This is a genomic window from Georgenia sp. X1117, assembly GCF_057784635.1.
The window spans coordinates 2,900,514-2,955,791 of sequence record NZ_CM173492.1; the positions used below are offsets into that span (position 1 = coordinate 2,900,514).

Here is a 55,278-nt window from a genome sequence, read left to right on the forward strand (position 1 = left end):
GATCGCCCAGGCGGACACGAGCACCGGCGGTGGCGACCAGAGCGCTGCGCCGACCGAGGTGGACGCGAGCGGCGACGCCGGCGCGCCGGCTGCGGCTCCGGCCGAGCCCCAGCCCGAACCGGACAGCTCGGGGGGCTCTCTCGCGCAGCAGAACGCGGTCGGCTCGGCCGAGAGCTACCTCAGTTACTCGTCCTTCTCGCGCCAGGGCCTCATCGACCAGCTGATGTACGAGGGCTACTCGGTCGAGGACGCGACGTACGCCGTGGACGCGGTGTCCGTCGACTGGAACGAGCAGGCTGCGTTGACCGCGGAGGACTACCTCAGCTTCATGTCGTTCTCCCGCCAGGGCCTCCTGGACCAGCTGCTCTTCGAGGGCTTCAGCCAGTCCCAGGCTGAGTACGGACTGGCGGCCGTCGGCTACTGAGGGCCGGCGCCCCCCCCGACAGCCCGCCGGGAGATCGTCGACGGACAGGGTGCGCGAGGCGGGACTCGAACCCGCACGCCCGAAGGCACCAGGACCTAAACCTGGCGCGGCTGCCAGTTACGCCACTCGCGCGCGTGGGCTCGCGCCCACGGGGGATGAGCCTACGACGTCGGGCGTCGCCGCCCGACGTCGTGGCGCCCCATCGGCGGGCACGACCGAGTCACGCAGCCCCGGGCCTCGCAGCCTGTTGGCCGCGCAGTCCCTGCCCGCGCAACAACCGGCCGTCCGACGACCGGCCGCCCGACGATCGGGCCACGCAACAACCGGCCGCGCGAGAACCGGCAACGCAATGACCGGATCAGCCCGCGGCCAGTCCGAGCTCGCGGGCGAGCAGCGCCATGTGCCCCTTGGCGCGCACGTTGTACCGCGCCCAGGTGACGACGCCGTCCGGGTCGAGCACGACTGTCGAGCGGATGAGCCCGTCGTAGGTGCGCCCGTAGTTGACCTTCTCGCCCCACGCGCCCCAGGCCTCGGCGACCGCATGGTCGGGGTCCGAGAGCAGGGGGAACGGCAGCGCGTCCTGCTCGACGGCGCGCGCCAGTCGCTCGACCGGGTCCGGCGAGATCCCCACGATGCCGTAGCCGGCGCGCGTGAACACGTCGTGCCGGTCGCGCGCGTCGCAGGTCTGCTGCCGGCAGGCGGGGGTCAGTGCCTGCGGGTAGAAGTAGACGATCAGCCCGGTGCGTCCCGTGCGCAGCAGGGCGCCGAGGTTGCGGCTCCTGCCGGTGTGGGCGGTGAGGGAGAAGTCCGGCGCGGTGTCACCGACCGCGAGGCGGGCGTCCGTCCCTGCGGTCACGCGCCCAGGACCTCGCGCAGCCGGGTGACGTGCCCCTCGGGGTCCACGCCGTACTCGACGTGGCTGAGGCGCATCTCGGGGTCGACGACGAAGGTCGAGCGCATCGTGCCGGTCCGGGTGCCGCGCGGGCTCTCGAAGGTGCCGTAGGTGTCGTAGGCCTCCGCGACGGCGTGGTCCTCGTCCGAGGCGAACGGGAACGACACGTGGTTGTCCTGCGCGAAGGTGACCAGCTCCTCGAGCGGGTCGGTCGACACACCCACGACGGCGTAGCCGGCCTTCTGCAGCGCCGCCTCGTTGTCGCGGAAGTCGCAGGCCTCGGTGGTGCAGCCCGGCGTGGCGGCCTTGGGGTAGAAGTACACGATCACGCCGCGGTGGGCGGGTGCGAGCTCGGAGAGCCGGACGCGCGAACCATCGTGGGCCGGCAGGTCGAAGTCGGGAGCGGCATCGCCGGTGGTGAGGCTTCTCATGCCCCCATGGTGGCATCCCCGCCGGGTCCCTGCCGGTGCGACCGAGGTAAGGACACCACCAGCAGACCCACCGCGACGACCCCGGCCAGCAGCAGTCCGACCGCCAACGGCGAGCGTTCGAACAGGGGGAGCAGGAGGGGTGCGGCGGCGCCCCCGCCGAACTGCGCCGCCTGCGCCACCGAGGTGGCCCCGGCGTCGTTGTCCGGGGTCGAGCGCAGGGCCAGGCTCGTGGTCATCACCCGCACGCCGGTGGCGGCCGCACCCGTGAGCGCCACCGAGGCCACGAGCACCCACAGCAGCGGCGCGACCTGGGTGGTCACCGCGCCCGCGGCGAGCAGCAGGGCCGCCACCGCACCCATGGCCAGGACCCCGACCCGGTCGGCGAGCACCCCCGAGCCGCGGGCCGCGAGGAAGCCGGCGATGCCGAAGGCCACCGCGACCAGGCCACGCGCCTCGGGACCGAGGCCGAACCGTTCGGCGGCGATGAGCGCACAGGCCACGACGACGAAGTTCGCCGCCAGCTGCGCGGAGGCGGCCATGAGGGCCGTCGAGCCCAGGCGCACGTTGAGCAACGCGAGCCAGGAGACTCGGCGCGGCGCGTCCGCTGGCCGCTCGCCGGAGGGGGTGGCCACCGCCAGGACGAGCGCCACCACGGCGGTGGCGACGAAGGCCAGGCGCCAGTCGATCCCGGCCGCCAGGCCCCCGGCGAGCGGCGCCAGCGCCTGGCCGGCCGCCTGCGCCGCCGCGAAGGTGCCCAGGGCGCGGCCGACCTGGTCCCGGCCCGTGGCCGCGACGACCAGCGTGATGAGCACCGGGGTGAGGAAGGCGTTGGCCGCCCCCTGCAGCCCTCGGGCACCGAGGAACCAGCCGAGCGTGGGCACCAGCGCGCAGGCGAGCGAGGCCAGCGCATAGACGAGGTAGCCGATCCGCACCACGCTCGCCCGGTCCCACCGGGCCGCGACGGTGCCCGAGACCAGCAGCAGTGCGGCGAAGGGCGCGAGGTACCAGGTGATCGACAGGGAGGCGCCGTGGACGGTGGCCCCGAGCCCCTCGGCGAGCTCGGGCAGCATCGTGGAGACCATGCCGCCCCCGAAGGGCCCCATGAAGCCGCCCACCACGAGGAGCCAGGCCCGCCCCGGGGCGGCAGGCTGCGGCGTCGTCACCGGCCCAGGCTAGGCCCGGGGCGCCGGTACGGCGGGACGACGCGGTTGCGGTGGGACACTGTGCCGACTGCGGCGCGGCAAGGGAGCGGACATGAGGCAGGTACGTCGGCGGAACGGCGCTCGGGGCACGGTCATGGCGGGCGCAGCCCTGCTCGCGCTGGCCGCCTGCGGGGGTGGATCGACCGGCGACCCGGATGGATCGACCGGCGACCCGGGTGGTTCGACGAGCGACCAGGGCGACCCGGGCGACGACCAGGCTGGTTCGACCGACGGGCTCGACACCGGGGACGGCTTCACCGTCGTCGGGGCGCTCGCGGAGGTCCCTGCCGTGCCGGTCGACGAGGAGATCTTCCTCAGCGCCGCCGACCTCGACGCCGTGTGCGAGGCGAACGGGTGCGAACGTCCCGACGGCGCCGACGACGAGGAGGCGGTGAGGACCTGGGTCAGCGCGATGCGACCGACCGGGCGCGATGCCGGGGGGCAGGCCGCCGTCTACCTGCCCGAGGTGCTCCTGGCGAACGGGTCGCCCCATGCCGAGCTGGCGGATCAGCTGGGGTGGTCGCTTGTCGACGTCGGGTCGTTCGTAGCGCTGGACCTGGCGCCACGGCTCTTCGTCGTCGCGCAGGGCCCCGAGCAGCTCGCACCGGACCTGCTCGAGACCGGTGACGGCATCCGGTCGACCGCCGACGGCGAGGATTTGGCCGTCGACCTCCAGAACGGCACCCCGGCCGACCGGCTCGGGCGCTCCGTGCGGCTCGCCCAGCTCGAGGACCGGGTCGCGCTGTCGCTGACCACGCCCCCGGTGGAACAGTGGATCGAGGGACCCGAGCGCTCCCTGGCGGACGACGAGCGGCTCAGCGAGGTCGCCGAAGCACTCGACGACGCCGACGCCGTCTCCGCGGTCGTGGTCGCGATGGACCTCTCCGGCGCCGGGGACGCGGCACTCCCGGCGTTCCGGTCCGTCGCCGTCGGCTGGTCCGGCGCCGACGACGCCGGGATCACGATCGCCTACGGCACCGACTCCGAGGAGGCGGCGCAGGAGCTGGCCGACTCCTTGATGTCGCTGCTCGAGGAGGGCTCCGGGACCACCTCTGTCGTCACCGGTGCGCCGCTGGAGGACCTCCTCACGCTCGACGTGGCGAGCGCGGACGGGACGGTCGCCGCGGCCACGGTGCGGCCGACCGAGGGAACGAGGCCCACCGTCGTCCTGGACATGCTGACCAGCAGGGACGTGCTGTTCACCCACCGGTGACCGGCGCGGACCGGCCGACGCGGTCCCGCTGTGCGTGACCTCACGGCGAACAACGGGCGTCCGGGCTGGGGTCGGCGGCGTCGTCACGGTAATGTTGTCGCTCGGCCCGAGAGGATCCTGCCGCGCGCAGGAGAGACCCGGACCATGCACCGCTAGCTCAACGGCAGAGCAGCTGACTCTTAATCAGCGGGTTCTGGGTTCGAATCCCAGGCGGTGTACCGAGCAGGGCCCCGGTCGCGACATCATGCCGCACCGGGGCCTTCGTCGTCCCCGGGTGACGGCGGGCCCCGTGGACGCGGCCGTGGTGCTGCCGGACGGTCGTTCTCGCAGTGCGCTCCGGTGCGCGCTGGAGTAGCGTCGCGGTGAGGGCGAGGTCACGGTCACACCGGCCCGCCTCGTCGCCGCTGGCGGCGGGCCGTCACGGACTGCCGCTGTCCCCAGGAGGCACGAGATGAGTCACCACGGCAAGCACGTCAAGGATCCGCACGAGCACGGCGAGACGCCGGACGACCGGCGGCAGGCCGAGCACGGCGAGGCGCCGGACAACCCGCACGCCGAGCACAGCGAGCGATCGCTCTACACCCACGACGGCGGTCAGGTCGGCGGCGGGATGGGCTCCACCCACGACGGCGGCGTCCTGGGCGGGGCGGGTCGCGAGGGCGACGTCGACGGCTCGGTCCCGCCCGACGCCCCCGTCCACCGCGACACCTACTCCGACGGCACACACGTCACCCGCGACGGCGCCTGACCAGCCCCCGCGCCGGACCGCGCCCCGACCGCCGGAGCCACGGACGAGTGACCGGCGGCGCCCGGACGCGCGATCGAGACCGATCACCCACCTGACCGCACGACGACCGAGGGAGACGCATGATCAGCATCAACGACGTCGGAGGCATCCTCGCCGCGAGGACCCCCGTGCGCGGTACGGACGGCAAGATCGGGTCGGTGGGACAGGTGTTCCTCGACGACGCGAGCGGCGACCCGACCTGGCTTACCGTCAACACCGGGCTGTTCGGCACCAAGGAGTCCTTCGTGCCGTTGGAGGGCGCGAGCTACCAGGGTGACGAGATCGCCGTCCCCTTCGACAAGGACACGGTGAAGAACGCCCCGCGCGTGGACGTCGACGAGAGCCTCACCCCCGACCAGGAGTCCGCGCTGTTCGCGCACTACGGCGTCCAGGGTCGGTACGCCGACGGGTGGGACCAGCGCCCGGAGGCCCAGCTGCCGAACGACCGTGAGCCGCAGCCGTCCGCCGCCGGTGCGCCGTCGAGCGGTGCGCGGGACGGCGTGGGCGTGCCGGTGGCCGGTGGCCCGCACGCCGACGTCCCGCCCGGAGAGGCGCACGCACCCGTGGCGGCGACGCCGGACGCCGGTCCCGCCTCGCCGCAGCGCGCGGCGGAGGTCCCCGGCCCGCAGGAGGAGCGGGTGGTCGAGCAGCGCGGACCCGCGCCGGTCCCGATCCCCACGGGCGGGCCGGCCGACGGCGCACCGGTGGGGCAGGAGCCTGTCGGCCATGAGCCGGTGGGCCATGAGCCGGGCGTCCCGGCACGCGCGGGCCACGAGCCGGTCGCTCCGGCACCTCCGGGCCACGGGCGGGTCGACGGCGCGCCGGCCGGCGCTGCCCCGCCCGCCCCGGCGCCGGCTGGTCACGAGCCCGCTGGTCACGAGCCCGCGGGCCACGAGCCGCCTGCTCATGAGCCGCCCAGGTCCGACGCGCACGGGTCACCCGCCGAGGGTGCGGGCGAGCGTCCCAGCGGTCGCATGCGGCTGCGCCGCTACACGGTCACCGAGACCTACGCGGAGGACGGCACCGTCGTCACCAACGAGGACATCCACATCGAGCGCGACCCGGGTGCCGAGGCCGGGCGCGCGTCCGGCGCCGGGCCCGAGCACGGCGACGAGCAGGGGCGGCACGCCCGACCCTGATCCAGACGCTCACCCATGAGCCCGGTACCGCGACCTCGTCGTGGTGCCGGGCTCATTTGCGCATCCGACGGCTTGCCTTGCCCCCGGATCGCGACCGCGACCGCCCTGAGCCGAAGCGACCACCCGAGCTCGACCGCCTCGAGCGCCCCGAGCGGGAACGGCTCGAGCCGGAGCGGCGCGACGTGCCCCAGCTGCTGCCGTAGCGGTTCCGGCGCCGCCTGTCGTACCCGTACCCGCCACCTCCGCCGGCGCCACGCATGATGAGGCGGACGATCTGGAACACGACGGCCACGACCACGATGACGATGACGAGGCCCGGGGAGATGCCTGAGGAGCTCATCGCGCCATGGTGCTCGGCCGGCGTGCCCGGCGTCATCCGCCCGGACCGGGGAGAGCGCCCCAGGTCGGCCCGCGGGGGTCCTCAGCGGCGCATGACCTTCCGGGCGAGCCAGTTGCCGAGGAACTGCACGCCCTGGACGAGGATGACGATGACGACGACTGTGATGACGGTCAACCACCAGTCGAACCGCTGGTAGCCGTACTGGAGCGCGAAGGCCCCCAGCCCGCCGCCCGAGATCATGCCCGCCAGGGCGGACATGTCGACGATCGCCACGAAGATGAACGTGTAGCCCAGGATGAGCGGCCCGAGCGCCTCGGGCAGGACGACGGTACGGATGATCCGCCACGGCGATGCCCCCATCGCGCGCGCCGCCTCGATGAGGCCGGGGTCCAGCGCGACGAGGTTCTGCTCGACGATCCGACCGGTGGCGAAGGAGGCCATCACCGCGGCCGGGACGATGAAGGCCTCGGTGCCGATCCGGCTGCCGACGATCGAGATCGTCACCGGCCCCATCACGGTGAGGAAGATGATGAACGGGATCGGCCGGACGAAGTTCGTCAGGACGTTGAGCAGCCCGAACACCCACCGATTGGCCAGCACGCCGCCGCGGCGGGTGGCGTACAGCAGGGTGCCCAGGACGAGACCGACGACGCCGCCGACGAGCAGCGTGGTCCCCACGATCTGCAGGGTGACGAGGAAGGCCTCGAGGAAGACCTCCCAGTTGTTCTCCCAGTCGAACTTCATCGCGTCCCCTCCTCGGTCCCCAGGCTCGGCAGCGGGGTCTCGCCCCCGGGCGGTGGTCCGTCGTCGTGGGGCTCGTGGACGGTGACGTCGGCGGCCCGGCGCAGGTCGGCGACGAGGGCCTCGACGTCGTGACCGTCGCCGGTCAGCGCGAAGGTGAGCGAGCCGATGGGGCGGTTGCCGACGTCGGTGATCCCGCCGTAGACCATGGCCGCCCGCACCCGGGGGTGATCGCCGAGGGTCTGGGCGATGACGGCCGAGGAGCCGCGCTCCTCACGCACCGCCACCGTGGCGAGCACGGCGTCGGGGTGGGATGAGGCGATCGCGGCGAGGGTGTCGTCACGCGGGACGTCGCGCAGGGACGTGGCGACGAACCGCCGCGTCGTGCCGTGCTGCGGGTCGGCGAAGATGTCGTACACGGTCCCGGACTCCACCACGCGGCCCAGCTCCATCACCGCCACCCGGTCGCACAGGTGCTTGACGATGTCCATCTCGTGGGTGATGAGCACGACGGTCAGGCCGAGCTCGTCGTTGATGCGGCGCAGGAGACCGAGCACCTCGCGGGTGGTCTCGGGGTCGAGGGCGGAGGTGCACTCGTCGGCCAGGAGGATCTTCGGGCTCGGCGCCAGCGCCCGGGCGATCCCCACGCGCTGCTTCTGCCCCCCGGAGAGCTGCTCGGGGTAGGCGCGGGCCTTGTCGGCCAGCCCGACGAACTCCAGAAGCTCGGTCACGCGGGCGCGCCGCTTCTCCGCGGGCCAGCCGGCCAGGCGGAGCGGGTAGGCGATGTTCTCGCTGACGTTCTTCGAGCTGAACAGGTTGAACTGCTGGAAGATCATGCCGATCTCGGGGCGCACGACTCGCAGCCGGCGCTCGCTCAGGGCGGAGATCTCCTCGCCGAGCACGGTCACCCGACCGCTGGTCACCGGCTCGAGGCCGTTGATGAGCCGCACGAGCGTGGACTTGCCCGCCCCGGACCAGCCGATGACGCCGAAGATCTCCCCGGCCGCGACGTCGAGGCTGACGTTGCGTACGGCATGGACGGCGCCGGACCGGGCCTCGAAGGTCTTCGACACGTCGTCGAAGGAGATGACTGTGCTCATGGGGTCCTTCATGGTGGCGGCGGAGCGCGCCGGTGCGCGCTCCGCCGAACGGTAGCGGCCGGTGGGCCGCGGTGTGCCGGTCAGCCCTCGGACAGCGAGGCCTCGACCTCGTCGAGGATCTCCTGCAGCTCGGCCGGGTCCTGGTCGGCGATCGACGCCGTCCCGCCCGAGCTCTCCTGCAGGGCGTCGATGACGGACTGGTCGTGGAAGAGCTCGACGAGGCGGGCGTAGGTCTCGTTGTCCGCCTCGTCCGGGCGGGAGACGAACACGTTGATGTAGGGGCGCGCGCCCTCGGACTCGGCGGAGTCCTCGAAGATCGCGTCCGACGGCGAGAGGCCGGCGTCGGAGACGAAGTCGTTGTTGACGATCGAGGCGGCCACCGAGTCCAGCGCGACCACGGTCTGGTTGGCGTCCATCGGGGCGACCGTCACGCGCGAGGCGCCCTCGTCGATGTCGGTGGGGTCGGGGACCACGCCGACGTCGTCGTTGAGGGCGATGAGCCCGGCCTCCTCGAGCACGAACAGGGCGCGGGCCTGGTTGGTGACGTCGTTGGGGATGGCGATCTCGGCGCCGTCCGGGATCGATTCGACGTCCTCGTGCTCGTTCGAGTACAGCCCCAGCGGATAGACGGCGGTGGCCCCGATCGGGGTGAGGTCGTCGCCGGTGGCGTCGTTGTGCTGGGCGAGGTAGAGGATGTGCTGGAACTGGTTGAGGTCGAGGTCGCCGTCGGCCAGCGCGGGGTTGGGCTGCGTGTACTCGGTGAAGTCCTCGATCTCGATGTGGATGTCCTCCTCGGCGGCCAGCTCGGTGAAGATGTCCCACTGGGGGTCGGAGGCCCCGACGACGCCGATGCGGATGGGGTCGTCCTCGCTGCCGGCGGCGGCGCCCCCCTCGCCCTCGTCGTCGGAGGAGCAGGCGGCGAGCGTGAGCGGCAGCGCGGCGGCGAGGGCGACGAGCGCGGCGGCGCGGCGAGGGCGGCGAGTGGTCATGATGATCCCTGTTCGTACGGAGGGCCCGGGGGAGTGCCCGGCGGAACGGGAAGTACTGTGCGGCCCGCGGCGGCGGTGGCGCGCCCCGCGACGACCGCATCTCACATGCTGACCATGACGGTGTGACCTGGGTGACGGGACGGACCCGGTGTGCGTGGCGCCGGACGCGTCCGGGCCGCGGGCGCGGGTAGATTGCGAGCATGTCGACGACGCCAGTAGTCACCCTTGCCACGTGGTCCGGCGCCCCGCACCTCAGCGAGGACGAGGCGGGACTGCCCGAGGCCCTGCGGGCGCGCGGGATCGATGTGCGCGTGCGGGTGTGGGACGACCCGACGGTGGACTGGGACGACGCGGGTCTCGTCGTCGTGCGGGGTGTGCGTGACTACGCCCAGAAGCTCGACCAGTTCCTCACCTGGATCAACTCGCTGCGACGGGTGCTCAACCACCCGGACGTCATGACGTGGAACACCGACAAGCACTACCTGCTCGAGCTGGAGAAGCGGGGGATGCCCATCATCCCGACCCAGTGGCTCGAGCCGGACGCCGGGTACAGCAAGCACCAGATCCACTCGCGGATGCCCGCCTTCGGCGACTTCGTGGTCAAGCCGGCGATCTCCTCGGGCGGCCGGGGGACCGGGCGCTACACCTCGACCGACGCCGCCTCGCGGCAGGAGGCGATCCTGCACGTCGACCGGCAGCTGCGGAAGGGGCGCTCCGTCATGGTGCAGCGCTACCTCGAGCACATCGACCGCGAGGGCGAGATCTCGCTCATCTACTTCAACGGCCTCTCCGAGCACATGGTGGTCAAGGAGGCGATGCTCCACCCCTCGTTCCGGTCGGTCGACGACGTGCACGAGGAGGTCGTCTCCTCGCGGGAGGCCTCGGAGGAGGAGTGGCGCTGGGGCGAGCAGATCCGCAAGGCCATCCACGGCTACATCAAGGACCGCATCGGCCGCGACGAGCAGCTGCTCTTCTGCCGGGTGGATCTGGTCCGCGATGGCAAGGGCGGCTTCTACGTCATGGAGATCTCGCTCATCGACGGCTCGCTGTACCTGGGCGCCGTCGACGGCGCGCTGGAGGCCTTCGCCGACGCGATCGCGGTGCGCGCGTTCTGGTAGGCCCCTGGGCGGAGTCATGGCGGACCCCTGGGTGGGTCAGGGTCCGGCGACCGCCGCGGCGAGGAGGTTGAGCGACTCCTCGAGGCTCTCGCGCGGGATGGCGGGGAAGACCGCCGCCAGCTCCGGGTCGGACACCTTCGACCAGTCGTAGGTGAGGGAGACGTCGGTGGCGGCGCCACCGTCGGCGGCCTTGAGCTCGTAGAGCCACTCCCAGCCGCCGGGACCGTCGGCGTCGACGCTGCTCGGCTGCCAGCCGACCATCGTGTTCGTCTCGTAGGCGGTGACGTGGTTGCGCATCTGGTAGTCCCCACCCTGGGACTCGGCGTGCATGTTCATGACGAAGGTGTCGCCGACCTGCTGGATGCGGTCCGAACGGTCGTCGCTGCGGACGGTGCCCGAGCCGTCGAACTCGCGGTGGCGCTCGGGGAGGGTGAGGAGGTCGAAGATCTCCTTCGACGGGGCGTCGATCCGACGGGTCACGGTCAGGGAGGTCGTCTCGTTGCTCATCCCCTCACTGTGCCGCCCCACCGGCGGGCGCGCATCCCGGGCGCCGGCTCACCGGTGGGTGCGTCGGGGCGCAGCGCCCCGACGCACCGACGGGTCACATGCAGCCGCAGCCCTGACCGCCGCAGCAGCCCCCACCGGAGGCGGAGACGTCGGTGAGGCGGAAGGAGGTGCCGGCGGTCTGCTCCTCGATACGTGCGGTCGGGTCCGTGGTGGACATGTGGTGCTCCCTTCGTCCGGTGCGTGCGGGATCCCGCACCCCTCAAGCGTATCGACAGACGTCGATACGATGCGACGTATGACGGACGGATGCGGACCGGCGGCGGCCGGCAGTGGCGACGAGGAGGGTGTCGACGGCGACGTCGCGGCCTGCTGCGTCCCGCCGGCCCGGGCGATCGACCCCGGTGGTGCCGCCGCGGTCGCCGCCGTGGCCAAGGCGCTGGCCGACCCCGTGCGCGTGCAGCTCTACGTCGCCATCGTGGCCGACCCGGGCGGCCGCGTCTGCTCGTGCCACATGCCCGCCCTGCTCGGCGTCGCCCAGCCCACCCTCTCCCACCACCTCTCGAGGCTGGTCGCGGCAGGCCTGGTCGAGCGCGAGAAGGTGGGGCGGTGGGCGCACTACACGGCCGTCGACCACCCGCTGGCGCGCGCCGTGCTGGCGGCGGCGGGCGGCTGACGCTTGCGGGTCAACGGCGGTGAGCCACGGCTCGCGGCGTTGCAGCGTTGCGCGGCGGGACGAGGCTTGGCACCGTGGTCGGGTGAACCTCGAGGAGCAGATCGCCGCCGTCCGCCGCAGCGTGGAGACGGCGGAGGCGGGGTACGTCGTCGTGCTCGCGCAGTCCTTCGCCGCCCAGGCGGCCGACCTGTGGGCGGCCTGCACCGACCCCGAGCGGCTCGCACGATGGCTCGAGCCCGCCGAGGGCGACCTGCGTGAGGGGGGCCGGTACCGGCTCACTGGCAGCGGGACGGAGGGCACCGTCCTGCGCTGCGTCGAGCCCGGCGCGCTCGACCTGACCTGGGAGTTCGCCGGTGAGGTCAGCGATCTGCGGATCGCGGTGGTGCCCGCCGGGGGCCGGACGGTGCTCGAGCTGCGCCACACCGTCCCCGACGACGAGCACTGGCAGACCTTCGGACCCGCCGCGACGGGCATCGGCTGGGACGGCGCCTTCCTCGCGCTGGCGCTGTTCCTCGCCGGCGACCCGCGCTCGACGCCGGAGGCGATGGGCACCTTCAGCGCCTCGCCTCCGGGGCTGCGCCTGGTCACCGAGCTCTCCCGCGCCTGGGGGGCGGCCGACCTCGAGGCCGGGACCGACGCCGAGGACGCGCGCGACCGGGCCGCCCGCGCCGCCGCGTTCTACCGCGGCGAGGCGACCGGCGAGGCCGAGGAGCAGGCCGGTCGGGGCGAGTGACCGCGACGGCCTCCGCGCGGGGAGCCCGACGGGCCGACGACTGCACCTGTCCGGAACGTGGGCACCGACGTCGCATGCGGACTTAGGATAGACTAACCTTCCCTCCGGCTGATCCGAGCGGTCGGTGCGACGAGTTCCTGCGCGTCGCGCGGACCGCCGAGGACCGGCTGCCACCCGTGGCGACCCACGGCCCGGGCCCCTGCGGCCGGGCGCGTCGACGTCGTCCGGGTCGGCACCTGCACATCCGGAACCGAAGCGGAGCCCGCCCGATGTCCCACAGCCCTGCCCCGCGCCGTCGCCACCTCGCGGTGACCGGCGCGCTGTCCACCGCCCTCCTCCTGGCCGCCTGCGGCGGCGGCGGTGACGCCGATCCCGCCGAGTCCGGTTCGGGCGGCGCAGGCTCGGACCCGGCGGGTGCAGGTAGCGACGAGGAGTTCACGCCCGTGACGATCGAGCACGCCCTCGGCGAGGCGGTCATCGAGGAGCGGCCCGAGCGGGTCGTCACCCTGGGGCAGGGCTCGACCGAGACGTCGATCGCCCTCGGCGTCACGCCCGTGGGCATGGAGGAGTACCCCTGGGGCTCGGACGAGACCGGCTACATGCCGTGGATCTACGAGGCGGTCCAGGAGCGCGGCGACGAGCTGCCCGAGCAGTTCACCGGCGCCACCGAGCTCGACGTCGAGGCCATCCTCGAGCTCGACCCGGACGTCATCCTCGCCCAGTGGTTCGGCCTGACCCAGGAGCAGTACGACATCCTCACCGACATCGCGCCCACGGTCGCCTACGACGAGCAGCCCTGGGTCGTGACCTGGCAGGACCAGATCGAGACCAGCGGCACCGCGCTCGGCCAGGAGGACGCCGCCCAGGGGCTGATCGAGGACATCGACGCCCAGTTCGAGGAGGCGGCCCGCCCCGAGTACGCGGACTACACGTTCTCCTACATCTACAACTCCGGCCCGGGCACGCTCGGGGTCTTCTTCGCCGACGAGCAGCGGGTGGCGATGCTGCGGGGCATGGGCCTGACCGTCGACCCGGTGGTCGACGAGCTGGGGGAGTACGAGGTCCCCGGCACCGACTCGGCGATGATCGGGCTGGAGAACGCGGACATGCTCGCCGACTCCGACCTCGTCTTCACCTTCTACTCCGACGAGACCAACCGCGCCGAGACCGAGGCCCAGGACCTCTACGCCGCCATCCCGGCCGTCGAGGCCGGAGCCGTCGTCGCGCCGACCGACCAGCCCTTCGTCACCGCCTCCTCCCTCATCAACCCCCTCACGGTGCCCTGGGTCATCGAGCGGTACGGCCCGATGATCGACGAGGCCATCGAGAGGGCCGACGCGGCCGGGCGGTGAGTCGCCTCGCCCGACGACGGCTGGCCGGGCGGCGTCGGATGTCGCCGTGGCTCGCCCTGGGCGCCTCGGTCGTGGCGCTCCTGGTGATGGCGTGCGTGAGCATGGTGCTCGGCAGCCGCGAGACCGACCTCGTCGGCACGTGGGAGGTGCTGCGCGGCCGCGGGGAGGATCACCTCGCCTCGGTGCTGGCCGCGAGGTGGCCGCGCACCGTCGTCGGGGCGATGGTCGGTGCGGCCCTGGCCGCCTCGGGCGTCGTCATCCAGGGACTGACGCGCAACCCGCTCGGCGAGCCGGGACTGCTCGGCGTGACCTCGGGGGCGTCGGCGGCCGTGGTCACCGCCACCGCCTTCCTCGGGTTCTCCGGCGGCGCCGCCACCACGTGGGTCGCACTGCCCGGGGCGGTGCTCGCCGTGCTCGTCGTCTACGTGCTCGGCCGGCCCGCCCGCACCGACTCCGTGCTGCCGCTCGTGCTGGCCGGCGCCGTCGTCGCGGCCGTCCTCGAGGCCTACGTGCAGACCCTCATCCTCAGCCGGCCCGACGTGTTCGACTCCTACCGGCACTGGATGGTCGGCTCCCTGGCGGGGGTGACCTTCGAGACCCTGTGGTCGGTGCTGCCCGCGCTGCTGGCCGGGCTCGTGCTGGCCTCGCTCGTCGCCCCGGGGCTCAACACGCTCGCCCTCGGCGACGACGTCGCGCTCTCGCTCGGCACGCCCGTGCGCCTCCTGCGCGCCGCCGGGATCGCGGCCGCCACCCTCCTGGCCGCGGCGGCGACGGCGGCGGTCGGCCCCATCCTCTTCGTCGGCCTCGCCGTGCCGCACCTCGTGCGCGGCCTCGTCGGGTCGGACCACCGCTGGCAGCTCGCCGTGTCGGTCGTGCTCGGCGCGGTGCTGCTCATCGCCTCCGACGTCGTCGCCCGCGTCATCGCCCGGCCCAACGAGCTCCTTGTCGGCGTGGTCACCGCCTTCGTCGGGGCGCCGTTCCTGCTCATGGCCGTGCGGCGCGGGCGGGTGGTCGCCGAGTGAGCACCACCGAGGACGTGGTCGGTCGGGGACGGGTGGACCGCCCGGGTCGACGGCGCGGTGCAGGCCGGCCGCGGCGTACGGGCCGGGCGGCCGGCCCCGGTGCGACGACGGCGCGGATCCGCCTGCTGCGCGTGGGCGGCGTCCTCGCCCTGCCCGTCACGACGCGCGGCCTGGTGGCCGGTGGCGTCGCCGCGCTCGTCGTCGTGACCCTCGCCCTGACCACGCTGGCCTGGGGGCCGCTCGGCGTCGGACCCGGCGACCTCGTGGCGCTCGCGCGCGGCGAGGCGGACGGCACGGTCCAGTTCGTCCTCGAACGCCTGCGCGGCCCGCGCGTGCTCGTCGCCGTGGGCGCGGGTATCGCCCTCGGGCTCGCCGGCGCGCTGTTCCAGACGGTCACCCGCAACCCGCTGGGCAGCCCCGACGTCATCGGCCTGGGCGCCGGTGCCGGGGCGGGCGTCGCGGTGGCCGCCGTGGTGTGGCCGGGCGCCGTCGCACCCCCGATCGGTGCGCTCGCGGGGGCCGCGGTGGCGACCGGGCTCGTCTACCTGTCGACCGGGCTCGGGTTCGCCTCGCCCGCGCGGGTCATCGTCACCGGCATCGCCGTGGCCGCCATGTCGCACGCCGTCATCCAGTACGTGGTCGCCGTCGCGCTGCGGGACTCCGCGACCGAGCTCGCGGCGTACCGGGTGGGCTCCCTCAACTCGCGCAGCCTGGAGCACGTGCTGCTCGTCGGTGGGGCGCTCCTGGTGCTCGTGCCCTGCGTGGCGGCGCTCAGCCACCGTCTGCGGACGATGGACCTCGGCGACCAGCTCGCCGACACCCTGGGCGACGGCGCCGTACGGACCCGCACCCTGGCGATCGTGCTCTCGGTGCTGCTCGCCGCGGCGGCCGTCACCGTGGCCGGGCCCGTCGCGTTCATCGCGCTCTCGGCGCCGCACATCGCGCGCCGGATCGTGCGCACCCCGGGGCCCGCCCTCGTCCTGTCGGCCCTGGTCGGCGCGATCATCATGCTCGCCGCCGATCTCACCGTGCAGCAGGTGCCCGCGTTCGAGGACCTGCCCGTCGGCGTCATCACCGCCGGGGTGGGCGGGGTGTACCTGGGCTATCTGCTCGTCGTCGAATGGAGGAGGAGCTCGGCATGAGCGAACCGAAGGAGACCGCAGCGGGCGAGGGCGGCGGGACGTCGTCGTCGCTCCGGCTCGAGGGGGCCACGGTCGGCTACGGGGAGAAGGTGGTCCTGGACGGGCTCGACCTTGAGCTCCCCGCGGGCGGGTTCACCGCCGTCATCGGACCCAACGGCTGCGGGAAGTCCACCGTGCTGAGGACCCTGGCGCGCACGCTCCGGCCCACCTCGGGCGCGGCGCTGCTCGACGGGCGTCCGCTCTCGGCGTGGCGCTCGCGTGCGATCGCCCGCCGCATCGGCCTGCTGCCGCAGGACCCGGTGGTGCCGGACGGGATCTCCGTGGGCGCGCTCGTCGCGAGGGGCCGGCACCCCTACCACTCGCCGCTGCGGCAGTGGCTGCCCGGCGACGACGCGATCGTCTCCGCGGCCATGGCCGCCACGGGGGTCGAGGAGCTGGTCGACGAGCGGGTCGCCAGCCTGTCGGGCGGGCAGCGCCAGCGGGTGTGGATCGCGATGATCCTCGCCCAGGAGACCGAGTTCGTGCTGCTCGACGAGCCGACCTCGTTCCTCGACCTCGCCCACCAGGTCGACGTGCTCCACCTGTGCCAGGACATCCGTGCCGGCGGTCGGACCGTCGTGGCCGTGCTGCACGACCTCAACCAGGCGGCCAGGTACGCCGACCACCTCGTCGTTATGCACGAGGGCCGGGTCGTGGCCGCCGGCGAGCCGGCCGACGTGCTCGACCGCGAGCTCGTCGCCGAGGTGTTCGGCCTGGCCTGCGAGATCGTCCGCGACCCGCAGAGCGGCACCCCGATGGTCGTGCCCGAGCGCCGGGCGGAGGCCGCTCCCGGGACGGCGTGAGGCGGTCGCCCGGGGGTGCGGCGCCGCCGGACCGCAGTGGTCAGTGGGCGATCTCGTCGAGCGAGGAGGCCAGGTGCACGCCGTCGGGCATCTCCTCGGGTGAGATCAGACCCGGGAGGCCCACCAGCCACACCGCGCGGCCCTCCTCCGCGAGCCGGCGGACGAGGTCGCCGAGCATGCGACCGGCGGTCGCGTCCACCGAGGTCGTCGACGTCGTGTCCACGACGACGGCGCGCCCCTCGCGCAGGTCCTCGGCGACGATCCGCACCACCGCCTCGACGCTGGAGAAGCGCAACGGACCCTGGAGCTCGAAGCGGGTGCCCCGGGCGCCGTCGGGCAGGTCGATGCCCCGCCGGTCGCGGATGACGGAGCGCGTGAGCGGGGGCACGCTCATGAGGTGCAGCCCGAAGTCGTGGCTGAGCCGCTCGAAGATCTCCACCCCGCGGGCGCTCGAGCCGTGCTCGTCCAGCGGGGGCGAGAACGAGGCGATGCCGAGCTGGCCGGGCAGCGCGCCGATGAGGCCGCCGCCCACACCGCTCTTGGCCGGGATGCCCACGTCGGTGATCCAGTCGCCGGCCGTGTCGTACATCCCGCACGAGAGCATGACGGACAGGGTCTGCCGCACGACGTCGTGGGGCACGATCTGTTCCCCGGTCAGCGGGTTGGTGCCCGCGTTGGCCAGCGTGGCCGCCATGACCGACAGGTCGCGCGAGGTCACCCGCACCGCGCACTGGCGCGTGTAGCCGCGCACCGCCGTGTGGGCGTCGGTGCCGAGGATCTCGTACCCGGCGAGCATGTGGGCGATGGAGTAGTTGCGGTGCGCCGTGCCCATCTCCGAGTCGTAGACCTTCTCGTCCACGCTCAGGCGCCGCCCGGCGAACGCCGACAGGCCGGACAGGATCGCCTCGTCCCGTTCGTCGTCGGTCATGTCCGGATCGCCCACGAGGGTGTGGGTGGCGATCGCGCCGGCGTTGATCATCGGGTTGTAGGGGCGCTTGGAGACCTCCTCGAGGGTCATCTCGTTGAAGGCCTCCCCGGTGGGCTCGACCCCCACCTTGGCCTCGACGGCCGACTTCCCCCGGTCACGCAGCGCGAGCGCGTAGACGAACGGCTTGGAGACGGACTGGATCGACAGCTCGACGTCGGCGTCGCCCGAGGCGTAGGTGACGCCGTCGGAGGTGGTCAGGGCCAGGCCGAGCAGCGACGGGTCCACGCCGGCGAGCTCGGGGATGTAGGTGGCCGGCTCGCCCCTGGCGGGTCCGGTGGCGGTGGCGGCCAGGATCTCGTCGAGGTACTCGGCGACCGGGGAGCGCATGGCCTCATCGTCACACGTCGGGAGGGGCGCGGGGCGGTCGGGTCAGGGGAGGTCGGCGTCGGGGAACCCCGTCCAGCGCAGGTCGTGCGGCAGGTGGCTCATGTCGTTGAACATCACCAGCGACGGCGGCTGCCCGGGGCGGTGCTCGAGAACGGTGAGCGCGGCGTTCGCGCTGCGGAGCCCGAGCCAGCGCGCGGTCGGCGCCCCGAGGGCGTCCCGCACCAGCCAGGCCACCGGGTAGTCGTGGGTGACCAGCACCTCGTGCGAGTCCCGGCGCGGTCGATCGGTGGCGTCGCCGGAGCCGGCGGGATTGCCGGAGTCGGCCGCGGCCGCGCCGAAGCGGGCGACGAGCGCGTCGGCGGTCCGCCGCCCCGCCTCGGCCTCCGCTGCGTCGTACCCGTCGAAGAAGCCGGCGCTGCCGGCCGGCATGTCCTCGTGCGCGGGGACGTGGGGGACGTGATCCACGAGCTCGTCGGCGGCACGCACCTCGGCGCGGGGCAGGTGCCGGGCGAGCCCGAGCGCGGTGTCCGCGGCCCGGGGGAGCGGGGAGTGCCAGATCCGCTCGACGGGGAACCGGCCGAGCCGCCCGCCCAGCAGATCGGTCTGCCGGCGGCCGACGGCCGTGAGCTCGCCGAACGGGTCGGCCGCCCCGTGGCGCAGGAGGTAGAGGCGTCGCACGTCAGTCCTCGTCCCGGTCGGTTGCGCGGTCGGGGATGCGGGAGCGGTTCGGGTTGCTGTCAGCGCGGGCTCGCGTCACCCGGCCGGCGCGCCCGTCGATCGCGAGGTGCTCGTCGTCGCGCAGCAGCGTCGTCGCCCCGGGGACGCCGAGGACGGCGGGGATGCCGAGCTCGCGCGCGACGATCGCCGCGTGCGAGAGCGCGCCGCCCGTCTCGGTGACGACCGCGGCGGCCACGCGCAGCAGCGGCGTCCACGCGGGATCGGTGAACCGGCACACGAGCACGTCCCCGGGGAGCACCCGGCCGAAGTCCGACGGACCGAGCACGACCCGCGCGGGTCCGCCCGCCGTCCCCGCGCTGCCCGGGATGCCCTCGAGCGACTCGGAGCGGCTCCGTGCGCGGGGGACGGGCGCGGCTCGTTCGGGCAACGGTGGCGGTTCGACCGTGACGGGGCGGGCCTGGAGCAGCCAGACCGTCTCGCCGACGACCGCCCACTCCACGTCCTGCGGGCCACCGGTCAGGGTCGCGACCTCGTCGCCGAGGCGGGTGAGCGTCCGGGCGGTCCCCTCGGCCAGGACGGGGCGCGTGCGGTCGGCGTCGGGCACGTCCGTGGTGCGCAGCCCGCCGACGGCGCGGTCCAGGCGCGTGCGCTTGTCCGCGACGTCGACCCGCACCGTCCCGTCCCCGCCCACGCGGTAGCGGTCCGGAGAGACGGTGCCCCCGACGACGCCGGGCCCGAGTCCCCAGGCGGCCTCGATCCGCGTCGGTTCCCCGGCCCGCGCGGGCGTGAACATGACTCCCGAGGCGTCGGCGTCGACGAGCTGCTGGACGAGCACCGCCATCGCAGCGGCGTCGGGGCTGACTCCGTGGTCCGCTGGGTTGCTGCCGGGGGGAGGGGCGGACGTGGACGGCGCACCGGCGTCGGGGCCCGCGTGGTCGGCACGTGCGAGGTCGGCGCCCGCGTGGTCGAGCGCGCGCTCCGAGCGCAGCGAGGCCCAACAGGTCTCGACGGCGGCGACCACGGCGTCGGCCCCGCGCACCCCCAGCACGCTCGTGTAGAGCCCGGCGGACGAGCGGACGGCGCCGTCCTCCCCGTCGGCCGAGGAGCGGACGGCGACGGTTCCGAGGTCGAGATCGGCGAGGGCGCGGGCCAGCGCGGCGCGCAGCGCGTCCGGGACGGACGGCGGTCGTGCGGGTTCCACCACGGGTCCCGGCGGGAGGTGCGCGGCGTCCCGCGAATGGGGCCCGGCCTCGTCGAGCGCCGCGCGGTCCGCCTTGCGATAGGCGTCGAACGGGACGACGACGCCGTCGGGCACCGGAAGACCGGCCCGGAGCAGGGTGGCCAGCGAGGCGGCCTTGTTCCCACAGCGTGCGCGGTCAGCATCCCTCAGCGGGACGAGCATCGCGACACCTCCTCAACAGAATGTTGACAACACTTTGTTGAGTATCCATGCTGAGGCTGTGCAACGCAACGACGATCGAGACCGGGCCGGCACCCTCGCCGCCGAGACGGGCCACGGGGTGCCCAGGGGGACGACGTCACCGCTGGACGGCGGCCGTGCGGCCGATGCCCGACGGCGGCTCGAGCTCCTCGACGACGTGCGCGAGCGTCCGCCGTGGCGCCCCGAGCCCGTCCCGCCGTCGGCGGTCGACCTGACGCAGCTCGCCCTCTGGTGCGCCGGGCGCGCGGCGGAGACCGACCCGGTCGGCGAGGACGCGCTGGACGGCCTCGCGCTGGTCGCGGCCGCGCACGAGGAGGTCGACAGCCTCGAGGCTGCCCTCGTCCTCTCGGCGCGCGCCGCCGGGCACACCTGGTCCCGGATCGCCGACGCCATGGGGTTCAACTCGCCGCAGGCCTGCCAGCAGCACGTCCAGCGGCTCGCGCGGCGCCGGGGCAGGGACGCGTGACGGGGCAGCGGGTGGTCGGGCTGCGCCTCCTGCACGCCGTGCGGCTCGCCGGGTACGCCCCGGCCGACGACGTCGCCTCGCGAGCCGGCCTCGGTCCAGCCGAGGCCGAGGGGCTGCTGCTGGATGCCGAGGCCCGCGGGTGGGTGCAGCAGGCCGCCTTCGCCGGCAGTGCGGGATGGTCGCTCACCGTCGCCGGACGGGTCGAGGGCGAGCGTCTGCTGGCCGCCGAGCTGGATGGCGCCGGGGGTATGGAGCCGGTCCGCGCCGCCTACCGGGACTTCCTCCCGATCAACGCCCGAGTCCAGCGGGCCGCGACCCACTGGCAGCTCCGCCCCTTGCCCGGCGACCGGCTCGCCGTCAACGACCATGCGGACGCCGACTGGGACGCCGCGGTCGTGGACGAGCTCGCGGCGGCCGGCGACGACCTCGCCCCGCTCCTCTCGCGGCTCGAGAACGTCCTCGACCGGTTCGGCGGCTACCGCGAGCGCTACGCCGCCGCGCTCGTGCGCGTCCGCGCCGGCGAGGGCGCGTGGGTGGACCGCACGGACGTCGACTCCTGCCACCGCGTGATCTTCGAGCTGCACGAGGACCTCATCGCCACCCTGGGGATCGACCGCGGCGACGAGCTGTCGACCTCGCGCGTCGGGCCGCGCTGGAACACATAGGCCCGGCGCCCTGTTGTCCCCGGCATGGAACCCACCGCTGTGCTGTACGAGGGGACGCCCGGCGAGCGCCTGCGTTCCACGACGCTCGTGGTCGTCGGCGCGGAAGGACAGCATGTCGTGGCCGAGGCCGTGCGGCTGGCCGGGGAGGGGTGGTCGCGTCTGGAGCTGTGCGGCGGCATGTCGGTCGACGTGGCGGCCGAGGTCCGCGACGCCGTCGCCGCCGCCCACCCGGGAACGATCCGGATCGGGCTCAACCGGTACGGCTTCGAGTCTCTCGCGCAGATCGCGGACTTCGCCGCCGCGTTCGAACGGGGCGAGGTCAGGCCGCAGGCCTTCCTGGTGCCGGCCATGGGCGGCGTCACGCGCATCGAGCATGCCGACGTGACGATCATCCCCGTCGCCTCGACCGACGAGACGGAGGCCCGCGCCGCCGAGCTCGCGCGTGCCGGCGCCGGGATGGTCGAGCTGTACGGCGGGTTGGGGACCTTGCACGCCGCCGCCGTCCGGCGCGGCTCGGGCGGGCGCATCCCCGTCGGGTTCGTCGGCTACGACAACTGAGGCGGGGCGCGCGACGCGTGCTCGGCTGTGGCGCGTCCTCCGGCCTGGTCGGCCCGATGGCGCGCGCGTAGGATCGATCTCCCGGCCCGAGGCGGACGGGACATGGCCTGCTCGCCGGACCGGGGAGCCCGCGAGTGCCGCGCGGCACCCGCGGGGACGGACGGAGGTGTCGGCCATGAACGTCGAGACACCGGGCGCGAACCCGGGCCACGGACCGGAGGGCGGCTCGGGAGGCGCGCCCGACTACGATCCGCACCGCACGCCGGCTCCGGCACGGGCGGGGGACGTCTCGCGCGAGCAGGACCACCGGCAGGTCCGGGCCGCCGGCGCCCGGGCGGGGGAACGGAACCGATACTGGGCGATCGCCGTCGTCCTGGCGCTGGCGGTCTCGGCCGCCTACTTCGGCTTCACCTGGGCCGACGTCGACGCCCGGGACCAGGGGGCGTCTCAGCAGGTTGCCCAGGACGCCGGACTGGTGATCGGCGGCGCCGCCTTCCTCGCGGTGCTCGCCGTCGGTGTGCTGACGGTGGTCCTCGTCGCCCGGCTCAGGCGGAAGGTGGTGCTGCCCGTGGCCGTCGGTGCCGTCGTCCTGCTCGCCGCGGCCGCCGTCCTCTTCTTCTGGGTGCATCCCGCCGTCGTCGGGTAGCGCGGGCGGGTGCGGGGCTCGCTCCCGCCCAGCCCTTGCGCCGCGCCCAGCAGCCCGCTTTGCGCCGCGCCCAGGCCTCCTTGCGCCCGGCGCGCCCCCACGTCTCAACGGGTTGAGCGTCCTTTCAACCGACAGTGTCGGTTGACTGGTGACATTGGCGGTTGACACGTCGGAGGCAGGGCCGCGGGAGGCGGCGGGAGTGACCGGCCGAGCCGCCGTCGGAGTGACCGGCCGAGCCGCCGTCGGAGTGACCGGGAGGGCGGCCCGGCGCGAGCGTAGGGGCACCGCTCAGGCGCGGACGACGCCGAGGACGCCCAGCACCTCCTCGGGCGTGGTCGCCGCGCGCAGGCGGTTGACCTCCGCCTCGTCGAGGAACACCGTCGACAGCTGGGAGAGGACCTGCAGGTGGTCGTCGCCCGTGCCGGCGATCCCGACGACGAACTCCGTGCGCTTCCCGCCCCAGTCCACGCCGTCGGCGTAGCGGACGAAGGACATCGTCGTCGCCCCGACCAGCGCCTTCGCCTCGTCCGTGCCGTGCGGGATCGACAGCCCGTTGCCCACGTGCGTGGACACCGACGCCTCCCGCTCGTGCATGGCGTCGACGTAGGTCTGCGGCACCGAGCCGGTGGCGACGAGCAGGGCGCCCGCCTCGTCGATGGCCTCGTCGCGGGTGCGGGCCGTCCCGTCCAGGACGATCGAGGTCGGGGCGAGGAGGGGGCGGGGCTCGATCGCCGTGGCTGCCTCGGGCTCGCTCCCGGCCCCCGACGCCGATGCCGCCCCGGGTGCGCCGTCCTCGGCCGGGGCCGCAGCGCCCATGAGCGGAGCCCCGACGCCTGATGCGCTGCCCCCGCCGCCCGACGCGCCGCCCGACGCGCCGCCCGACGCGCCGCCCGACGCGCCGCCCGACGCGCCGCCTGACGCGCCGCCTCCGGCCGCGCCGCCCTCGTCACCGGCGGAGCGCTCCTGAAGCATCGCGACGATGTCGTCGTAGCGGGGGCTGGCCATGAAGTCGTCGACGGAGACGTGGACCGCGGACGGCGTGCGCTGCCGGGCCCGCGCGGTGAGGTCCTGGTGGGTGACGACGAGGTCGACGTCGTCGCTGAGGGCGGAGATGGCCCGGTTGACGACCTCGACGTCGTCGAAGCCGGCGCCGCGGACCTTGCGCCGCAGCACCGAGGCGCCCATCGCGGAGGAGCCCATGCCGGCGTCGCAGGCGAAGGCGATGGTGCGGATCGGGCCGACGGTGCCCCCGGTGCCCGCCAGCGCCGAGGAGGCGATCGAGCTGCGGCCCTTCATCGACTCCATGGTGGCGGTGGCCCCGGCGAGATCGCCGTCGATCTGCTTGCCCGTGCGCAGCAGCGCGCCGGCCACGACGAAGGTGACCACGGCGGACAGGACCACCGAGAGCGTGACGCCCAGCAGGGACCCCGCGGGGGACTGGAGCAGGACGGCGATGATCGATCCCGGCGCGGCCGGTGCCCGCAGGCCGGAGTCGAGGAGGAGGTTGGTGGCGACGCCGGTCATCCCGCCGGCGATCATCGCCACGATGAGCACGGGCTTCATCAGCACGTAGGGGAAGTAGATCTCGTGGATGCCGCCGACGAACTGGATGAGCGCGGCGCCCGGCGCGGACGCCTTGGCCAGGCCGGTGCCGAAGACCATGAAGGCGAGCAGCAGGCCCAGGCCCGGACCGGGGTTGGCCTCGATGAGGAAGAGGATGGACTGGCCGTCGGCGGCGGCCTCGCTCGTGCCGAGCGGCGTGAAGACGCCGTGGTTGATCGCGTTGTTGAGGAAGAGCACCTTGGCCGGCTCGACGAGGATCGAGGTCAGCGGCAGCACGCTGTTCTCGACGAGGACGTCGACCACGCGCTCGGCCGCGGAGGAGAAGGCGGAGACGAAGGGGCCGGCGGCGACGAAGCCGACGATCGCCAGGAGCATGCCCCAGATGCCGGCCGCGAAGTTGTTGACGAGCATCTCGAAGCCGGGCCGGATGCGGTCCGCCCACAGCGCGTCGAGCTTCTTCATCGACCAGCCGCCCAGCGGCCCCATGACCATGGCGCCGAGGAACATCGGGACGTCGGCGCCGGTGATCGCGCCCATCGTGGCGATGGCCCCGACGACGCCGCCGCGGACGTTGTCGCCGTACATCATCCGGCCGCCGGTGTAGCCGATGAGGATGGGCAGCAGGTAGGTGATCGTCGGGCCGACGATGCCGCCGCCCTCCGCGCCGGCGCCCCACCCGCCCAGGTGCTCGACGAACCCGTAGCCGCCCTCGTAGCCGAAGACGCGGCCGCCGACGAGCGTGACCCAGCCGGCCTCGATGAACAGGGCGGTGATGAGGCCCCATGCGATGAAGGCGCCGATGTTGGGCATCACCATGTTCGACAGCGCGGTGCCGAACTTCTGCACGCCGACGCGCAGGCCGCCGCGGGCCGCGCCCTCCTCGGGTGCCCTGGTGCCGACGGATGCGGACATGTCTCCTCCTCGAGATCGGCGCCCGCGGACCTGCCGGACGCTCTGCCACGCGACAGACCCCATGAAACCACACGAACCAGACCAAAGCCAAGTAGATAAAGATGGATATGTGTCCGTTCGTGTGGATACAGTGGGGTCCTGGCGCCCGAACCGGCGTCCGGACCATCGACCCTGGAGGACCGATGAAGGCCCTGCGCTTCTACGCACCCGAGGACGTCCGGCTGGAGGAGCGTCCCGAACCCTCCTGCGGGCCGGACGAGGTGAAGATCCGCGTGCGCGCCTGCTCCACGTGCGGCACGGACGTGAAGATCTTCCACAACGGCCACCAGAACCTCACGCCGCCGCGGACCATCGGTCACGAGATCGCCGGCGAGGTGGTCGAGGTCGGGGCCGACGTCGCCGCCACCTACGGGACGGACTGGCAGGTGGGGGACCGGGTGCAGGTCATCGCCGCGGTGCCGTGCGGCGACTGCCACGAGTGCCGCCGCGGCTGGATGGCGGTGTGCCAGAACCAGACGTCGATGGGCTACCAATACGATGGCGGGTTCGCCGAGTACATGGTCGTCCCGCGCCAGGTCCTCGCCGTCGACGGCCTCAACCGCATACCCGACGGCGTCGGCTTCGACGAGGCCTCCGCCGCCGAGCCGCTCGCGTGCGCGATCAACGCCCAGGAGCTGCTCGGCATCGAGCCCGGCGACGTGGTCGTCGTCTTCGGCGCCGGCCCGATCGGCTGCATGCACATCCGCGTGGCACGCGGAGTCCACGGTGCCGGCGCCGTCCACCTCGTCGACGTCAACGCCGAGCGCCTGGCGATGTCCGCGGCGGTCGCCCGGCCCGACGAGACGATCGACGGTTCCCAGGTCGACGTCGTCGAGCGCGTGCTCGAGCTGACCGGGGGGCGCGGCGCCGACGTCGTCATCACCGCCACCGCCGCGAAGGTCGCCCAGGAGCAGGCCGTCGCGATGGCCGCCCGCAACGGGCGCATCTCCTTCTTCGGCGGCCTGCCCAAGAACGACCCGGTCATCGCGCTGGACTCCAACGTCGTGCACTACCGCCAGCTGCACATCCACGGCGCCAACGGCTCCGCGCCCGAGCACAACCGGCAGGCGCTGGAACACATCGCCGCCGGCCGGGTGCCGGTCAGGGACCTCATCACCCACCACGTCCCGCTCGCCGAGGCGCTGAGCGCCTTCGACATCGTGCGCTCGGGCGCCGGTATCAAGGTCACCGTCGAGCCCTGAGGCGGCCGTCCGCCTAGCATCGAACAGGTCCGCCCGGCACCGGGCGCGGGGAGGAGCAGCGTGTACGCAGAGGAACGGCAGCAGGCCGCGGCGCGGCTCGTCCTCGCCCGCGGCCGGGTCTCCGTGGCCGAGCTCGCCGAGGAGTTCGACGTCACCGGGGAGACCGTGCGCCGCGACCTCAGCGTGCTCGAGCGGATGCGCCTGGTCCGGCGCGTGCACGGCGGCGCGGTCCCTGTCGCCTCCCTGTCCGCCATCGAGTCCGGCCTCGACGAGCGCGACGCCACCCGCGCTGCGGAGAAGGAGCGCATCGCCCTGGCGGCCCTGGCCTACCTCCCCGAGCCCGGCGGCACCGTGGCCCTCGACGCCGGCACCACCACCGGGCGCCTCGTCCACCTCGTGCCCGCGGACTCCCGGTTCGTCGCCTTCACCCACGCCGTGCCGATCGCGGCGGGACTGGCCCACCTCGCCGACGTCGACGTGCACCTCCTGCCGGGCCGTGTGCGCCGCACGACCCAGGCCGCCGTCGGCTCCGCGACCACCGACGCGCTCGAGCAGGTCCGCGTCGACGTCGCCTTCCTCGGCACCAACGGCCTCAGCGTCGAGCACGGGCTCTCCACCCCCGACCCGGGGGAGGGGGCCGTCAAGGCGGCGCTCGTGCGCAGCGCGCGCCGCGTCGTCGTGCTCGCCGACTCGACCAAGTTCGGCCGCGACACGACGATGAGCTTCGCGGACCTCGCCGACGTCGACGTCGTGGTCACCGATTCCGAGGACCTGCCGGTGCCGCGCGCGACCCTGGCCGAGCACGGGATCGAGCTCGTGGTCGCATGATCGTCACCCTCACGACGAACCCGTCGACCGACCGCACGGTGGTGCTCGGCGGCGCCCTGCGGCGCGGGGAGGTCGTGCGTTCGACCGGCTCCGCCGCGCAGGCCGGCGGCAAGGGCGTCAACATCTCGCGGGCCGCGGTCAAGGCCGGCGTCCCCACGGTCGCCGTCGTGCCCGCCCCGCCCGAGGGCCCCTTCGTCGCGGAGCTGCGCGCCGCCGGCATCGACTGCCGGCCCCGGGGACCCGCGGGGCCCGTCCGGGAGAACCTGACGATCACCGAGCCCGACGGTACGACGACGAAGATCAACCACCCCGGGCCCGAGGCCGACGCGCGGCTGCTCGCGTCCCTGGCCGACGCCGTCGTCGACCTCGCCGCGGGTGCGGACTGGGTGGTGCTCGCGGGCTCGCTGCCGCCCGGGGCGCCCGAGAGCTGGTACGCCGACCTCGTCGCCGCCCTGCGCGGGGGCCCGGCCCAGGTGGCCGTGGACACGAGCGGCGCCCCGCTCGCCGCGCTCGCCGCTGCCCTGCCGGGCGCCGCGCCCGACCTCATGAAGCCCAACGGCGAGGAGCTCGCCAGCCTCACCGGCGCCGAGCCCGACCTGCTCGAGCGGGACCGGGACGCGGCGGCGCGGGCGGCGACCGACCTCGTCGAGCGCGGGGTGGGGGCGGTGCTCGTCACGCTCGGCGCCGGGGGAGCGGTGCTGGCCACCGCTGACGGCGCCTGGCACGCCCCGAGCCCGCCCGTGGCCGTGCTCAGCACGGTCGGTGCCGGGGACTCCAGCCTCTTCGGTTACCTGCTGGCCGAGCGCCGTGGCGGCGGGCCCGCCGAACGGCTCGCCTCCGCGGTCGCCTACGGCAGCGCCGCCGCCGCGCTGCCGGGCACCACCGTCCCCGAGCCCGACGGCGTCGACGTCGGTGCCGTGACGGTGGAGCGGCTCGATCGTGGGCGGACGCCGGCGGCCAGCGACTGACCGTGGGCGCCTGACCGTGGCGGCCGGGTCGGACGCCGGCGGCCGACCCAGGGCCGCCGGACATGCCGGAGCCGCCGGGTCAGAGGATGGCGTCGGGCTCCTCGGGCAGGATCTGCCCGCCGTCGACGATGATCGTCTGGCCGGTGACGTAGGCGGCCTCGTCGGAGGCGAGGAAGACGGCGGCGGCGCCGATGTCCTTCGGGTCGCCGAGGCGCTTCATCGGGATCGACTTCGACATCGCCGCGAGGTACTCCTCGCCCTGCGCCTCGAGCCCCGCGGAGAGCACGTTGCCCGGCAGGACGGCGTTGACCGTCACGCCGTCCTTGGCGTACTCCAGGGCGGCGCTGCGCATGTAGCCCTGCTGGCCCGCCTTGCTCGCGCCGTAGTGGGCCCATCCCGGGTAGCCGGTGACGGAACCGGTGATCGAGGAGGTGATGACGACGCGGCCGCCACCCTGCTTCCGCATCTGGGCGAGCGCCGGCTGCGTGACGAGGAAGGTGCCCTTGAGGTTGACGGAGTGCATCTGGTCCCACTGCTCCTCGGTCATCTCCGCGATCGGGGCCTGCGGGAAGATGCCCGTGTTGGAGCACAGGATGTCGAGGCGACCGTGCCGCTCGACGACCGTGCGGATGAGCTCGGCGCACTGGGCGCCGTCGGTGACGTCGCAGTGCTCGGACTCCGCGCCGATCTCGGCCGCCGTGGCGGTGGCGCGCTCGTCGTCGATGTCGGCGATGACGACGGTGGCCCCGGCCTCGACGAGGCGGGCAGCGATGCCGCGACCGATGCCGTTCGCTCCGCCGGTGACGACCGCGATCTTGCCGCTGAGGGAGAACATGGGACTCCGATCCTGGTGGGTGACGGTGGTCCCCTCCGACGCTAGCCGCAGCGCGCACGGCGGGGGCAGGACCTCGGTCCGCGGTGGCGGGCGGACCGAGGCGCGCTCACTCCTCGGCGAGCGGGAAGATGTCGAAGTAGACGCGGACGCGTCGCTCCTCGGCCGCTCCGGCCTCCTGAGCCTCACCTTCCAGCAGGTCGGGCGACCTGGCAGCCCCCGATGTCGGCTGACCGGTCGCTCCGGGTGCTGAACCGTCGGCGGCCGCCCCTGCCTCCCGCGCGGCGGTGCGACGTTCGTCGGCCGCTGTCGTGTGCTCGTGGATGAGCGTCATCACCGCGTCCTTGAGGGCCTCGACCTCGTCCCGGCTCATCGTGGCGGTGCTGCGGGACGTCACGCTCGCCGACACCCACGCGGGGTCCTCGTCCTCGGAGCGGCGCATCCAGTCTGCGACGGTGCGGGTGCGGTCCTGGGCGGTGTGGGCCAGGGCGAGCTCGAGCGCGGGGCGGTAGCGGGAGTCCTTGGCCAGGTCGAGCCCGTCGATGCGGAAGCCGAGCGACTTCCACCAGCGCTCTCGCCCGGTCCCGCGGCCGGGGTCCTCCGCCACGAACCCGTGCCGCTCGAGCTGGCGCAGGTGGTAGCTGGTCTGCCCGGTGCTCTCGCCCGTGTGCTTGGCGAGCATCGTCGCCGTGGCCGCCTCGTGGTCGTTGAGGTAGTCGTACATCGCCATCCGCAGCGGGTGGGCGAAGGCCTTCATGGCGGCCGGGCCGATGGCGGGGGCGAGGTAGTCGGATTCGGGGTCGGGAGATCCCGCCGAGGGGTTGCGCGTCGACATGATGCAGAGATACCTTTGCAGAGTTCTATTTGCAGACGATCTTCTGTCACAGCCTAGAGGAGAGACGCCATGTCGACGCAGGACGCACCGCCCACCACCGTCGACGCCGATCAGGCGTCGACCCCCGCTGAGCCGGCTACCGCGCCGGTTCCGTCGCGCAGCGAGCCGCCGGCAGCCCGCGAGCCGCTCGGCCGCCCGTTCGGCGTCCACCTCACCGGTGTGGGGCTGGCCAACCTCGGCGACGGCATCATCCTCGTCGGGGTCCCGCTCGTGGCGGTCACGCTCACGCGCTCGCCCGGTCAGATCTCGCTCATCCAGGTCGCCTTCTGGCTGCCGTGGCTCCTGCTGGGGGTGCTGGCAGGGGTCGTCGTCGACCGCGCGGACCGTCGGCACGTCCAGCTCGCGGGTATGGCCGTCCGGGTCGTCGTCATGGCCTCGACGACGGTGCTCGCCGCCACGGACAACCTGACCATGCCGGTGCTCATCGCCGCGGTCGGCCTCTACGGCGTCACGCAGGTCCTCGTCGACCTGGCGGGCTCGTCGATCGTCCCCCAGCTCGTGCCGCGTTCACGGCTCTCGGCCGCCAACGGACGGGTGATGGGGATGGAGCATGCCGGCACCAACTTTCTCGGTGCGCCGGTCGCCGGCGCCCTCCTCGTGCTCGGCAGCGGCTGGATCTTCGGCGTGCCGGCCGTCCTGGGCGTGGCGTTCCTGCTCGTCGTCGGGCTCGGCATGCGGGGGAGCTACCGGTCGGAGCGCTCCGAGCCTGCGGGCTCGCGCCTGCAGGAGGTCGTCGAGGGCATGCGCCTGCAGGTGCGCCACCGGGTCCTGCGTCCCCTCCTGGTTGCCCAGTCGCTGCTCAACTTCGCGAACACCGCGTACTTCGCCGTCATCGTGCTGTGGGTCGTGGGGGAGGAGTCCCGAGTGGGGATGGCGCCCGAGCACTACGCGCTGATGGGGGTGTTCCTCGCCGCCGGGGCGCTCGTCGGGGCGGTGCTCGCCGAGAAGCTCCTCGCGATGGTTCCGGAGGTGCCGCTGCTGGTGGCGAGCTGGACGATCTGCTTCGGCCTGCTCACCGTCCCGGTCCTTGTCCCCGAGCCCTGGGCGATCGGGGCTGCGCTGACGTTCGTGGGCATGTTCAACATGGTGGGCAATGTGCTCACCCGGACGCTGCGCCAGCGACTCGTGCCGGTGGAGAAGCTGGGCCGGGTCGGCGGTGCCGGCGGGATGATCGGCTACGGGCTCATGCCGCTCGGGGCGCTCGTCGGTGGCGTGGTCGGCGAGGTCTGGGGGCTCCCCGCGGTCTTCCTCGGCGCCGTCGCGCTGTCCCTGCTGACCATCGCCTATGTCGCCTCACAGATCAGCACGCGCCTGGTGCGCGAGCACGAGCTGCCCGAGACGCCGGCCGGCTGACCGGGTGCGGTGCGGCGCGCGGTGATGGCAGGTCATGCCGCGGCGGTGCGATGTCGTGGCATGGGCGCCCTCTTAGCAGCGGTTGCCAATGGCGCATTCCGGGACGAGGCGGACGACGCGTTCGCGGACCTCGAAAGACTCGGTGCTTGTGGTGATGGGGATCGTGCCGTCGATGGGTTGCCAGCCGGTCAGGCCGATGACCATGTACTCCGCGACCCACTCGGTCGTCAGCTCGACATGGATGGAGTGGTGCCCGTCCGGGTAGGGGTAGGACACGGTGTGGTCCGGGTACGGCGCACCAGCGTCGGTGCCGCTGGAGAACGGGCCCGACCCGTCCATCGGGTCCCAGACAAACTCCACCGGCTCGTAGCGGACCTGGACCTCGAAGCCGAGCAGCTCGGTGGTCACGGTGTGTGCCTCGGCCGTGGTCCACAGAAGGACCGGCATGTTCGCCAGCTGCCACATGCCGTCCGTCTTCGCCTCCCCGGTGTTCACCAGGAGCCGGGCTGCCTCGGAACGGGACAGCGAGACTTCGACCGGCTCCGCGTCCTCGGCGACCACGACGACCGGCGGTTCGCCCGGCTCAGCCGGGGCGGGGCTGCCCAGGCAGTAGTAGCCGTCATCGAGAGCCAGCGGCGCTCCCGGCCGACCCGCGCCGGCACGACTCGGCGCCGCACACCCTTCGGTGGTGCGAATGACGGTGTCGCCCATCCAGAACGCCAGCATGTCCGGAGTCAACGAGTAGACGAAGGGGGAATACCCGACCGAAAAGCCGATGGCGGCCGTAGTCGGCGGGCTCGACTGGGGATTGTCGCCGACTCCTGAGGCGTCGCTGTTCGGATCGTCGGGGAAGTTCTCCAGGTCAACAATCGCGGCGGGGCCGTCAATATCCGCCGCGCATTCCCAATCGAGGACTGTTTCGCACCCACCTCCTGCTGGAGATGACACAAGTGGTTGCGAGGCGAGCAGCAACGATGCTGCGACGACGAACATCGCGCCCTGGGGTGCGCTCACGACGAAGACGCTTCCTCTTCGAGCTCTCCTGGAATGACCTGCCGGATGCGCCACGAGTCGTCGTCCCGAACGATGACCAATCGAAACGTGAACGGATTGTCTGGCGCCTCCTGCAGCACATTGCCATCAGCGTCCACTAGAGCGCGCGCGGCCTGAGTTCCATCGAGACGGACAAACCAGTCTGTGCTCGCATTGTCGTCGATGTTCACTGCGGCATGGTCAACGGTATAAGCGGACTGGTCGACGTACTCGCCGTCTCTCGCAGATCGGGCGTACAACTCGATTCTTTCCGCACAGACAATGCACTCGTCCATCGAGATGTCGTCGATTCCATCCGACAGTCCGGTCTCGTCCGCGTGGGCCAGGAGCGCCAGGTAGTACTCAGCCGCAGCGATCGCGCCGGCCTCGCCGTCGTCGTCCATCTCGGGCGGCGGCTCCGGTGCCGGCCGCGAACGACGCTCGAGCTCCCACTCGGTCCACTCGATGTCCTCGGTCGAGAGCTCACCATCCGACGGTGTCTCGCCCGACTCGGACTCACCACCAGAGGAGGAGGCCTCCGAACCGGACTCACCGCCGTCGTCGACGTCCGAGGGCCCCACCAGCACCGGCGGCGTCTGCGACGACGCTTCCTCGTCCCCACCGCCGCACGCGCCGAGTGCCATCATCGCCGCCAGCGCGAATGCAGCCACCGCCCGAGGACGGCTCCCCCCAGGTCGCCTCATGCCCATGACAGTAGCGAGCCGACCACAGGCGCACACGCGCTTCACCAGATCTGTGGACAGACGAGCCGTTCACAGGTCCGCCGCAACCGCGAGCGGCAGCGGGCCCCGGACCGCTCAGCGCCGGCGCAGCAGGAGCACGCCGTCGAGCAGGGTGGCTTCCTCGCCGTCGGGCGATGTCGCGACGCGCTCGCGCGTCTCGACGAGGACCGTTTCCCACTCGTCGGCGGGAAGGTCGAGGGCGGCGAGCTCCTCGGCGGGCGTGGGCATGTCGTGCAGATGACCCTCGCCGGCCCACGGCGGGGGAGCGGCGTGCGTGACCAGAAGCAGGTACCCGCCCGCGGCGACATGGCCTGCCGCCCGGCGCAGGATCGCCAGCCGCTCCAGCGCCACGTCCGAGTGGAAGAAACTCGCGGTGACGAGGTCGTAGGCGGCGCCGTCGAGGTCCCAGGAGGTCAGATCCGTGGCGATGAGGCGCAGCTCGTCCTCGTCGAGCCCGAACTGCGCGGCGGCCGCCCGCCCACGACCGACGGCGACCGCCGAGATGTCCACGCCGGTCGTGCGCCAGCCGTTCCGGGCCAACCAGATCGCGTCGGCCCCCTCGCCGCAGCCCAGGTCGAGGGCGCGTCCGCCCGGGAGGTCGGCCGCGACGTCGATGGTCGTCGCGTTGGGGTTCCCGGACCACATCCGCTCCGACTCCCCGTAACGGCCGTCCCAGTAGGTCGTCGGGTCGGCGTCGGCGTCGGCACGGTGGTGCCCCTCGTGCGCGGGCTCGTCGTGCTCGTGCGCGTCGGGGCTGTGGTGTGCGTGGGGCATGCTGCGACAGTACCGACGGCGTCCCGCGGTCCGCTTGAGAGGGAGGCCGCTCATGCGACAGGCCGGGGTCTGCTCACTCGTCGGGCAGGCGACCGCTCACTCGTCGGAAGAAGAGGACGACGACGAGGAGAGGGCGCGTCGGAGCAGGATGTAGATGACGAGGGCGACGGCCGCGACGACGACGATCCGCCCGACGAAGGCGATGGCCTGGAAGATGAAGCCCACCAGCCACCAGGCCACGACGACGGCACCGATGATGATGAGCACCGTCGCGAGCGTGCTTCGTCCCTGCATGTCCTCAGTCTCTCACCCGGGGTCGGGCCGGCGGTAGCCGATACGTCAGGCGGTCCCGGCGTCCGCCTGCGCCCCTGCCTCCTGCTCGGTCGCCCAGGCCGCGACCCGGCGGGCGCTCTCCTGCTCGGAGAGGTCCTCCACCCGCGACATCACCGACCAGCGCACGCCGAAGGGGTCGATGATCGAGGCGAAGCGGTCGCCCGAGACGAAGGTCGTCACCGCCTCGCGGACCGTCGCGCCGGCCGCCTCGGCGCGGGCGACGACGGCGTCGACGTCGGACACGTACAGGCCCAGCGAGTAGCAGGCGCCGCCCCCGCCCGGCGGTGGGACCAGACCGTACTCGGGGCTCGGCTCGCCGATCTGGAGGCGGCCGTTGCCGAGGTCGAGCTCGGCGTGCACGACGACGCCGCCCATCTCGGTGACGTCGACGACCCGGGCGCCGAGGACGTCCCGGTAGTAGTCGACCGCTTCGCCGGCCGAGGGCAGCGCGAGGAAAGGGGTCAGGCTCGTCGACCCGTGCGGGACGCCGTCGGTGGTGTGGGCGCCGGTGACGCCGCGGGTGGGGATCTCGTTGGTGGTCATGCGGTCAACCTACGGATGGCCGGTCCCGATGGACTTGGAGATTCGCGACGCCGTGCCGCACAGTCGTGCCCGTGACCTCGGACGGGCGCGGCATCCTCTACCCGGCGCGGCTGCCGACCTTCCATCGCGAGCCGGCGCCCGGGCCGCTGCGCGAGGTCGTGCGCTGGTTCTGGGTGCCGAGATGGCAGATCGCCCCGGGGCGCACCTCGCGCCAGCAGGTGCTGCCGTTCCCGGCGTCCAACATCGTCGTCGAGGCGGGCGCCGTCACTCTCGTCGGCCCGCAGACCGGGGCCTCGCACCGCGACCTCACCGGCGCCGGCTGGGCCGTGGGGATGCTGCTGCGGCCGGCCGGCCTCGGCGCCCTCGGGGTCGATCCGACGTCGGTCCGGGACGGCGAGGTCCCCGTCGAGGCCCCGGACCTGCACGACGGCGTCGTGCGCGCCATGGCGGACCCGGACGCGACGGCAGGGCGCGACGAAGCGATCGCGGTCGCCGCGGCCTGGGCCGCCATCCACCTGGCCGGGTACGACGACGAGACCCACGACGCCTCGCCCGGCCCTGGCACGCGCACCGACGCCGCGCTGGCGAACGCGATGGAGGACCTCGTGGCGAACGACCCGCGTGTGGTGCGGGTCGAGCAGGTGGCCGAGCGGCTGCACCTGTCGATGCGCACCGTCCAGCGCCTCGCGCGGCGCTACGTCGGGGTCCCGCCGCTGGCGATCATCCGCCGCTACCGCCTCCAGGAGGCGGTGCACCGGCTACGCGCCGACCCGGACCTGCCGGTCTCGCAGGTGGCCGCGGACCTCGGTTACGCCGACCACGCCCACCTCGACGCCGACTTCCGCCGCGTCCTCGGCCTCACCCCCAGCGGCTACCGTCGCGCCCCGGCGCACGGACCCGACGACGACCGGTCCACCTGAGCACAGATGGCGCCCGCCTACCCTGGTGCGCATGACCGGAGCGACGCGGGAGCGGGACTGATGGCCAAGCACGGACAGCGCGACCACCCCTCGCCGGTGCTCAGCGCCGAGGAGGTGCAGCACCTCCTGGTCGAGGCCAACGCCGACCTCGGAGCCAAGGGCGGGGCGATCGGCGGAGCCATCGGTGGTGGCATCTCCGCCGGCGGGCTCGGGGGAGCGGCCGGCGCCGCCGGGGGCAGCTCGGGCGGCCGGACCGGGGGCAGGATCGGGGCACGGGCGTTCACCAAGATCCACGGCGACACCCGGATGGTGCCGGTCCCGCCGTCGGCCGAGTCCGAGGCCGCCGTGACCGCACTGCTGCGCACTGTGCTGCGCCTCGACCGTCAGGTGGTGATCGGTCTCATGGGCTCGGGCTCGTTGAACATGAACACCGCCGTCGTCCAGCTGGTGTGGCAGCCGCAGGGCGCCGTGGTCACCGCCCACGGCCTCGAGGGGCTCATCAAGCAGCGCACAGCGCCCAAGGCACTGGACCAGATCGAGCAGGCGCTCCTCGCGAGCGGTCGGCCCGGCCCGCGCTGAGGCGGTCGCACCGCTCCCGACCGGGTTCCGCTCCCGGCCCTTGACACACGTCACACCTTTCGGCATGCTCGTCTGCACCAGATAGGCAAACGTTTGCCTATCGAGCAGGAGGTCAACGTGGACCCATCGAGCACGGGCGTCGGGCAGACCGCCGTCCGGTCGGCTCCCCGCGACCAGGACCGCGGGTCCCGGTCGTGAGGCGCTACGCGACGCTCAAGGACGTGGCACGTGAGGCGGGCACGACCGCCGCCACCGTCTCCTACGTCCTGAGCGGCAAGGAAGGTCGGTACATCAGCGCCGGCATGCGGCAGAGGGTGATGGCCGCGGTCGCCGCGACCGGCTACGTCAAGAGCAGCCCGGCCAGCAGCCTGCACGGCAAACGGCAGGGCGTCATCGCCGTCGTCGTCCCGCAGTTCGGCAACCAGCACTTCACCAACCTCGTCGTCGAGGTCGAGGCCGTCGTCGAGCGCGAGGGCTTCCTGCTCTCGATCAGCAACTCCTTCGACGACCCCCGGCGCGAGCGGGACATCATCCGCAAGCTCGCCGAGCAGCGGGTCGACGGGCTCATCGTCGCCCCGACCACCGACGGCGCGCGCAACACCGAGCTCATCCGCACGGTCGGCGTGCCGCTGGTCCTGGTCGACCGGCCGTTGCCCGACACGACCGGCACCTTTGCCGAGGTGCTCCCGGACAACTACCGCAGCGGCTACCTGCTGGGGGAGCACCTCGGCCGCCGCGGGCACGACCAGGCCGCCTTCCTCGGCTGGGACTCCGGCTTCGAGACGCTCGACAGCCGGCGGCTCGGGTTCTGGGACGGGCTCGCCGACGTCCTCGGCCACCGGCCGGTGGAGCGGGTCGTGCACGAGGACTTCTCGGTCGAGGGCGGTCGGGCGGCGGCGGCGAGGGCGCTCGAGAAGCACTCCGAGGCCACTGCCTGGTGCCTCGGCTACAACGTGCCCGCCCGCGGCAGCATCGACCTGCTGCGCGATCGGGGGGTGCGGCCCGGCACCGACCTGTCCGTGGTGATGATCGGCGCCCCCGACTGGGCCACCGTCGGTGGCAACGACTTCACCCTCGTCGACCCCTGCCCCGGCGAGGCCGGCCGGGTCGCCGCCGAACAGCTGCTGCGCGAGCTCGCCGAGCCCGCCGGCGAGCACCACCGGACCACCATCGGCTGCCGCGTGCACGAGGGCAGCTCGGTCATCGACATCCGAACCTGAGGACCAGGAGACATGACATGCGAAGGATCATCACCCTGATGGGGGCCGCAGCGGCACTGGCGCTGGCCGCGGCCGGCTGCGCGGGCGGCGACGACGCCGCCGAGAACTACCCCGAGCGCGACGTCAACGTGACCGTCCCCTTCGGTGCGGGCGGGTCCACCGACCTGACCGCCCGGACCGTGGGCGAGGCCATGGGCGGGCACTTCGACATCGAGTACGTCGTGACGAACTCGCCCGGCGCCGCCGGCTCGGTGGGCACGCAGAACGTGCTCAACGCGAACGTGGACGGGTACTCGATGCTCGCCAACGGCATGCTCGCCTTCACCTCCATGCCGGTGATGGGGACGCTCGAGACCATGCCCGACGAGTGGGACCTCTGGCTGGCGACCTTCACGCCGAACATCATCGCCGTGCCCGCCGACTCGCCCTACGAGACGATCGAGGACCTGCTCGAGGCCATGCGGGGCAACCCCGGTGAGGTCGCCGCCGGCACCGCCGGACCGGGCAGCGCCGGGCACCTGGCCGCCGAGCTGATCGCCACGGCCGCCGACGTCGAGTACCGCCACGTGCCCTACGAGGGCGGCAACCCCGCCATCCTCGCCACCCTGGGCGGGGAGGTGGACTTCGCCCCCCAGCTCCTGGTGGAGATGCACGACATGCTCGTCTCCGGCGACCTGCGCGGGCTGGCCACCCTGTCCGACGAGCCCGTCGAGCTCGAGGGTGACGTCACCATCCCCACCCTGGCCGACGCGCTGCCGCAGATCGCCGACGTGCTGCCCATGGGTGAGACCACCGGGCTGGCCGTCCCCGCCGGACTGGACGAGGCCGTCCTCGAGGTCATCGACGAGGGCTTCGACGCCGCGATGGCCGACCAGGCCTTCCTCGACTTCTGCGCGGAGAACGGCATGGAGCCGGTCGCCGTCGGCCGGGACGCCTCCGGCGAGCACGTCGCCGACCTGCAGTCCATCGTCGCCTGGACCCTGTTCGACGCCGGCGTGGCCGAGAACAGCCCCGAGGACTTCGACATCCCCCGGCCGTGACGACAGGGGCGGGCGGGCACGTCCCGCCCGCCCCCGCACGGCCGGCCGACACGGGAGGACGCCGCCATGGGCGACGAACCCAGGCTCAACCTCATCAGCTCGACCCTGCTCGGCGTCCTCTCGGTCGCCGTGCTGGTCGGGAGCGCGGGGATCCACTCCCGCACCGACGAGCCGCTGCACGCCTCGCCGGCGCTGCTGCCCGGCATCCTCGGCGCCGCCCTGCTGCTGTGCAGCCTGCTCCTGCTCGCGCAGTCGCTGCGCGGGTCGGGGCCTGCACAGCGCCTGGGGGAGGCCGGTGCCTGGGTGGCCGCGGTCGCCCGCCACCCCGACACCCGCACGACCGTCGTCGGCCTGGCACTGATGGCGGTCTACACGTTCGTGCTCGTGCACGTGCTCCAGTTCTGGGCCGCCTCCCTGATCTTCGTCCTCGCCCTGCTGTTCTTCCTGCGTGCCGCGCGCTGGTACACGGTGCTCGCCGTCGCGGTCGGCACGGTGGCGGGGATCCACCTGCTGTTCTCCGTCGTGTTCAACATCCCGCTGCCCTGAGGAGGTGCGATGACCGGCTACCTGCTCGACGCCGTCGCGATCGTCGCGGACCCGCTCAACCTCGCGGTCCTCGTGCTGGCGACCTTCGTCGGCCTGGTCATGGGCATCCTGCCCGGGCTCTCGGCCACGATGGCCATCGCCCTGCTGGCGGGGCTGACCTTCGGCATGCCGACCGAGACCGCGCTGATCTCCCTGCTGGCGATCTACGTGGGCTCGATCTCGGGCGGCGCCCAGACCGCGATCCTGCTCAACATCCCCGGCACGCCGGCCTCGGCCGCCACCGCGGTCGACGGCTTCCCCATGGCGCGCCAGGGCCGCGCCGGGCACGCCATCGTGCTGGCGATCACCGCCTCCGCACTGGGCACGATCATCAGCGTCATCTTCCTGCTCACCCTCACCCCGCTGCTCACGCAGGCGGCGCTGCGGTTCGGCGCCTGGGAGTTCTTCCTGCTGGCCGCGTTCGGCGTCGCCATCTGCGGCACCCTGACCGCGCGGGACAACGCGCTCAAGGGGTGGATCGCCGGCTTCCTCGGGCTCCTCGTCGCGCAGGTGGGGCTCGACCCCATCGGTGCCGAGCCGCGGTTCGCGTTCGGCAACGTCAACCTCATGGGCGGGATCCAGCTCATCCCCATCATGATCGGGCTCTTCGGCTTCACCGAGATCGTCAAGGCCTTCCGCCGCTCGGACCACGTCGCGATCGAGGTCGCCCGGGCCAGGGTCGGCGTGGGGCTGCGCTCGGTGTTCCGCAGGTCCCCGACGGTCCTGCGCTCCTCGGCGATCGGGACCGGCGTCGGCATCATCCCCGGGGTCGGCGAGGACGTCGGCGGCTGGCTGTCCTACGCCTCGACCAAGGGGCTGAGCAAGGACCCCGAGTCGTTCGGCAAGGGCAACGAGCAGGGCGTCATCGCCGCCGAGTCGGGCAACAACGCCGCGATCGGCGGGGCGCTCATCCCCATCCTCTCCCTGGCGGTGCCCGGGTCCGCGCCCGCGGCGGTGCTGCTGGCGGCCTTCCTCATGCACGGCTACCGGCCCGGGCCGCTGCTGGCGCGCGACTCCCCGGAGTTCATCTACGAGGTGGCCGTCTACCTCGCCTTCTCCGCGGTCGCCATGTGGTTCCTCGCCCTGCTCGTCATGCGGCTGTCGGTGCGGATCCTGGGACTGCGCAAGCAGCTCCTCATGCCGATCATCTACGTGCTGTGCGTGATCGGCTCCTACCTCATCAACTACTCGCTGTTCGACGTCGGGATGATGCTGATCTTCGGCCTCGTCGGGATCTTCCTCCACGAGTTCGGCTTCCCGGCCGCCCCGTTCCTCCTCGGCGTCATCCTCGGCCCCATGGCCGACTCGAACCTGCGCCGGGCGCTCATCCTCAGCGAGGGCAGCTGGTTGCCGATGTTCCAGCGCCCGATCAGCCTGGTGTTCATCGTCCTCATCGTCGTCGTCCTCGCGGCCCAGCTCGGTGCGTTCCGCCGGCTGCGGACCCTCGTCACCACAGGAAAAGGCAGGTAGTCATGCGCACGGTAGGGATCGGGATCGTCGGGGCAGGGTTCGTCGCCGACCTCCATGCCGAGGCACTGGCGCGGGTCGCCGGCCACGACGTGCGGATCGTCGCCGTCGCCGCGCCGCCCACGCGCCGCGACGCCTTCGCCGCCCGGCACGGCGTGCCGGCGGTGTACGAGGACCTCGACGCGCTGCTCGCGGACCCGGCCGTCGACGTCGTCGACATCTGCACTCCGCCGGCGCTGCACGTGGACATGGTTGCCCGCGCGATGGCCGCCGGGAAGCACGTCATCTGCGAGAAGCCGCTGACCGGGTACTTCGACGTCCCGGACGGTGGGGCGGACGGGTTCGACCGACGTGTGATGTCCGAGCGCGTGGCGGCCGAGAGCGAACGGCTCCGGGAGGTGGTGGCCTCCTCGGGGCTGGTGTTCGGCTACGCGGAGAACTACGTCTACGCGCCCTCGGTGCAGAAGAGCCGCGAGGTGCTCGAGCGCACCGGCTCGCGCATCACGATGATGATCGGCGAGGAGTCGCACAACGGTTCGCACGCCGAGTACGCGCGGCGCTGGTCGGACTCCGGCGGCGGCGCCCTGATCCGCCAGGGCTGCCACCCGCTCTCGGCGATGCTCTACCTCAAGCAGGTCGAGGCCCGTGCCGCCGGGCGCAGCGTCGCCGTCGAGTCGGTCATCGCCGACACCGTGGCGATCACGCCGACGCTCCCCGAGGACGAGCGGCGCTTCCTGCTCGCCCGGCCCGAGGACGTGGAGGACATCGCGAACGTCGTCCTCGCCTTCGACGACGGCACCCGTGGCGTGGTCACCGCCTCGGACACGATCGTCGGCGGGGTGCGCAACTCCCTGCAGGTGTTCACGACAGACAGCGTGCACCTGTGCCAGATCAGCCAGAACGACTCCCTGCGGCTCTACCACAGCGACCCGGCCGCCCTCGACGACGTGTACGTGACCGAGAAGGTCGACCACAAGGGCGGCTGGCAGTACGTCCTGCTCGACGAGCTGCTCGCGCGCGGCTACATCGGCGAGATGCAGGACTTCATCGACTGCGTGGTCAGCGGCGCCACGCCGCAGGCGGACATCGAGCTCGCCTGCGACTCCATGCGGGCGATCTACGCGGCCTACGAGGCGGCGGCCACCGACCGTCGGGTGCGGCTGTAGCCGGCGCGGCGGTGGGGAGGTCGATCGGGACGGCTCGGCCGGCCGGGCACCGACCCTCGGCCGAACCACGCCGGTCAGATCTTGCCGATGTCCTCGCGCTTCTCGGCCTGGAAGGCGTCCTCGATCCGGCCGTGCGCCCAGTAGGCCGACAGGGAGAGCTGGCTGCGCTCAAGACCGTGGGTGTCCGTGAAGAACGGCCGGAGCGCCTTCATCTCGCCCCGCTCGCCGTGGGCGAAGACCTGGACGTGGCCGTCGCGCCAGGGCAGGTCGCGGACGGCGTCGGCGAGCAGCGTCGTCGTGCCCGGCTCGCGCCCGTCGCGGTGCAGCCACTCCACCCCCACGCCCGACGGCGGGTCGATCTCGAGGTGGTCGGCGTCGCCGTCGACCTCGATGAGGGCCACCCCGCGGGTGTCGCGCGGCATGGCCTCCAGGGCCGCGGCGATGGCCGGCAGGGCGGAGTCGTCGCCGGCGAGCAGGTGCCAGTCCGCGGTCGGGTCGGGGGAGTAGCCGCCACCGATGCCGCCGAGGACGACCGGGTCGCCGGCCTCCGCCGTCATGGCCCAGGGGCCGGCGATGCCGCGGTCGCCGTGCACGACGAAGTCGATCCAGACCTTGCCGTTCTCGAGGTCGAAGCGGCGGATCGAGTACGTGCGGCGCGCCGGCATCTGCTCGACGGGGAGCTGCTCGCGCAGCGCGTCCATGTCGTAGGGCGGGGTGAGGTCGGTGTCGGGGTGGGGGAAGAGGATCTTGGAGTAGGCGTCGGTGCGGCCGTTGTCCTCGACGCCGGTGATGCCGGGGCCGCCGGCGACGATGCGGACCATGTGCGGGCCGAGCTCGATGCGCTCGAGGACCTCGAGGACGATCTGGGGGCGGCGGGGACGGGGCGGACGGCTGGCGGGCGCTGTCATGTGGCACCTTCCGGTCGTGGGGCCGGCCCGGCGCGGTGCGCCGTGGGCCGGAAGTCGATGAGGTCAGCCTAACTTCCCGCGTTCCCGGCGGGCAGGGCGAGCCCGTCGGAGGCGTGGGCGACGGGGCGCCTCGTCGATCGGGGACCGGGCCTGGCGCAAACGCGTGGACGCGTCGGGAGGCCCTTCCTACGCTCGCGGGATGGGCGAGCGGCACCGCAGGCACTTCCTCGTCGTCATCACCGACGGCGGCGGCACCGTGCCGCCCGAGCTCGGGGTGGTGCGCCGGCTCGTCGGGCGCGGGCACCGGGTCCGGGTGCTCGCCGAGGACTCGATCGCCGGTGAGGTGGCGGCGACCGGCGCGCAGCTGCACCGTCTCCCGCCCCCACCCGGCCGCGAGTCGCGCGAGCCGGAGCACCTGGCCTACCGGGACTGGGAGATCCGCAGCCCGCTCGGGCTCGCCCGCGGGATGGCCGACCACATGATCGCCGGACCGGCCGCCCGGTTGGCGCGCGAGACCAACGCCCAGGTCGAGCGCGAGCAGCCCGACCGGGTCATCACCTCGTTCACGGCGTTCGGCGCGATGACCGCCGCCGAGGCCGCCGGGATCCCCTTCGACGTCCTCATCCCGAACCTCTACCCGTTGCCGGTGCCCGGGCGGCCGCCGTTCGGTCTCGGCCTGCTCCCGGCGAGCGGCCGTGGCGCACGCGTGAGCCACCGGGCGATGGATGCCGTCTCGACCCGGCTGCTCGGCCGCTACGTCCTGCCACGGCTCAACGCCGTGCGCAGCGGCCTCGGCCTGCGTCCGGTGCGGGAGCACTGGGACCAGGTTCGACTCGCTCGCCGCCAGCTCGTGCTCAGCGCCGCGAGCTTCGAGCTCCCGGTCGACCTCCCCGACGGCGTGCGGTACGTCGGCCCGGTCCTCGACGACCCCGAGTGGTCCGCGGCGGGGGAGTGGGAGCTGCCGACCGGGTCGGACCCGCTCGTGCTCGTCGCACTCTCGTCGACGCCGCAGGGGCAGCTCGGCGCCCTGCAGCGCGTGGTCGACGCGCTCGGCACCCTGCCGGTGCGCGGCCTGGTCACCACGGGCAAGGGGGTCGACCCCGGTGACCTGCGGGCGCCGAGCAACGTCCGGGTCGTGCGCTCCGCCCCGCACCACGCGATCCTCCCGCACGCCGACCTCGTCCTCACCCACGGCGGCCACGGCACGGTGATGAAGGCGCTCGCCGCCGGCCTGCCGCTGGTGGTCATGCCGCACGGCCGGGACCAGCCGGACAATGCCGTGCGCGTCGAGGCGCGCGGAGCAGGGGTCACGCTGGCCCGGACGGCGCCGGCCGGGCGCATCGCCGCCGCGGTGGGTGCCGTGCTCGGCACGCCCTCCTACCGGATTGCGGCGGAGCTCCTCGGGGCTCGCATCCGTGCCGAGATCGACGCCGGGACGCTGATCGCCGAGCTGGAGTCCTGAGGCCGCGGCCCGCCGTCGGCCGGCAGGACCCGTGTGTGGCCCGGGGCAGGGGTACCCGATCGCGCTGATTCGCACCTCTCGTGCGGCTCCGGGGCGACACACTGGTGCACACCACATGACAGGCGGATGGGGCGGACGGCGTCCCGACAGCGAGGACCGCGACGACCCGCCGACGCGAACGAGGGAGGCAGCGGTGAGGGCACCGGTCGTCGGGATCGAGTACTTCCAGCCGACCGCCGACGGTCTTCTGGGGTCGGCCGGCACCTGGGACGCGGCGGCCGTCGACCGCGAGGGCCTGCTCGTGGCCGAGCCGACCAACGAGATCGACGCGTCGGCCGTCCGGGTCGAGGCCGACGGCAGGCTGATCGGCTACCTCTCGGCCAGGTGGCGCGACCTCAAGCGCCACGTTCACGATCACGGCTCGGTGCCGGTGACGATCCGTGTCGAAAGGACGGGCGGTCGGGTGGGCAGGTCGACCACCTACAACGCCGTCGTCCTCGACGCTGCCGGGTTCGACGCCGCCACGTTCGAGCCCGGCCCCTCGTCTACGCCCTCATCGACGCCGATGGAGCCGGTCCCCGCCCCGATACCTGCGAGGCACAGTTCCCAGGTGAGGTGGTGGTTCCCGCTCAAGATCCTCGCGATCGCCGCACCTATTGCGATTCTCGTCAGTCTCTTCACGGGTGGCGAGAGCCATTTCGTCGTCGTGCTCGGCCTCGTGGCCGTCGCTTGGGCGTTGTGGGAGATCCGCTCCGACGTGATCAGCGGACGGGAAAGGATGAACGAGCCGTGAACCGCGACAGAGCCGCAGCTCGCGACGCCACCGACCAGATGGGGCAGGACCGGTGAGGGGAACGGAGGCGGGTATGGGAGTGCCGGTGGTCGGGACCGACTACTTCCAGCAGGCCGCCGGCGAGCTCCTCGCGTCCGCCGGCCCCGCCGGTGCGTCGGCCATCGAGTGCACCGGGGTGCTCGTCGCGGAGCCTCCGGTCACGCAGGATGACCTGGCCGTCTGCGTCGAGGTCGCAGGGCAGGTCATCGGGTTCCTCCCCGTCGAGCGGGACGACCTGCGACGCTACGTGCACCACAGCGGCTCGGTCCCGGCCGTGGTGCGCATCGAGCGTGCTGATTCACGGTCGGTCACGTCGCCCAGCTCTCACGCCGTCGTCCTCGACGTCGCCGGGTTCGGTCCCCAGACCCCGCCAGCACATGTGGCTCGCACCTTGGCGGGCGCCGGCGGGCAGGCCCCGCCCGCGGAAGAGGCAGAGTCGTCGGTCTGGGTGGACATCTTCATCGTCCTGATGTGCTTGGCCGCTCTCGTCAAGGTCATCATCGAAGGCCTCGACAGCCTGTTCACCTTCGCGTTCGTCCTCTTCGTGCTCATCGCGACGGTGCGAGCGGTCCGCAACCGGTTCTACCGGGCGCGCCGGCTCCGTTCAGGAGGCAGCCCGGTCCCTGGCTCCCAGGTTGAACGCTGAGGGGCAGTCCCGCCGGCGCGAGGTGTCCGCAGCTTCATGGTGCACCTGGCCATGTTGGTCAACAGGTGGTGGAAGGAGAACGAGGCCCGAACCCGCACCAGGGGTGGTCCCGTGGTCAAGGGTTCGGGCCTCGATCAACTGGGGTGGATAACGGGGCTTGAACCCGCGACCTCCGCGACCACAACGCGGCGCTCTACCGACTGAGCTATATCCACCATGCACCGCCTCGGAGGCGGCGACGCACCATCATATCTGCCCGTCAGGGCCCATCCGTGCCCGTGCACGTGCGGTGCCTCACGCTCGCCGAGCGGAGCCCGTGGCGACCCGGCTACGGCGGGTGCGGCGTCGTCGTCGGGGGAGGGAGGCGCTCGCGAGAGACGTCGATGAAAATGAGGTCATGATCTGACCGCATCGCCCCGTAGCGTCGCCGCATGAGTGCAGAGATCACCCCGTTCACCCTCCGCGTCGACGACGCCGAGATCGCCGACCTCGACCGACGCCTCGAGGCCACCCGCTGGCCCGACGAGGACCCCGCCTCCGGCTGGGGCGACGGCGTCCCGCTGACCTACGCCCGCGAGCTGGCCGCCTACTGGCGCGAGTCCTTCGACTGGCGCGCGCAGGAGGACCGCATCAACGCCGTCCCCCAGTTCACCACCGAGGTCAGCGGCCACGACATCCATTTCTTCCACGTGCGCTCCCCGCGCGAGGGCGCCCGTCCGCTGCTGCTCGTGCACGGCTGGCCCAGCGGCCCCACCGACTTCCTGTCGATGATCCCCATGCTCACCGAGCCCGACGACGACGGCCCCGCCTTCGACCTCGTCATCCCCACGATCCCGGGCTTCGGCGTCTCCGGGCCGGTCGTCGGCTGGACCCTGGTCGACGTCGCCGACGCCTTCGCCGAGGTCATGGACCGCCTGGGGTACGAGCGCTACCTCGTGCACGGCTACGACACCGGCGCGGGCGTCGCCCGCGAGCTCGGGCTGCGGCACGGTGCGCACGTGGCCGGCGTGCACACCACCGGCATGCTCGGCGGGGACGAGCTCACCGAGGAGACCGCGGACATGTCGGTCCCGGAGGAGGCCGCCGCGGTCGCGGACGGCTACCGCTACCAGTACGACATCGGCGCCTACGCCATGCTCCAGGCCTCACGCCCGCAGTCGATCGCCTACCCGCTCACCGACTCGCCCGTGGGGCAGATGACCTGGATGGTCGAGCGCTTCCGCGACTGGTCCGGCGTCGAGGAGGGACCCGAGGAGGTGCTGGGCCGCGACGAGATGCTGACGACCGTCTCGATCTACTGGTTCTTCCGCACCGCCGGCTCCTCGGCCCGCTACTACAAGGTGGGGCTGCCGAACTGGGCCGAGCCGCTCCCGGTCTCGACCGTGCCGACGGCGATCCTCGTCATGCCCCACGACATCGGGCGGCCCGTGCGGCGCCTGGTGGAGCAGACCGACAACGTCGTGCACTGGACCGCGGCCGAGCGCGGCGGGCACTTCGCCGCCTGGGAGCAGCCGGCGCTCGTCGCGGCCGACATCCGCGCGTCGATCGGGACGCTCGGGTAGGGCGAGCAGGCAGGGCCTTCGGGCCGACAGGTCCCGCCGTGAGGCGGGCGCCGACGACGAGGGGACGGTCGTGCGGCTCAGGCCGTGGGGGCCGGGCTCTCCTCATCGGTGCTCGCCCCCGCGGCAGCGTCCGCGTCCGCCGCCGCGGCCTTCCGCTCGCCGGCCTCGACCAGCGCGCTGATGGCACGGCTGGTGGGGCTGGCCGAGACAGCCTTGGCGGCGGTGCGAGCCTCGGATGTGGTGGGCCCCTCGCCCTTCGGCCACAGGACGGCGCGGTAGTAGCGCAGCTCGTCGATGGACTCGAGGATGTCGGCCAGCGCGCGGTGGCCGCCCTGCTTCTGCGGGGACTGGAAGTAGGCGCGCGGGTACCAGCGGCGGGCCAGCTCCTTGACCGAGGAGACGTCGATGATCCGGTAGTGCAGGTGCTCGACCAGCTCGGGCATGTCGCGGGCGAGGAACACCCGGTCGGTGCCCACGGAGTTGCCCGCCAGGGGGGCCTTGCGGACCTCGGGCACGAAGCGCTTGACGTAGGCGAGGACCTGCTCGGCGGCGTCGGCCATCTCCAGGCCGGAGTCGAGCTCGGTGATGAGGCCCGAGGCGGTGTGCATCGCGGTGACGACCTCGTCCATCGTCTCGACCGTGCCCGGGCGCGGCCTGATGACGAGGTCGAGGCCGGCGTCGAGGGGCTGCAGCTCGGAGTCGGTGACGACGACGGCGACCTCGACGAGCGAGTCACGCTCGGTGTCGAGGCCGGTCATCTCGCAGTCGATCCAGACGATGGGGTCGGTGGCGCGGGAGGAACTCACGTGCCGATGGTAGGCGCGGGTGGGCGTGTGGGCGTGCCGCCTGCGGCGGACATCCGTCTCACTGTGAGACGCCGACGAGCCGCTGTCTCACAGTAAGACGCGCAGCGCTCCCACGCGTCGCAAACCGTTCGCCGTTGACGAGACGGAGCGACTAGTCTGGCCGACGGCGTCGCCGGGGGCCCGGTTCGACGACTCACCTACGACTCACCCGGAGCCTGCCCGTGGCGAACCTCGCCCGCTTCTCGTTGTCCAACCGAGCGCTCGTGGCGCTCTCCACGATCGTCGCGATCCTCGCCGGGCTCTGGGCCACCACCTCGCTGCGCCAGGAGCTCATCCCGGACCTCGAGCTGCCCATCGTCGCCGCCGTGACGACGATGCCCGGCGCCTCCCCGGAGATCGTCGAGGACCAGGTCACCGGGGTGGTCGAGGACGCCGCCCTGGGTGTCCCGGGTCTGGAGGGCACGACCTCGCAGTCCGCCCCCAGCGTCTCGGCGGTCATGCTCGAGCTCGAGTACGGCACCGACATCCTCACCGCCCAGCAGGAGCTGCAGGTCGCGCTCGGCCGGGTCGAGCAGGACCTGCCCGACGACGCCGACACCCAGGTCATCGCCGGCTCCGTCGACGACCTCCCGGTCATCCAGCTCGCGGCCCTCGGCGGGGAGGACACCGCCGAGCTCCAGCAGCGCGTCGAGGACGTGGTCGTGCCCGAGCTCGAGCGCGTCGACGGCGTGCGTCAGGTCCAGCTCTCCGGCACCACCGAGCAGCAGGTGACCATCGACGTCGACCCCGAGGAGCTCGCCGCCCAGGGCGTGACGATCGACGCCATCTCCTCCGCTATCGACGAGTACGGCGTGGTCACCCCCGCCGGCACCATCGACGCCGACGGGCGCGAGCTGACCATCCAGACCGGCGACCGCATCACCTCGGCCGAGGAGATCGCGGCCCTGCCGCTCGTCGTCGAGCCGGCTGCCGAGGGCGCCGACGGCGCGGGGGAGACGCCCGCCGACCCCGGCGCCGACCCGGGAACGGACCCCGGCGCCGCCCCGGGAACCGACCCGGGTGCGACCGACCAGGCCCCGACCGACCCGGGTGCCGCGCAGGGAGGCGCCGACCAGTCACCCGCCGACCAGTCTCCCGCGGACCAGGCTCCGACCGACCAGGCACCCACCACCACCGGACTGACGATCGACGACGTCGCGGACGTCGTCGTCGAGGACGTGCCCCCGACCTCGCTGACCCGCACCGACGCCACGGCCAGCATCGGTCTGGCCATTACCGCCACCCCGGACGGCAACACGGTCGAGATCTCCGAGCAGATCCGCGAGCTCATGCCCGAGCTCGAGGGCGCGCTCGGCGACGGTGGCGAGCTCGTCGTCGCCTTCGACCAGGCCGTGTTCATCCAGCAGTCCATCGAGGACCTCGCCGTCGAGGGCGTCCTCGGCCTGGCCTTCGCCGTCCTGGTCATCCTGCTGTTCCTGCGCTCGGCCCGGGCCACGGTGGTCACCGCGATCTCGATCCCGCTGTCGCTGCTCGTCGCGCTCCTCGCGCTCAAGGTCGCCGACTACTCGCTCAACATGTTCACCCTCGCCGCCCTGACGATCTCCATCGGGCGCGTGGTCGACGACTCCATCGTCGTCATCGAGAACATCGCCCGCCATCAGACGTACGGGACCTCCAAACGCCAGTCGGTCATCACCGGCGTCAAGGAGGTCGCCGGCGCGGTCACCTCTGCGACCGTGGCGACCGCCGCCGTCTTCATCCCCCTCGGCCTGGTCGGCGGCATGGTCGGCGAGCTGCTGCGGCCCTTCGCCTTCACCGTCGCGCTCGCGCTCGGCGCCTCGCTGCTGGTGGCCCTCACCATCGTCCCGGTGCTGGCCTACTGGTTCCTCCGCTCGCCCGTGGACCCCGAGCGGGCGGCCGTCGCCCGCGAGGAGGCCGAGGCCAAGGAGCGCCGCAGCCCCCTGCAGCGCGGCTACGTCGCCTCCCTGCGCGGGGTCCTGTCCCACCGCTGGCTCACCCTCACCGGCGCGCTGGTCCTGCTGGTCGCCACCGTCTTCGGCGCGACCCGCCTGCCCACCGACTTCATCGGCGACACCGGCGAGAACGCCATCTCGGTCACCCAGGACCTGCCCACCGGCGTCACCCTCGAGGCCCAGGACGCCGCCGCCCAGCAGGTCGAGGACGTCCTCGCCGGCGTCGAGGAGATCGAGAGCTACCAGGTCACCGTCGGCCAGGCCGACCCCGCCATGGCCGCCTTCGGGATGTCCTCTGACGTCACCTTCTCGGTGACCCTCGACGTCGACGCGGACGCCGCCGCCGTCGAGGCCGACGTCCGCGAGCGGCTCGAGGACCTGGGCGAGGACGCCGGCACCATCACCGTGGCCCCCGGCAGCTCGGGCGGCTTCGCCTCCGGCGTCGAGGTCATCGTGGCCGGCGCCGACGGCGAGGACGTGGCCGCCACCTCCGAGGAGGTCCTCGACGCCGTCTCCGAGATCGACGGCCTGCGCGACGTCCAGACCTCGCTGGCCAGCGACCTGCCGTTCGTGCACGTCGCCGTCGACCGGGCCACCGCCTCCGAGCTCGGCCTGACCGAGGCAGCCGTCGGCGGCCTGGCCTACGGGGCGCTCAACGGCATCCCCCTGGGCGACGTCGACACCGAGACCGGCTCCCTGCCGCTCGTCCTGTACTCCGACGAGGCCCCCACCACCGTCGAGGAGCTGCGCGCGCTCCCGCTCGGCGGCGCCCCGGACGCCCCGCTCGTGCTCGACGACGTCGCCGACGTCGAGGAGGACATGCAGCAGGCCTCCATCACCCGCCAGGACGGGCTGCGCTCCGCCACGATCACCGCGGCCACCGAGATCGCCGACCTGCAGACCGTCAACGCCGAGCTCTCCGCCGCGCTGGACACCGTGGACGCCCCCGAGGGCGTGAGCGTGGAGATCGGCGGCGTCAACGCCGAGCAGGAAGACGCCTTCGGCAACCTGTTCCTCGCGCTCGGCCTGGCGGTCATGCTCGTCTACCTCGTCATGGTCGCCACCTTCCGCTCCCTGGTGCAGCCGCTGGTGCTGCTGGTGTCGATCCCCTTCGCCGCCACCGGCGCGATCCTCGGTCTGCTCGTCACCGGGACGCCCATGGGGGTCGCGGCGCTGGTCGGCGCGCTCATGCTCGTCGGCGTCGTCGTGACCAACGCGATCGTGCTCATCGACCTCATCAACCAGTACCGCACCCAGGGCATGGCGCTGCGCGAGGCCGTCGTCGAGGGTGGCCGGCACCGGCTCCGTCCCATCCTCATGACCTCGGCGGCGACGATCATGGCGCTGGTCCCGATGGCCTTCGGCATCACCGGCGGCGGGGCGTTCATCTCCCAGCCCCTGGCGATCGTCGTCATCGGCGGCCTCATCACCTCCACGCTGCTCACCCTGCTGCTGGTGCCCGTGCTCTACGAGCTGACGGAGGGCCGCAGCGAGCGCCGGGCGCGCGACAAGGAGATCGCCCGCCTGGAGAAGGTCATCGCCGCGCGCTCCGAGCGCGGTGAGGACACCACCGCCCCGCAGGCCGAGCTCGAGCGGCTGCGCGCCGGCGGGGGAGCGGCCCGTGTCCGTGAGGAGGAGCGGGTCGGCGAGGACGACGCCCGGGTGCCGGCCGCCGTCGGGGCGGCCACCGCCGAGGGCGGGGCGCAGGCTCCAGCCGGGTCCGGTCCCGCGACCGAGGCGGGGACCGACGGCGAGCCGGGCGGCGCCCACGCCGCCGCACCGCCGGACGACGCCCACGTCCTCGACGACCCCGAGGCCGACGACGACGGTGGCGGCAAGCACGTCGCCGACTGACGGACGGCACGCCCACCAGGCACGACAGCGCGGGAGACTCGGACCATGACCGACCGCAAGATCCTCTTCATCGACGTCGACGGCACCTATGCCTACAACGGGGACGTCCCGCCCGGCCACGTCGAGGCCGTACGGGGCGCGCGCGCCGCGGGCCACAAGGTGCTGCTGTGCACCGGTCGGGCCAAGGTCATGCTCCCCGAGCGGATCCTCGCGGCCGGATTCGACGGCGTCGTGTGCACCGCGGGCACCTACGTCGAGATCGACGGCAAGGTCGTCACCGACCACCGCTTCCCCGCGGTGCTGGGCGAGCGGCTCGTGGAGGTGATGGAGGCCCACGGGACGATCTACATCCTCGAGACCCCCGGCGCCCTGCTCGGCACCCCGCGCGCCGAGGCGGCGATCCGCGCCCAGGTCGAGCGGCACGCCGCCGCCGACGACGGTTCCGCGCACGCCGGCCCCACCGACATCCTCGCCAGCCTCGAGGTCTCGCCCGACCTGCGGGGGCGCTCCTACGCGAAGGCCGTCGTCGTCGAGACCGAGGTCCACGCCGACCGGCTCGCCGAGGAGGCCGGCGAGGGCGTGTTGTCCCTGGAGGCCTCGGTGCCCGGCCTGCCGCCGTCGTCGGGCGAGCTCTACCTCGACGGCATGCACAAGGCGATCGGCATGACCGCCGCCCTGAAGCACCTCGGCGCCGGCCTCGACGACGCCATCGCCTTCGGCGACGGCATGAACGACGTGGAGATGCTCGCCGAGGCGGGCATCGGCGTCGCGATCGAGGGCGCGGACCCCCGGGTCCTCGCCGTCGCCGACCGCACCGCCCCTCGTCCCGAGCAGGAGGGCCTCGCCACCGCCTTCGCCGAGCTCGGGCTCGTCTGAGGCCGGGAGACTCGTACGCACCGGTTGGCCGTGACCCTGCGGAAGAATGAGCCGGTCGGTCGTTGTCTGGAGTGAGAGGCCCCATTGAGCGCGCTCGGAAGTTTCATCTGGTCGATCGCGGACCAACTGCGGGGTCCGTATCGGCCGAACCAGTACGGCAACGTCATCCTCCCGCTGACGATCCTGCGGCGCCTGGACTGCATCCTCGAGCCGGACCGCGAGATCGTGCGCGACCTGGCAGCCAGGTACGACAACCCGAAGCGCCTCGCGGTCGAGGTGAAGAGGGCGACCGGGCGGACCTTCTACAACACCTCGAACTACTCCTTCGCCAACCTGCTCAAGGACGCCGACGGGCTGGTCGACAACCTCAACGACTACCTCGACCGGTTCTCACCGGACGTCGATGTCTTCGAGTACTTCGACTTCAAGAAGGGGATCCTCGCCCTGGAGAAGGCCGAGCTGCTTCGCGAGGTCGTCAAGTCCTTCGCGGAGATCGACCTGCATCCGGACCGGGTGTCCAACTCGGACATGGGCGACGCCTTCGAGTACATCATCCGCAAGTTCAACGAGGCCGCGAACGAGACCTCCGGAGACCACTACACGCCCCGCGACGCGATCAAGCTGCTCGTCGACCTGCTCTTCGCTGAGGAGGACGCCAGTCTTTCCGAGGCCGGCATCGTTCGCACGCTCTACGACCCCACTGCCGGCACCGGCGGGATGCTTTCTCTAGCCCAGGAGCACCTGCTCGCGGAGAACCCGGACGCGCGCCTGAGTCTCTTCGGGCAGGAGTACAACCCGCAGTCCTACGCCATCTGCAAGTCGGACATGCTCGCCAAGGGCAACGACCCGAGCAACATTGCCTTCGGCAACACCCTCACCGACGATGCCTTCACCAACCGTCAGTTCGATTTTGGCATGTCCAACCCGCCCTACGGCGTTGACTGGAAGCAGTACGCCAAGACGATCAAGGACGAGCGCGACCAGGCCGGCCCCTTCGGTCGTTTCGCGCCCGGATTGCCGGCGACCTCGGACGGCCAGATGCTCTTCCTGCTCCACCTGGTGCACAAGATGCGCGATCCACAAGACGGTGGCGGCCGGGTCGGGATCGTCATGAACGGCTCCCCGCTCTTCAACGGCGCGGCGGGCTCCGGCCCGTCTGAGATCCGCCGGCGTCTGCTTGAGCATGACCTTGTCGAGGCGATCGTCGCGCTGCCGACCAACATGTTCTTCAACACCGGCATCGCCACCTACATCTGGATCCTCGACAACTCCAAGGCCGACGAGCGCAAGGGCAAGGTCCAGCTCATCGACGGTTCGTCCTACTGGTCGAAGATGCGAAGGAGCCTCGGTTCGAAGAACCGGGAGATCAGCGACGAGGACCGCACAAAGGTCGTCAAGCTCTACGACGACTTCGAGGACGCGGACCCCGAGCACTCCAAGGTGCTCCGCAACGAGGACTTCGGCTACTGGACTATTACCGTCGAGCGCCCGCTGGTGGATGACGACGGCGAGATCGTCACGGACCGCAAGGGCAAACCCAAGGCGGACAGCAAGAAGCGTGACACCGAGAACGTGCCCTTCACCTACGGCGGGTCCCATTCGGGAGCGTTCGGCAGAAGCGGAGTTATCCAGGCCTACTTCGACGTCGAGGTGGCCCCCCATGTCTCCGACGCCTGGATTGACCACGCAAAGACGAAGGTCGGGTACGAGATCCCCTTTACCCGCCACTTCTTCAAGTACGTCCCACCCCGCTCGCTCGCCGAGATTGATGCGGACCTGGAGAAGCAGGTCGCTAAGATCCTCGATCTCCTCGGGGAGGTCGAAGGGTGACCTATCCTCGTAGGGCTATTAAGCGGCTTGGTGAAGTGGTCCTCGGCAAGATGCTTCAGTCTGGAGCCAAGAAGCCTACCGACGTTCTCGTGCCATACCTGCGCGCTGCTCACATCCAACCGCACGGACGATTTGTAGACGTTGAAGAGAAGTTGATGTGGTTCTCAGAAGGTGAACTCACGCAGTATGACCTTCGTGCAGATGACGTTGTCATCGTGGAAGGCGGGGCGGGGTACGGCCGATCGGCGGTGCTGCCTGAGGGACGGATTGGTTGGGGGTTCCAGAACTCTATCGTTCGAGTCCGTCCGAGAATGGGTGTCGCAACGGGTCGGTTCCTAAACTATGCACTTCAGGCGGCGCTGGAGGCGGGTGAGATCGAGGTCGTCTGCTCGACGGCAACAATTCCTCACTTTACCGCAGATAAGGTTGGGGCCTTCCGGATCCCGGCGCCTGGTCATGGGGAGCAGCGGGCCATCGCTGACTACCTCGACCGTGAGACCGCCCGCATCGACGCCCTCGTCGAGGAGCAGCAGCGCCTGATTGGGTTTCTCCGCGAGCGACGGGAAGCGCAGAATGCACGCGCGACTGGTTGGGGGACTGAGATTCCGGAAGGCTGGCCGATGGTGAGGCTGTCGTGGCTCTTTGAGTCGACCGCCAGCGGGACGACTCCAGCCAACGAGGACATTACGTATGGCGACGAGGCTGAATTTATGTGGGTTACTACCGGCGAACTCCGTGAATCCGTCGTCAAGAGCACCATGCGTGGGGTCAGTGCTGAGGTGATCGCGAAATACTCAGCGCTCAAGATCCACCCCGCTGGTTCGCTGTTGATCGCGATGTACGGAGCAACTATCGGGCGTATGGGGATCTTGGGGGTGGATGCAACGTCGAATCAAGCCTGTTGTGCGCTGGTAGGGCCGATCCGCGCCGTCCCTGAGTTCGTTCAGTACAGTCTGCAGTCGGCCAAGCAGTGGCTGCTTCTCGAGGCGGCGGGAGGCGGGCAGCCCAACATCAACCAGGAGAAGATCCGATCGTTCAGAATCCCCGCGCCCTCCCCGGCCGAGCAGCAGAGAATCTGCGCAGAACTGGGGGCGACTTTGGGCAAGCTGGATGAGCTGA

The 55,278-nt window shown here is 72.6% G+C and carries 56 protein-coding genes and 3 tRNA genes (2 of these 59 running past the window's edge); 35 read left to right on the top strand and 24 right to left on the bottom strand.

The genetic code is table 11. The features are described 5' to 3' along the window. Positions 1-424 carry the 3' end of an Ltp family lipoprotein gene (locus tag AC3D3D_RS13400; protein ID WP_463662954.1) on the top strand. 425 nt of this gene lie to the left of the window's left edge, so only the last 424 of its 849 coding nucleotides appear in the window; its start codon lies off the left edge, out of view; it ends in the stop codon at positions 422-424. Positions 425-474: 50 nt separating this feature from the next. Here AC3D3D_RS13400 and AC3D3D_RS13405 read toward each other — a convergent pair. From AC3D3D_RS13405 to AC3D3D_RS13420, 4 genes are all read right to left on the bottom strand, one after another. Then, positions 475-556, bottom strand: a tRNA-Leu gene (locus AC3D3D_RS13405). A 226-nt stretch (positions 557-782) separates the two neighbouring features. Beyond that, positions 783-1,280 (bottom strand): peroxiredoxin, encoded by a 498-nt coding sequence (locus AC3D3D_RS13410; protein WP_463662955.1) that lies wholly within the window; start codon positions 1,278-1,280, stop codon positions 783-785. Continuing rightward, positions 1,277-1,747 carry a peroxiredoxin gene (locus tag AC3D3D_RS13415; RefSeq protein WP_463662956.1) on the bottom strand — a complete coding sequence of 157 codons (471 nt, stop codon included), beginning with the start codon at positions 1,745-1,747 and terminating at the stop codon, positions 1,277-1,279. Before AC3D3D_RS13415 ends, AC3D3D_RS13410 begins: the two co-directional genes overlap by 4 nt. Beyond that, the gene (locus tag AC3D3D_RS13420) at positions 1,744-2,910 is read right to left on the bottom strand and encodes an MFS transporter (protein WP_463662957.1); all 1,167 of its coding nucleotides are present in this window, start codon (positions 2,908-2,910) and stop codon (positions 1,744-1,746) included. The genes AC3D3D_RS13415 and AC3D3D_RS13420 overlap by 4 nt, the downstream gene beginning before the upstream one ends. A 91-nt stretch (positions 2,911-3,001) precedes the next feature. Between AC3D3D_RS13420 and AC3D3D_RS13425 the strand changes: the two genes are divergently transcribed. The 4 genes from AC3D3D_RS13425 (at position 3,002) to AC3D3D_RS13440 (ending at position 6,088) form a co-directional block, all read left to right on the top strand. Next, entirely contained in the window at positions 3,002-4,162 is a 1,161-nt protein-coding gene (locus tag AC3D3D_RS13425; protein WP_463662958.1) for a hypothetical protein, read from the top strand. A gap of 146 nt (positions 4,163-4,308) precedes the next feature. Then, positions 4,309-4,380, top strand: a tRNA-Lys gene (locus AC3D3D_RS13430). 233 nt (positions 4,381-4,613) lie between these two features. Then, entirely contained in the window at positions 4,614-4,910 is a 297-nt protein-coding gene (locus AC3D3D_RS13435; RefSeq protein WP_463662959.1) for a hypothetical protein, read from the top strand. A gap of 119 nt (positions 4,911-5,029) precedes the next feature. Beyond that, on the top strand, positions 5,030-6,088 hold the full coding sequence (locus AC3D3D_RS13440; protein ID WP_463662960.1) for a PRC-barrel domain-containing protein: 1,059 nt from the start codon (positions 5,030-5,032) through the stop codon (positions 6,086-6,088). A gap of 52 nt (positions 6,089-6,140) precedes the next feature. On the opposite strand, the gene AC3D3D_RS13445 is transcribed toward AC3D3D_RS13440, so the two are convergent. The 4 genes from AC3D3D_RS13445 to AC3D3D_RS13460 form a co-directional block, all read right to left on the bottom strand. After that, positions 6,141-6,428 carry a hypothetical protein gene (locus AC3D3D_RS13445; RefSeq protein WP_463662961.1) on the bottom strand — a complete coding sequence of 96 codons (288 nt, stop codon included), beginning with the start codon at positions 6,426-6,428 and terminating at the stop codon, positions 6,141-6,143. Positions 6,429-6,509: 81 nt separating this feature from the next. Then, a complete protein-coding gene (locus AC3D3D_RS13450) occupies positions 6,510-7,172 on the bottom strand; it encodes a methionine ABC transporter permease (RefSeq protein ID WP_463662962.1) in 663 nt (220 codons plus the stop codon). Further along, positions 7,169-8,269 (bottom strand): methionine ABC transporter ATP-binding protein, encoded by a 1,101-nt coding sequence (locus AC3D3D_RS13455; RefSeq protein WP_463662963.1) that lies wholly within the window; start codon positions 8,267-8,269, stop codon positions 7,169-7,171. Before AC3D3D_RS13455 ends, AC3D3D_RS13450 begins: the two co-directional genes overlap by 4 nt. Before the next feature lie 80 nt (positions 8,270-8,349). After that, complete coding sequence (locus tag AC3D3D_RS13460) at positions 8,350-9,258, bottom strand: MetQ/NlpA family ABC transporter substrate-binding protein (protein WP_463662964.1); 909 nt, start codon at positions 9,256-9,258, stop codon at positions 8,350-8,352. A 200-nt stretch (positions 9,259-9,458) separates the two neighbouring features. Here AC3D3D_RS13460 and AC3D3D_RS13465 point away from each other — a divergent pair, with 200 nt between their 5' ends. Further along, positions 9,459-10,376 carry an ATP-grasp domain-containing protein gene (locus AC3D3D_RS13465; RefSeq protein ID WP_463662965.1) on the top strand — a complete coding sequence of 306 codons (918 nt, stop codon included), beginning with the start codon at positions 9,459-9,461 and terminating at the stop codon, positions 10,374-10,376. Positions 10,377-10,412: 36 nt separating this feature from the next. On the opposite strand, the gene AC3D3D_RS13470 is transcribed toward AC3D3D_RS13465, so the two are convergent. Together AC3D3D_RS13470 and AC3D3D_RS13475 are read right to left on the bottom strand one after the other, a co-directional pair. Then, positions 10,413-10,883: an SRPBCC domain-containing protein gene (locus tag AC3D3D_RS13470; RefSeq protein WP_463662966.1), complete on the bottom strand. Its 471-nt coding sequence runs from the start codon at positions 10,881-10,883 to the stop codon at positions 10,413-10,415. 94 nt (positions 10,884-10,977) lie between these two features. Then, positions 10,978-11,100, bottom strand: coding sequence for a hypothetical protein (locus tag AC3D3D_RS13475; protein ID WP_463662967.1), 123 nt, complete (start codon positions 11,098-11,100; stop codon positions 10,978-10,980). 78 nt (positions 11,101-11,178) lie between these two features. Between AC3D3D_RS13475 and AC3D3D_RS13480 the strand changes: the two genes are divergently transcribed. The 6 genes from AC3D3D_RS13480 (at position 11,179) to AC3D3D_RS13505 (ending at position 16,647) form a co-directional block, all read left to right on the top strand. Then, the gene (locus AC3D3D_RS13480; RefSeq protein ID WP_463662968.1) at positions 11,179-11,556 is read left to right on the top strand and encodes an ArsR/SmtB family transcription factor; all 378 of its coding nucleotides are present in this window, start codon (positions 11,179-11,181) and stop codon (positions 11,554-11,556) included. Positions 11,557-11,638: 82 nt separating this feature from the next. Continuing rightward, entirely contained in the window at positions 11,639-12,289 is a 651-nt protein-coding gene (locus AC3D3D_RS13485) for an SRPBCC domain-containing protein (protein WP_463662969.1), read from the top strand. A 269-nt stretch (positions 12,290-12,558) separates the two neighbouring features. Further along, on the top strand, positions 12,559-13,641 hold the full coding sequence (locus tag AC3D3D_RS13490) for an iron-siderophore ABC transporter substrate-binding protein (RefSeq protein WP_463662970.1): 1,083 nt from the start codon (positions 12,559-12,561) through the stop codon (positions 13,639-13,641). 38 nt (positions 13,642-13,679) lie between these two features. After that, positions 13,680-14,663 carry a FecCD family ABC transporter permease gene (locus AC3D3D_RS13495; RefSeq protein ID WP_463663014.1) on the top strand — a complete coding sequence of 328 codons (984 nt, stop codon included), beginning with the start codon at positions 13,680-13,682 and terminating at the stop codon, positions 14,661-14,663. Further along, positions 14,660-15,805, top strand: a complete 1,146-nt coding sequence (locus AC3D3D_RS13500) for a FecCD family ABC transporter permease (protein ID WP_463662971.1) — start codon at positions 14,660-14,662, stop codon at positions 15,803-15,805. The genes AC3D3D_RS13495 and AC3D3D_RS13500 overlap by 4 nt, the downstream gene beginning before the upstream one ends. Then, positions 15,802-16,647, top strand: coding sequence for an ABC transporter ATP-binding protein (locus tag AC3D3D_RS13505; protein ID WP_463662972.1), 846 nt, complete (start codon positions 15,802-15,804; stop codon positions 16,645-16,647). Before AC3D3D_RS13500 ends, AC3D3D_RS13505 begins: the two co-directional genes overlap by 4 nt. A 40-nt stretch (positions 16,648-16,687) precedes the next feature. Here AC3D3D_RS13505 and AC3D3D_RS13510 read toward each other — a convergent pair whose 3' ends face one another. From AC3D3D_RS13510 to AC3D3D_RS13520, 3 genes are read right to left on the bottom strand one after another with little or no spacing between them, the layout of a single operon-like run. Continuing rightward, positions 16,688-17,962, bottom strand: a complete 1,275-nt coding sequence (locus AC3D3D_RS13510; protein ID WP_463662973.1) for a glutaminase — start codon at positions 17,960-17,962, stop codon at positions 16,688-16,690. A 42-nt stretch (positions 17,963-18,004) separates the two neighbouring features. Continuing rightward, positions 18,005-18,640, bottom strand: a complete 636-nt coding sequence (locus AC3D3D_RS13515; protein ID WP_463662974.1) for a histidine phosphatase family protein — start codon at positions 18,638-18,640, stop codon at positions 18,005-18,007. A 1-nt stretch (position 18,641) separates the two neighbouring features. Then, positions 18,642-20,042, bottom strand: a complete 1,401-nt coding sequence (locus AC3D3D_RS13520) for a PEP/pyruvate-binding domain-containing protein (RefSeq protein WP_463662975.1) — start codon at positions 20,040-20,042, stop codon at positions 18,642-18,644. A 58-nt stretch (positions 20,043-20,100) separates the two neighbouring features. Here AC3D3D_RS13520 and AC3D3D_RS13525 point away from each other — a divergent pair, with 58 nt between their 5' ends. The 4 genes from AC3D3D_RS13525 to AC3D3D_RS13540 all read left to right on the top strand — a co-directional run bounded on the left by AC3D3D_RS13525 (position 20,101) and on the right by AC3D3D_RS13540 (position 22,416). Next, positions 20,101-20,547, top strand: a complete 447-nt coding sequence (locus tag AC3D3D_RS13525; RefSeq protein WP_463662976.1) for a DNA-binding protein — start codon at positions 20,101-20,103, stop codon at positions 20,545-20,547. Further along, a complete protein-coding gene (locus AC3D3D_RS13530; RefSeq protein WP_463662977.1) occupies positions 20,544-21,212 on the top strand; it encodes a transcriptional regulator in 669 nt (222 codons plus the stop codon). Before AC3D3D_RS13525 ends, AC3D3D_RS13530 begins: the two co-directional genes overlap by 4 nt. A gap of 24 nt (positions 21,213-21,236) precedes the next feature. After that, on the top strand, positions 21,237-21,770 hold the full coding sequence (locus AC3D3D_RS13535; protein WP_463662978.1) for a DUF6506 family protein: 534 nt from the start codon (positions 21,237-21,239) through the stop codon (positions 21,768-21,770). 175 nt (positions 21,771-21,945) lie between these two features. Beyond that, positions 21,946-22,416 (top strand): hypothetical protein, encoded by a 471-nt coding sequence (locus AC3D3D_RS13540; RefSeq protein WP_463662979.1) that lies wholly within the window; start codon positions 21,946-21,948, stop codon positions 22,414-22,416. Between the two features lie 288 nt (positions 22,417-22,704). On the opposite strand, the gene AC3D3D_RS13545 is transcribed toward AC3D3D_RS13540, so the two are convergent. Beyond that, entirely contained in the window at positions 22,705-24,891 is a 2,187-nt protein-coding gene (locus tag AC3D3D_RS13545) for a PTS sugar transporter subunit IIA (protein WP_463662980.1), read from the bottom strand. A 182-nt stretch (positions 24,892-25,073) separates the two neighbouring features. Between AC3D3D_RS13545 and AC3D3D_RS13550 the strand changes: the two genes are divergently transcribed. From AC3D3D_RS13550 to AC3D3D_RS13560, 3 genes are read left to right on the top strand one after another with little or no spacing between them, the layout of a single operon-like run. After that, entirely contained in the window at positions 25,074-26,132 is a 1,059-nt protein-coding gene (locus AC3D3D_RS13550; RefSeq protein WP_463662981.1) for a zinc-dependent dehydrogenase, read from the top strand. Positions 26,133-26,192: 60 nt separating this feature from the next. Next, the gene (locus tag AC3D3D_RS13555; RefSeq protein WP_463662982.1) at positions 26,193-26,960 is read left to right on the top strand and encodes a DeoR/GlpR family DNA-binding transcription regulator; all 768 of its coding nucleotides are present in this window, start codon (positions 26,193-26,195) and stop codon (positions 26,958-26,960) included. Beyond that, positions 26,957-27,928 carry a 1-phosphofructokinase family hexose kinase gene (locus AC3D3D_RS13560; protein ID WP_463662983.1) on the top strand — a complete coding sequence of 324 codons (972 nt, stop codon included), beginning with the start codon at positions 26,957-26,959 and terminating at the stop codon, positions 27,926-27,928. The genes AC3D3D_RS13555 and AC3D3D_RS13560 overlap by 4 nt, the downstream gene beginning before the upstream one ends. Before the next feature lie 79 nt (positions 27,929-28,007). Here the strand turns inward: AC3D3D_RS13560 and fabG are convergent, their stop codons facing one another. Both fabG and AC3D3D_RS13570 read right to left on the bottom strand, forming a co-directional pair. Beyond that, positions 28,008-28,763, bottom strand: a complete 756-nt coding sequence (gene fabG, locus AC3D3D_RS13565; protein ID WP_463662984.1) for a 3-oxoacyl-ACP reductase FabG — start codon at positions 28,761-28,763, stop codon at positions 28,008-28,010. Positions 28,764-28,869: 106 nt separating this feature from the next. Continuing rightward, on the bottom strand, positions 28,870-29,595 hold the full coding sequence (locus AC3D3D_RS13570) for a winged helix-turn-helix domain-containing protein (protein ID WP_463662985.1): 726 nt from the start codon (positions 29,593-29,595) through the stop codon (positions 28,870-28,872). Between the two features lie 69 nt (positions 29,596-29,664). Here AC3D3D_RS13570 and AC3D3D_RS13575 point away from each other — a divergent pair, with 69 nt between their 5' ends. Continuing rightward, a complete protein-coding gene (locus AC3D3D_RS13575; protein ID WP_463662986.1) occupies positions 29,665-31,008 on the top strand; it encodes an MFS transporter in 1,344 nt (447 codons plus the stop codon). A 72-nt stretch (positions 31,009-31,080) separates the two neighbouring features. Here AC3D3D_RS13575 and AC3D3D_RS13580 read toward each other — a convergent pair whose 3' ends face one another. The 5 genes from AC3D3D_RS13580 to AC3D3D_RS13600 form a co-directional block, all read right to left on the bottom strand. Beyond that, the gene (locus AC3D3D_RS13580) at positions 31,081-32,022 is read right to left on the bottom strand and encodes a hypothetical protein (protein ID WP_463662987.1); all 942 of its coding nucleotides are present in this window, start codon (positions 32,020-32,022) and stop codon (positions 31,081-31,083) included. Next, complete coding sequence (locus AC3D3D_RS13585) at positions 32,019-32,711, bottom strand: DUF6318 family protein (protein ID WP_463662988.1); 693 nt, start codon at positions 32,709-32,711, stop codon at positions 32,019-32,021. The genes AC3D3D_RS13580 and AC3D3D_RS13585 overlap by 4 nt, the downstream gene beginning before the upstream one ends. A 147-nt stretch (positions 32,712-32,858) precedes the next feature. Beyond that, positions 32,859-33,557 (bottom strand): class I SAM-dependent methyltransferase, encoded by a 699-nt coding sequence (locus AC3D3D_RS13590; protein WP_463662989.1) that lies wholly within the window; start codon positions 33,555-33,557, stop codon positions 32,859-32,861. Between the two features lie 96 nt (positions 33,558-33,653). Further along, positions 33,654-33,851 (bottom strand): hypothetical protein, encoded by a 198-nt coding sequence (locus AC3D3D_RS13595; RefSeq protein WP_463662990.1) that lies wholly within the window; start codon positions 33,849-33,851, stop codon positions 33,654-33,656. A 45-nt stretch (positions 33,852-33,896) separates the two neighbouring features. Further along, on the bottom strand, positions 33,897-34,433 hold the full coding sequence (locus AC3D3D_RS13600) for a VOC family protein (protein ID WP_463662991.1): 537 nt from the start codon (positions 34,431-34,433) through the stop codon (positions 33,897-33,899). A gap of 71 nt (positions 34,434-34,504) precedes the next feature. Between AC3D3D_RS13600 and AC3D3D_RS13605 the strand changes: the two genes are divergently transcribed. From AC3D3D_RS13605 to AC3D3D_RS13635, 7 genes are all read left to right on the top strand, one after another. Beyond that, positions 34,505-35,353: a helix-turn-helix domain-containing protein gene (locus tag AC3D3D_RS13605; protein ID WP_463662992.1), complete on the top strand. Its 849-nt coding sequence runs from the start codon at positions 34,505-34,507 to the stop codon at positions 35,351-35,353. Positions 35,354-35,413: 60 nt separating this feature from the next. After that, positions 35,414-35,932, top strand: coding sequence for a hypothetical protein (locus AC3D3D_RS13610; RefSeq protein ID WP_463662993.1), 519 nt, complete (start codon positions 35,414-35,416; stop codon positions 35,930-35,932). Between the two features lie 221 nt (positions 35,933-36,153). Next, on the top strand, positions 36,154-37,152 hold the full coding sequence (locus AC3D3D_RS13615; protein ID WP_463662994.1) for a LacI family DNA-binding transcriptional regulator: 999 nt from the start codon (positions 36,154-36,156) through the stop codon (positions 37,150-37,152). Positions 37,153-37,169: 17 nt separating this feature from the next. Further along, on the top strand, positions 37,170-38,192 hold the full coding sequence (locus tag AC3D3D_RS13620; RefSeq protein WP_463662995.1) for a tripartite tricarboxylate transporter substrate binding protein: 1,023 nt from the start codon (positions 37,170-37,172) through the stop codon (positions 38,190-38,192). A gap of 66 nt (positions 38,193-38,258) precedes the next feature. Then, positions 38,259-38,738, top strand: coding sequence for a tripartite tricarboxylate transporter TctB family protein (locus AC3D3D_RS13625; protein WP_463662996.1), 480 nt, complete (start codon positions 38,259-38,261; stop codon positions 38,736-38,738). A 9-nt stretch (positions 38,739-38,747) separates the two neighbouring features. Next, a complete protein-coding gene (locus AC3D3D_RS13630; RefSeq protein ID WP_463662997.1) occupies positions 38,748-40,247 on the top strand; it encodes a tripartite tricarboxylate transporter permease in 1,500 nt (499 codons plus the stop codon). A gap of 2 nt (positions 40,248-40,249) precedes the next feature. Next, a complete protein-coding gene (locus AC3D3D_RS13635) occupies positions 40,250-41,410 on the top strand; it encodes a Gfo/Idh/MocA family protein (protein WP_463662998.1) in 1,161 nt (386 codons plus the stop codon). Between the two features lie 74 nt (positions 41,411-41,484). Here AC3D3D_RS13635 and AC3D3D_RS13640 read toward each other — a convergent pair whose 3' ends face one another. Further along, on the bottom strand, positions 41,485-42,318 hold the full coding sequence (locus tag AC3D3D_RS13640; protein ID WP_463662999.1) for a siderophore-interacting protein: 834 nt from the start codon (positions 42,316-42,318) through the stop codon (positions 41,485-41,487). Between the two features lie 199 nt (positions 42,319-42,517). Between AC3D3D_RS13640 and AC3D3D_RS13645 the strand changes: the two genes are divergently transcribed. The 3 genes from AC3D3D_RS13645 to AC3D3D_RS13655 all read left to right on the top strand — a co-directional run bounded on the left by AC3D3D_RS13645 (position 42,518) and on the right by AC3D3D_RS13655 (position 45,258). Then, positions 42,518-43,780, top strand: coding sequence for a glycosyltransferase (locus AC3D3D_RS13645; protein WP_463663000.1), 1,263 nt, complete (start codon positions 42,518-42,520; stop codon positions 43,778-43,780). Positions 43,781-43,973: 193 nt separating this feature from the next. Continuing rightward, positions 43,974-44,573 carry a hypothetical protein gene (locus AC3D3D_RS13650; RefSeq protein ID WP_463663001.1) on the top strand — a complete coding sequence of 200 codons (600 nt, stop codon included), beginning with the start codon at positions 43,974-43,976 and terminating at the stop codon, positions 44,571-44,573. Positions 44,574-44,646: 73 nt separating this feature from the next. Beyond that, the gene (locus tag AC3D3D_RS13655) at positions 44,647-45,258 is read left to right on the top strand and encodes a hypothetical protein (protein ID WP_463663002.1); all 612 of its coding nucleotides are present in this window, start codon (positions 44,647-44,649) and stop codon (positions 45,256-45,258) included. Positions 45,259-45,397: 139 nt separating this feature from the next. Here AC3D3D_RS13655 and AC3D3D_RS13660 read toward each other — a convergent pair. Beyond that, positions 45,398-45,473: transfer RNA gene (locus AC3D3D_RS13660), tRNA-His, on the bottom strand. A gap of 216 nt (positions 45,474-45,689) precedes the next feature. Here AC3D3D_RS13660 and AC3D3D_RS13665 point away from each other — a divergent pair. Further along, positions 45,690-46,820: an epoxide hydrolase family protein gene (locus AC3D3D_RS13665; protein ID WP_463663003.1), complete on the top strand. Its 1,131-nt coding sequence runs from the start codon at positions 45,690-45,692 to the stop codon at positions 46,818-46,820. A 77-nt stretch (positions 46,821-46,897) separates the two neighbouring features. On the opposite strand, the gene orn is transcribed toward AC3D3D_RS13665, so the two are convergent. Then, a complete protein-coding gene (gene orn / locus AC3D3D_RS13670) occupies positions 46,898-47,578 on the bottom strand; it encodes an oligoribonuclease (protein ID WP_463663015.1) in 681 nt (226 codons plus the stop codon). Between the two features lie 269 nt (positions 47,579-47,847). On the opposite strand from orn, the gene AC3D3D_RS13675 reads away from it, so the two are divergent. The 4 genes from AC3D3D_RS13675 to AC3D3D_RS13690 all read left to right on the top strand — a co-directional run. Further along, a complete protein-coding gene (locus AC3D3D_RS13675) occupies positions 47,848-51,453 on the top strand; it encodes an efflux RND transporter permease subunit (protein ID WP_463663004.1) in 3,606 nt (1,201 codons plus the stop codon). A gap of 45 nt (positions 51,454-51,498) precedes the next feature. After that, entirely contained in the window at positions 51,499-52,329 is an 831-nt protein-coding gene (locus AC3D3D_RS13680) for an HAD hydrolase family protein (protein WP_463663005.1), read from the top strand. Between the two features lie 84 nt (positions 52,330-52,413). Continuing rightward, complete coding sequence (locus AC3D3D_RS13685; RefSeq protein WP_463663006.1) at positions 52,414-54,159, top strand: type I restriction-modification system subunit M; 1,746 nt, start codon at positions 52,414-52,416, stop codon at positions 54,157-54,159. Then, positions 54,156-55,278, top strand: partial view of a restriction endonuclease subunit S gene (locus AC3D3D_RS13690; RefSeq protein WP_463663007.1) — the 5' portion only. It continues 146 nt past the right edge of the window; only the first 1,123 of its 1,269 coding nucleotides appear in the window; the start codon lies at positions 54,156-54,158; the stop codon falls past the right edge of the window. Before AC3D3D_RS13685 ends, AC3D3D_RS13690 begins: the two co-directional genes overlap by 4 nt.

Bases quoted from the DNA above. Each gene is read 5' to 3' on its own strand.
- AC3D3D_RS13415 (WP_463662956.1), bottom strand. From the start codon at position 1,747: ATGAGAAGCCTCACCACCGGCGATGCCGCTCCCGACTTCGACCTGCCG.
- AC3D3D_RS13425 (WP_463662958.1), top strand. From the start codon at position 3,002: ATGAGGCAGGTACGTCGGCGGAACGGCGCTCGGGGCACGGTCATGGCG.
- AC3D3D_RS13435 (WP_463662959.1), top strand. From the start codon at position 4,614: ATGAGTCACCACGGCAAGCACGTCAAGGATCCGCACGAGCACGGCGAG.
- AC3D3D_RS13440 (WP_463662960.1), top strand. From the start codon at position 5,030: ATGATCAGCATCAACGACGTCGGAGGCATCCTCGCCGCGAGGACCCCC.
- AC3D3D_RS13445 (WP_463662961.1), bottom strand. From the start codon at position 6,428: ATGAGCTCCTCAGGCATCTCCCCGGGCCTCGTCATCGTCATCGTGGTC.
- AC3D3D_RS13450 (WP_463662962.1), bottom strand. From the start codon at position 7,172: ATGAAGTTCGACTGGGAGAACAACTGGGAGGTCTTCCTCGAGGCCTTC.
- AC3D3D_RS13455 (WP_463662963.1), bottom strand. From the start codon at position 8,269: ATGAGCACAGTCATCTCCTTCGACGACGTGTCGAAGACCTTCGAGGCC.
- AC3D3D_RS13460 (WP_463662964.1), bottom strand. From the start codon at position 9,258: ATGACCACTCGCCGCCCTCGCCGCGCCGCCGCGCTCGTCGCCCTCGCC.
- AC3D3D_RS13465 (WP_463662965.1), top strand. From the start codon at position 9,459: ATGTCGACGACGCCAGTAGTCACCCTTGCCACGTGGTCCGGCGCCCCG.
- AC3D3D_RS13470 (WP_463662966.1), bottom strand. From the start codon at position 10,883: ATGAGCAACGAGACGACCTCCCTGACCGTGACCCGTCGGATCGACGCC.
- AC3D3D_RS13475 (WP_463662967.1), bottom strand. From the start codon at position 11,100: ATGTCCACCACGGACCCGACCGCACGTATCGAGGAGCAGACCGCCGGC.
- AC3D3D_RS13480 (WP_463662968.1), top strand. From the start codon at position 11,179: ATGACGGACGGATGCGGACCGGCGGCGGCCGGCAGTGGCGACGAGGAG.
- AC3D3D_RS13490 (WP_463662970.1), top strand. From the start codon at position 12,559: ATGTCCCACAGCCCTGCCCCGCGCCGTCGCCACCTCGCGGTGACCGGC.
- AC3D3D_RS13495 (WP_463663014.1), top strand. From the start codon at position 13,680: ATGTCGCCGTGGCTCGCCCTGGGCGCCTCGGTCGTGGCGCTCCTGGTG.
- AC3D3D_RS13505 (WP_463662972.1), top strand. From the start codon at position 15,802: ATGAGCGAACCGAAGGAGACCGCAGCGGGCGAGGGCGGCGGGACGTCG.
- AC3D3D_RS13510 (WP_463662973.1), bottom strand. From the start codon at position 17,962: ATGCGCTCCCCGGTCGCCGAGTACCTCGACGAGATCCTGGCCGCCACC.
- AC3D3D_RS13520 (WP_463662975.1), bottom strand. From the start codon at position 20,042: ATGCTCGTCCCGCTGAGGGATGCTGACCGCGCACGCTGTGGGAACAAG.
- AC3D3D_RS13535 (WP_463662978.1), top strand. From the start codon at position 21,237: ATGGAACCCACCGCTGTGCTGTACGAGGGGACGCCCGGCGAGCGCCTG.
- AC3D3D_RS13540 (WP_463662979.1), top strand. From the start codon at position 21,946: ATGAACGTCGAGACACCGGGCGCGAACCCGGGCCACGGACCGGAGGGC.
- AC3D3D_RS13545 (WP_463662980.1), bottom strand. From the start codon at position 24,891: ATGTCCGCATCCGTCGGCACCAGGGCACCCGAGGAGGGCGCGGCCCGC.
- AC3D3D_RS13550 (WP_463662981.1), top strand. From the start codon at position 25,074: ATGAAGGCCCTGCGCTTCTACGCACCCGAGGACGTCCGGCTGGAGGAG.
- AC3D3D_RS13560 (WP_463662983.1), top strand. From the start codon at position 26,957: ATGATCGTCACCCTCACGACGAACCCGTCGACCGACCGCACGGTGGTG.
- fabG (WP_463662984.1), bottom strand. From the start codon at position 28,763: ATGTTCTCCCTCAGCGGCAAGATCGCGGTCGTCACCGGCGGAGCGAAC.
- AC3D3D_RS13570 (WP_463662985.1), bottom strand. From the start codon at position 29,595: ATGTCGACGCGCAACCCCTCGGCGGGATCTCCCGACCCCGAATCCGAC.
- AC3D3D_RS13575 (WP_463662986.1), top strand. From the start codon at position 29,665: ATGTCGACGCAGGACGCACCGCCCACCACCGTCGACGCCGATCAGGCG.
- AC3D3D_RS13590 (WP_463662989.1), bottom strand. From the start codon at position 33,557: ATGCCCCACGCACACCACAGCCCCGACGCGCACGAGCACGACGAGCCC.
- AC3D3D_RS13595 (WP_463662990.1), bottom strand. From the start codon at position 33,851: ATGCAGGGACGAAGCACGCTCGCGACGGTGCTCATCATCATCGGTGCC.
- AC3D3D_RS13600 (WP_463662991.1), bottom strand. From the start codon at position 34,433: ATGACCACCAACGAGATCCCCACCCGCGGCGTCACCGGCGCCCACACC.
- AC3D3D_RS13610 (WP_463662993.1), top strand. From the start codon at position 35,414: ATGGCCAAGCACGGACAGCGCGACCACCCCTCGCCGGTGCTCAGCGCC.
- AC3D3D_RS13620 (WP_463662995.1), top strand. From the start codon at position 37,170: ATGCGAAGGATCATCACCCTGATGGGGGCCGCAGCGGCACTGGCGCTG.
- AC3D3D_RS13625 (WP_463662996.1), top strand. From the start codon at position 38,259: ATGGGCGACGAACCCAGGCTCAACCTCATCAGCTCGACCCTGCTCGGC.
- AC3D3D_RS13630 (WP_463662997.1), top strand. From the start codon at position 38,748: ATGACCGGCTACCTGCTCGACGCCGTCGCGATCGTCGCGGACCCGCTC.
- AC3D3D_RS13635 (WP_463662998.1), top strand. From the start codon at position 40,250: ATGCGCACGGTAGGGATCGGGATCGTCGGGGCAGGGTTCGTCGCCGAC.
- AC3D3D_RS13640 (WP_463662999.1), bottom strand. From the start codon at position 42,318: ATGACAGCGCCCGCCAGCCGTCCGCCCCGTCCCCGCCGCCCCCAGATC.
- AC3D3D_RS13645 (WP_463663000.1), top strand. From the start codon at position 42,518: ATGGGCGAGCGGCACCGCAGGCACTTCCTCGTCGTCATCACCGACGGC.
- AC3D3D_RS13655 (WP_463663002.1), top strand. From the start codon at position 44,647: ATGGGAGTGCCGGTGGTCGGGACCGACTACTTCCAGCAGGCCGCCGGC.
- AC3D3D_RS13665 (WP_463663003.1), top strand. From the start codon at position 45,690: ATGAGTGCAGAGATCACCCCGTTCACCCTCCGCGTCGACGACGCCGAG.
- orn (WP_463663015.1), bottom strand. From the start codon at position 47,578: ATGACCGGCCTCGACACCGAGCGTGACTCGCTCGTCGAGGTCGCCGTC.
- AC3D3D_RS13680 (WP_463663005.1), top strand. From the start codon at position 51,499: ATGACCGACCGCAAGATCCTCTTCATCGACGTCGACGGCACCTATGCC.